General features: G+C 67.3%; 52 protein-coding genes, 3 pseudogenes and 1 riboswitch (1 of these 56 only partly in view). Of the genes and pseudogenes, 16 read left to right on the top strand and 39 right to left on the bottom strand.

The features are described from left to right. From IMZ29_RS14580 to IMZ29_RS14525, 12 genes and pseudogenes are all read right to left on the bottom strand, one after another. A pseudogene (locus IMZ29_RS14580) lies at positions 1–491 on the bottom strand (SDR family oxidoreductase); its annotated part reaches 313 nt to the left of the window's first position; the annotation flags it as partial. A 52-nt stretch (positions 492–543) separates the two neighbouring features. Then, on the bottom strand, positions 544–1,326 hold the full coding sequence (locus IMZ29_RS14575; RefSeq protein WP_371820281.1) for an SDR family oxidoreductase: 783 nt from the start codon (positions 1,324–1,326) through the stop codon (positions 544–546). A gap of 87 nt (positions 1,327–1,413) precedes the next feature. Next, positions 1,414–3,270 (bottom strand): acyl-CoA dehydrogenase, encoded by a 1,857-nt coding sequence (locus IMZ29_RS14570; RefSeq protein ID WP_216185357.1) that lies wholly within the window; start codon positions 3,268–3,270, stop codon positions 1,414–1,416. Then, the gene (locus IMZ29_RS14565; protein WP_216185354.1) at positions 3,270–4,448 is read right to left on the bottom strand and encodes an acetyl-CoA C-acyltransferase; all 1,179 of its coding nucleotides are present in this window, start codon (positions 4,446–4,448) and stop codon (positions 3,270–3,272) included. Before IMZ29_RS14565 ends, IMZ29_RS14570 begins: the two co-directional genes overlap by 1 nt. 13 nt (positions 4,449–4,461) lie before the next feature. Continuing rightward, positions 4,462–6,549: a 3-hydroxyacyl-CoA dehydrogenase NAD-binding domain-containing protein gene (locus tag IMZ29_RS14560; protein WP_216185351.1), complete on the bottom strand. Its 2,088-nt coding sequence runs from the start codon at positions 6,547–6,549 to the stop codon at positions 4,462–4,464. Between the two features lie 63 nt (positions 6,550–6,612). Then, a complete protein-coding gene (locus IMZ29_RS14555) occupies positions 6,613–7,377 on the bottom strand; it encodes an ABC transporter ATP-binding protein (protein WP_216185348.1) in 765 nt (254 codons plus the stop codon). After that, entirely contained in the window at positions 7,374–8,162 is a 789-nt protein-coding gene (locus tag IMZ29_RS14550) for an ABC transporter ATP-binding protein (RefSeq protein ID WP_216185345.1), read from the bottom strand. Before IMZ29_RS14550 ends, IMZ29_RS14555 begins: the two co-directional genes overlap by 4 nt. Beyond that, positions 8,159–9,484: a branched-chain amino acid ABC transporter permease gene (locus IMZ29_RS14545; protein WP_216185342.1), complete on the bottom strand. Its 1,326-nt coding sequence runs from the start codon at positions 9,482–9,484 to the stop codon at positions 8,159–8,161. Before IMZ29_RS14545 ends, IMZ29_RS14550 begins: the two co-directional genes overlap by 4 nt. Positions 9,485–9,535: 51 nt before the next feature. After that, entirely contained in the window at positions 9,536–10,510 is a 975-nt protein-coding gene (locus IMZ29_RS14540; RefSeq protein WP_216185339.1) for a branched-chain amino acid ABC transporter permease, read from the bottom strand. 25 nt (positions 10,511–10,535) lie between these two features. After that, positions 10,536–11,779: pseudogene (locus IMZ29_RS14535) on the bottom strand (branched-chain amino acid ABC transporter substrate-binding protein). A gap of 137 nt (positions 11,780–11,916) precedes the next feature. Then, the gene (locus IMZ29_RS14530; protein ID WP_216185336.1) at positions 11,917–13,545 is read right to left on the bottom strand and encodes a 3-(methylthio)propionyl-CoA ligase; all 1,629 of its coding nucleotides are present in this window, start codon (positions 13,543–13,545) and stop codon (positions 11,917–11,919) included. A gap of 110 nt (positions 13,546–13,655) precedes the next feature. After that, positions 13,656–14,882, bottom strand: coding sequence for an acyl-CoA dehydrogenase family protein (locus IMZ29_RS14525; RefSeq protein WP_216185333.1), 1,227 nt, complete (start codon positions 14,880–14,882; stop codon positions 13,656–13,658). 228 nt (positions 14,883–15,110) lie between these two features. On the opposite strand from IMZ29_RS14525, the pseudogene IMZ29_RS14520 reads away from it, so the two are divergent. The 9 genes and pseudogenes from IMZ29_RS14520 to IMZ29_RS14485 all read left to right on the top strand — a co-directional run. Beyond that, a pseudogene (locus IMZ29_RS14520) lies at positions 15,111–16,784 on the top strand (sigma 54-interacting transcriptional regulator); the annotation flags it as partial. Further along, a complete protein-coding gene (locus IMZ29_RS23325; RefSeq protein ID WP_371820282.1) occupies positions 16,745–17,068 on the top strand; it encodes a helix-turn-helix domain-containing protein in 324 nt (107 codons plus the stop codon). The pseudogene IMZ29_RS14520 and the gene IMZ29_RS23325, both read left to right, overlap by 40 nt. 81 nt (positions 17,069–17,149) lie before the next feature. Continuing rightward, complete coding sequence (locus IMZ29_RS14515) at positions 17,150–18,328, top strand: isovaleryl-CoA dehydrogenase (RefSeq protein WP_216185327.1); 1,179 nt, start codon at positions 17,150–17,152, stop codon at positions 18,326–18,328. Between the two features lie 33 nt (positions 18,329–18,361). Beyond that, on the top strand, positions 18,362–20,212 hold the full coding sequence (aceK, locus tag IMZ29_RS14510; RefSeq protein WP_371820280.1) for a bifunctional isocitrate dehydrogenase kinase/phosphatase: 1,851 nt from the start codon (positions 18,362–18,364) through the stop codon (positions 20,210–20,212). Positions 20,213–20,232: 20 nt separating this feature from the next. Next, positions 20,233–21,414 (top strand): acetyl-CoA C-acetyltransferase, encoded by a 1,182-nt coding sequence (locus IMZ29_RS14505; RefSeq protein ID WP_216185324.1) that lies wholly within the window; start codon positions 20,233–20,235, stop codon positions 21,412–21,414. 110 nt (positions 21,415–21,524) lie between these two features. After that, entirely contained in the window at positions 21,525–23,132 is a 1,608-nt protein-coding gene (locus tag IMZ29_RS14500) for a carboxyl transferase domain-containing protein (protein WP_216185321.1), read from the top strand. A 35-nt stretch (positions 23,133–23,167) separates the two neighbouring features. Continuing rightward, on the top strand, positions 23,168–25,183 hold the full coding sequence (locus IMZ29_RS14495; RefSeq protein ID WP_216185318.1) for an acetyl/propionyl/methylcrotonyl-CoA carboxylase subunit alpha: 2,016 nt from the start codon (positions 23,168–23,170) through the stop codon (positions 25,181–25,183). Between the two features lie 83 nt (positions 25,184–25,266). After that, entirely contained in the window at positions 25,267–25,725 is a 459-nt protein-coding gene (locus IMZ29_RS14490) for a Smg family protein (protein WP_216185315.1), read from the top strand. 209 nt (positions 25,726–25,934) lie between these two features. Next, the gene (locus tag IMZ29_RS14485; RefSeq protein WP_216185312.1) at positions 25,935–28,583 is read left to right on the top strand and encodes a DNA topoisomerase III; all 2,649 of its coding nucleotides are present in this window, start codon (positions 25,935–25,937) and stop codon (positions 28,581–28,583) included. Positions 28,584–28,751: 168 nt separating this feature from the next. Here IMZ29_RS14485 and IMZ29_RS14480 read toward each other — a convergent pair whose 3' ends face one another. Together IMZ29_RS14480 and IMZ29_RS14475 are read right to left on the bottom strand one after the other, a co-directional pair. Beyond that, entirely contained in the window at positions 28,752–29,921 is a 1,170-nt protein-coding gene (locus IMZ29_RS14480) for an ABC transporter substrate-binding protein (protein ID WP_216185309.1), read from the bottom strand. Positions 29,922–29,984: 63 nt separating this feature from the next. Next, positions 29,985–31,082 carry an aromatic ring-hydroxylating dioxygenase subunit alpha gene (locus IMZ29_RS14475; protein ID WP_216185306.1) on the bottom strand — a complete coding sequence of 366 codons (1,098 nt, stop codon included), beginning with the start codon at positions 31,080–31,082 and terminating at the stop codon, positions 29,985–29,987. A gap of 144 nt (positions 31,083–31,226) precedes the next feature. On the opposite strand from IMZ29_RS14475, the gene IMZ29_RS14470 reads away from it, so the two are divergent. Beyond that, positions 31,227–31,871 (top strand): TetR/AcrR family transcriptional regulator, encoded by a 645-nt coding sequence (locus tag IMZ29_RS14470; protein ID WP_216185303.1) that lies wholly within the window; start codon positions 31,227–31,229, stop codon positions 31,869–31,871. 33 nt (positions 31,872–31,904) lie between these two features. On the opposite strand, the gene IMZ29_RS14465 is transcribed toward IMZ29_RS14470, so the two are convergent. The 10 genes from IMZ29_RS14465 to IMZ29_RS14425 all read right to left on the bottom strand — a co-directional run bounded on the left by IMZ29_RS14465 (position 31,905) and on the right by IMZ29_RS14425 (position 39,638). Continuing rightward, on the bottom strand, positions 31,905–32,639 hold the full coding sequence (locus tag IMZ29_RS14465) for an ABC transporter ATP-binding protein (protein WP_216185300.1): 735 nt from the start codon (positions 32,637–32,639) through the stop codon (positions 31,905–31,907). Further along, positions 32,636–33,406, bottom strand: coding sequence for an ABC transporter ATP-binding protein (locus tag IMZ29_RS14460; RefSeq protein WP_216185297.1), 771 nt, complete (start codon positions 33,404–33,406; stop codon positions 32,636–32,638). The genes IMZ29_RS14465 and IMZ29_RS14460 overlap by 4 nt, the downstream gene beginning before the upstream one ends. Further along, complete coding sequence (locus IMZ29_RS14455) at positions 33,403–34,227, bottom strand: branched-chain amino acid ABC transporter permease (protein ID WP_371820279.1); 825 nt, start codon at positions 34,225–34,227, stop codon at positions 33,403–33,405. The genes IMZ29_RS14460 and IMZ29_RS14455 overlap by 4 nt, the downstream gene beginning before the upstream one ends. Before the next feature lie 5 nt (positions 34,228–34,232). Next, positions 34,233–34,400, bottom strand: coding sequence for a hypothetical protein (locus tag IMZ29_RS23320; protein WP_371820278.1), 168 nt, complete (start codon positions 34,398–34,400; stop codon positions 34,233–34,235). Then, positions 34,397–35,320, bottom strand: a complete 924-nt coding sequence (locus tag IMZ29_RS14450; RefSeq protein WP_216185294.1) for a branched-chain amino acid ABC transporter permease — start codon at positions 35,318–35,320, stop codon at positions 34,397–34,399. Before IMZ29_RS14450 ends, IMZ29_RS23320 begins: the two co-directional genes overlap by 4 nt. A gap of 9 nt (positions 35,321–35,329) precedes the next feature. Then, the gene (locus tag IMZ29_RS14445; RefSeq protein WP_216185421.1) at positions 35,330–36,466 is read right to left on the bottom strand and encodes an ABC transporter substrate-binding protein; all 1,137 of its coding nucleotides are present in this window, start codon (positions 36,464–36,466) and stop codon (positions 35,330–35,332) included. Positions 36,467–36,549: 83 nt separating this feature from the next. Next, entirely contained in the window at positions 36,550–36,873 is a 324-nt protein-coding gene (locus IMZ29_RS14440; RefSeq protein ID WP_216185292.1) for a non-heme iron oxygenase ferredoxin subunit, read from the bottom strand. Between the two features lie 7 nt (positions 36,874–36,880). Beyond that, positions 36,881–37,357 carry an aromatic-ring-hydroxylating dioxygenase subunit beta gene (locus IMZ29_RS14435; RefSeq protein ID WP_216185289.1) on the bottom strand — a complete coding sequence of 159 codons (477 nt, stop codon included), beginning with the start codon at positions 37,355–37,357 and terminating at the stop codon, positions 36,881–36,883. A gap of 1 nt (position 37,358) precedes the next feature. Next, positions 37,359–38,621, bottom strand: a complete 1,263-nt coding sequence (locus IMZ29_RS14430; RefSeq protein ID WP_216185286.1) for an aromatic ring-hydroxylating dioxygenase subunit alpha — start codon at positions 38,619–38,621, stop codon at positions 37,359–37,361. Between the two features lie 27 nt (positions 38,622–38,648). Next, positions 38,649–39,638: a 2Fe-2S iron-sulfur cluster-binding protein gene (locus IMZ29_RS14425; RefSeq protein ID WP_216185283.1), complete on the bottom strand. Its 990-nt coding sequence runs from the start codon at positions 39,636–39,638 to the stop codon at positions 38,649–38,651. Between the two features lie 119 nt (positions 39,639–39,757). Between IMZ29_RS14425 and IMZ29_RS14420 the strand changes: the two genes are divergently transcribed. Further along, complete coding sequence (locus IMZ29_RS14420) at positions 39,758–40,666, top strand: LysR family transcriptional regulator (protein ID WP_216185280.1); 909 nt, start codon at positions 39,758–39,760, stop codon at positions 40,664–40,666. A gap of 80 nt (positions 40,667–40,746) precedes the next feature. Here IMZ29_RS14420 and IMZ29_RS14415 read toward each other — a convergent pair whose 3' ends face one another. Next, positions 40,747–41,535 (bottom strand): Bug family tripartite tricarboxylate transporter substrate binding protein, encoded by a 789-nt coding sequence (locus IMZ29_RS14415; protein ID WP_371820276.1) that lies wholly within the window; start codon positions 41,533–41,535, stop codon positions 40,747–40,749. Between the two features lie 350 nt (positions 41,536–41,885). Between IMZ29_RS14415 and IMZ29_RS14410 the strand changes: the two genes are divergently transcribed. Together IMZ29_RS14410 and IMZ29_RS14405 are read left to right on the top strand one after the other, a co-directional pair. Then, positions 41,886–42,338: a MarR family winged helix-turn-helix transcriptional regulator gene (locus IMZ29_RS14410; RefSeq protein WP_216185277.1), complete on the top strand. Its 453-nt coding sequence runs from the start codon at positions 41,886–41,888 to the stop codon at positions 42,336–42,338. Positions 42,339–42,404: 66 nt separating this feature from the next. Beyond that, positions 42,405–43,013, top strand: coding sequence for an SET domain-containing protein (locus IMZ29_RS14405; protein WP_216185273.1), 609 nt, complete (start codon positions 42,405–42,407; stop codon positions 43,011–43,013). A 42-nt stretch (positions 43,014–43,055) separates the two neighbouring features. Here IMZ29_RS14405 and metW read toward each other — a convergent pair whose 3' ends face one another. The 8 genes from metW to IMZ29_RS14365 form a co-directional block, all read right to left on the bottom strand. Then, entirely contained in the window at positions 43,056–43,670 is a 615-nt protein-coding gene (metW, locus tag IMZ29_RS14400; RefSeq protein ID WP_216185271.1) for a methionine biosynthesis protein MetW, read from the bottom strand. Next, complete coding sequence (gene metX / locus IMZ29_RS14395; RefSeq protein WP_216185268.1) at positions 43,667–44,836, bottom strand: homoserine O-succinyltransferase MetX; 1,170 nt, start codon at positions 44,834–44,836, stop codon at positions 43,667–43,669. Before metX ends, metW begins: the two co-directional genes overlap by 4 nt. Beyond that, a riboswitch (SAM riboswitch) is annotated at positions 44,828–44,906 on the bottom strand. (Overlaps the previous gene by 9 nt.) A 76-nt stretch (positions 44,907–44,982) precedes the next feature. Beyond that, on the bottom strand, positions 44,983–45,678 hold the full coding sequence (locus IMZ29_RS14390) for a hypothetical protein (RefSeq protein WP_216185265.1): 696 nt from the start codon (positions 45,676–45,678) through the stop codon (positions 44,983–44,985). Between the two features lie 178 nt (positions 45,679–45,856). Then, complete coding sequence (locus IMZ29_RS14385) at positions 45,857–46,468, bottom strand: SCO family protein (RefSeq protein WP_216185262.1); 612 nt, start codon at positions 46,466–46,468, stop codon at positions 45,857–45,859. A gap of 2 nt (positions 46,469–46,470) precedes the next feature. After that, positions 46,471–47,364, bottom strand: a complete 894-nt coding sequence (gene cyoE, locus IMZ29_RS14380) for a heme o synthase (protein ID WP_216185259.1) — start codon at positions 47,362–47,364, stop codon at positions 46,471–46,473. Continuing rightward, positions 47,361–48,410 carry a COX15/CtaA family protein gene (locus IMZ29_RS14375; protein ID WP_216185256.1) on the bottom strand — a complete coding sequence of 350 codons (1,050 nt, stop codon included), beginning with the start codon at positions 48,408–48,410 and terminating at the stop codon, positions 47,361–47,363. The genes cyoE and IMZ29_RS14375 overlap by 4 nt, the downstream gene beginning before the upstream one ends. Positions 48,411–48,449: 39 nt before the next feature. Next, a complete protein-coding gene (locus tag IMZ29_RS14370; protein WP_253207139.1) occupies positions 48,450–49,070 on the bottom strand; it encodes an SCO family protein in 621 nt (206 codons plus the stop codon). Further along, positions 49,039–49,761 carry an SURF1 family protein gene (locus tag IMZ29_RS14365; RefSeq protein WP_253207138.1) on the bottom strand — a complete coding sequence of 241 codons (723 nt, stop codon included), beginning with the start codon at positions 49,759–49,761 and terminating at the stop codon, positions 49,039–49,041. The genes IMZ29_RS14370 and IMZ29_RS14365 overlap by 32 nt, the downstream gene beginning before the upstream one ends. A 190-nt stretch (positions 49,762–49,951) precedes the next feature. Between IMZ29_RS14365 and IMZ29_RS14360 the strand changes: the two genes are divergently transcribed. Further along, positions 49,952–50,152: a twin transmembrane helix small protein gene (locus tag IMZ29_RS14360; protein ID WP_216185252.1), complete on the top strand. Its 201-nt coding sequence runs from the start codon at positions 49,952–49,954 to the stop codon at positions 50,150–50,152. A 112-nt stretch (positions 50,153–50,264) separates the two neighbouring features. Here IMZ29_RS14360 and IMZ29_RS14355 read toward each other — a convergent pair whose 3' ends face one another. The 5 genes from IMZ29_RS14355 to coxB form a co-directional block, all read right to left on the bottom strand. Continuing rightward, positions 50,265–51,140 (bottom strand): cytochrome c oxidase subunit 3, encoded by an 876-nt coding sequence (locus IMZ29_RS14355; protein ID WP_216185249.1) that lies wholly within the window; start codon positions 51,138–51,140, stop codon positions 50,265–50,267. A 58-nt stretch (positions 51,141–51,198) separates the two neighbouring features. Then, positions 51,199–51,414, bottom strand: a complete 216-nt coding sequence (locus IMZ29_RS14350) for a DUF2970 domain-containing protein (protein ID WP_216185246.1) — start codon at positions 51,412–51,414, stop codon at positions 51,199–51,201. A 13-nt stretch (positions 51,415–51,427) separates the two neighbouring features. Then, complete coding sequence (locus tag IMZ29_RS14345; RefSeq protein ID WP_371820273.1) at positions 51,428–51,541, bottom strand: cytochrome oxidase small assembly protein; 114 nt, start codon at positions 51,539–51,541, stop codon at positions 51,428–51,430. A gap of 1 nt (position 51,542) precedes the next feature. Next, positions 51,543–53,150: a cytochrome c oxidase subunit I gene (gene ctaD / locus IMZ29_RS14340; RefSeq protein WP_216185243.1), complete on the bottom strand. Its 1,608-nt coding sequence runs from the start codon at positions 53,148–53,150 to the stop codon at positions 51,543–51,545. Positions 53,151–53,260: 110 nt separating this feature from the next. Next, the gene (gene coxB / locus IMZ29_RS14335) at positions 53,261–54,421 is read right to left on the bottom strand and encodes a cytochrome c oxidase subunit II (RefSeq protein ID WP_216185240.1); all 1,161 of its coding nucleotides are present in this window, start codon (positions 54,419–54,421) and stop codon (positions 53,261–53,263) included. 273 nt (positions 54,422–54,694) lie between these two features. Between coxB and IMZ29_RS14330 the strand changes: the two genes are divergently transcribed. Next, positions 54,695–55,489: an NUDIX hydrolase gene (locus tag IMZ29_RS14330; protein WP_216185237.1), complete on the top strand. Its 795-nt coding sequence runs from the start codon at positions 54,695–54,697 to the stop codon at positions 55,487–55,489. Between the two features lie 22 nt (positions 55,490–55,511). On the opposite strand, the gene IMZ29_RS14325 is transcribed toward IMZ29_RS14330, so the two are convergent. Beyond that, positions 55,512–55,733, bottom strand: coding sequence for a DUF3717 domain-containing protein (locus IMZ29_RS14325; RefSeq protein WP_216185234.1), 222 nt, complete (start codon positions 55,731–55,733; stop codon positions 55,512–55,514). Between the two features lie 109 nt (positions 55,734–55,842). On the opposite strand from IMZ29_RS14325, the gene IMZ29_RS14320 reads away from it, so the two are divergent. Next, positions 55,843–56,469: PhaM family polyhydroxyalkanoate granule multifunctional regulatory protein (locus IMZ29_RS14320; RefSeq protein ID WP_216185231.1), on the top strand; the 627-nt coding region annotated here is incomplete at its 3' end.

Raw genomic sequence — 56,469 nt, 5'->3', positions numbered from 1 at the left:
GAGACGTTGTAGACGCCCATGTTCGGCGGATTGAGCAGCCCCGCCATCGATGCGGTGTTGACCACGTGGCCGCGGTAGCCGGGCTGGCTGCGGCTCGCCTCGACCATTGCCGGCACGAACGTGCGGATGCCGTGGATGACGCCCCAGAGGTTCACCCCCAGCACCCAGTTCCAGTCGGTGAGGGTGGACTCCCACACCAGGCCGCCTGCGCCCACGCCGGCATTGTTGAAGAGCAGGTGCGGCGCGCCGAACCGGGCCAGCGCGGCCTCGGCGAAAGCATCCATGCTCGCCGCATCGCTCACATCCACCCGATGCGCGAACACCTGGGCGCCGGCCTCGCGCATCTCGGCCTCGGTGGCGCGCAGGGCGTCTTCCTGCACATCGGCCAGCACCAAGTGCATGCCGCGCGCCTGGGCAATGCGGGCGAACTCACGGCCGAAGCCGCTGCCGGCCCCGGTGATGACGGCAACCTTGTCGCGATACTCGAACATCGATGACTCCTGAGGCGCGCGCGGCGCGCCGGTATGAGAGAGACAGCCTGGCTCAGAGGATGGCGGACACGCCGCCGTCCACCGCCAGGACCTGCCCCGTGATGTGCTTGCCCGCCTCCGAGGCGAAGAGCAGCGCGGCGCCCTTGAGATCCTGATCGTCGCCCAGCCGGCGCAGCGGCGCGCGGCCGATGACCTTGTCCTCGCCCAGCTGATCGAGCAGGCCACGGGTCATGCGCGACGGGAAGAAGCCCGGTGCCAGGGCGTTCACGCGAATGCCGTAGCGGCCCCACTCCCCCGCGAGTGCGCGCGTGAGATTGATCACGGCCGCCTTGCTGGTGTTGTAGGCGAGCGTCTGCATCTCGTCCGGCGCGTTGCCGCGCAGGCCGGCGATGGACGCGATGTTGAGGATGCTGCCGCTGCGATTGGGGATCATGCTGCCCACGCCCACGGCCTGCGACAGCACGAAGACGCCGCGCACGTTCAGGTTCATGACCTTGTCCCAGGCCTCCAGCGGATGCTCCTCGGCGGGCACGCCCCAGGAGGCGCCGGCGTTGTTGACGAGCACGTCGATGCGCCCCAGGCGTTCGAGGGCCGTCTTGGTCAGTCGCCTGGCATCGTCAGGCTCGGCCACGTTGGCCTGGACCCAGCTCGCATCCAGGCCGCGCTTGGCGAGGTGCTCGACGGCATGCTCGAGCTCGTCCGGCTTGCGTGCCGAGACCACCAGGCGCGCACCGGCGTCGCCCAGGGCTTCGGCCAGTTGCAGGCCGAGCCCTCGCGAGCCGCCGGTGATCAGGGCCGTCTTGCCTTCGAGGCTGAAGAGAGATGCGATGGACACAGGGAGTCTCCTTGAAAGTGAGGCGGGCCGCCAGACCGCGGTACGTCGCCGCAGGCTTGCTGGCGCCCAGCGCATGAAGGGTTGTCGCTAGAACCAGGCGTCCTGCATGCCGAGCGTCGTGTCGTCGAGCGAGGCGAGCAGATCGAACTGCGCGTCCAGGCGGGGCAGCTCCCAACGGGCGAAGTACTGACACGCCTGCCGCTTGCCGCGATGGAAGTCGTCGTCACCCCGCGCGGCCAGGGCCTGTTCCAGCCAGATCCAGGCGATCACCAGATGCCCGAACGCCTCCAGATAGACACTGGCGTTCGCGAGCGTGCGCTGGGGGTCACCTGCCTGCCACAACGCCCGCGTGACGCTCAGCAGCCGCCGCCAACGCGGCGTCAACGCCGTTGCCGTCTCGCGCACGATCGCATCGTCGCTGGCCTGAGCCCGCGTCAGCGTGGCGCCGATGCAGGCATCGAGCGCGGCCAGGGCCGCACCGTCCTGCATCACCACCTTGCGGCCGAGCAGATCCAGGCCCTGGATGCCGTGCGTGCCCTCGTGGATCGGGTTGAGCCGGTTGTCGCGGTAGAACTGCTCCACCGGATAATCCCGCGTGTAGCCGTACCCGCCATGCACCTGGATAGCCAGGCTGTTCGCATGCAGGCACCACTGCGACGGCCAGCTCTTGGCAATCGGCGTGAGGATGTCCAGCAGCAGGCCGACTTCGTCGCGACGCGCCGCGTCAGGGTGCGTACGCTGCTCATCGACCAGCCACGCGCAATACAGATTCAGTGCCAGCGCACCTTCCACGGCCGCCTTCTGCGCGAGCAGCATCCGGCGCACGTCGGCGTGCTGCACGATCGGCACCTGGGGTGCCGCGGCATCCTTGCCCGCCGGCCCGACCGGGCGCCCTTGAGGCCGCCCGCGGGCGTACTCGAGCGCGTGCAGGTAGCCGGTGTAGCCCAGCGCCGTGGCGCCAAGCCCCACCCCGATGCGGGCCTCGTTCATCATGTGGAACATGGCCTCCAGGCCTTCGCCCGGCTTGCCCACCCGCCAGCCCAGCGCGCCTGCCGCCGGCGGCAGGCCCAGGTCCACGCCCGGCGTGAAGCGCCCCTCACCGAAGTTGAGCAGCGTGTTGGTGGCCCCGCGATAGCCCATCTTGTGGTTCAGGCCAGCCAGCACGACGTCGTTGCGCTCGCCCACCCGGCCATCGCGCGTCACGAGCCGCTTGGGCACGATGAAGAGCGACAGCCCCCGCACGCCAGGCACGAGCTTGCCGTCCGGGCCCGGGATCTTGGCCAGCACCAGATGCACGATGTTCTCGGAGAGCTCGTGCTCACCGGCCGAGATCCACATCTTGTTCCCGAAGAGCCGGTAGCGCGGCCCAAAAGGATCCGATGCGGCGTCCGGCGCCGTGTCCGGCACGGCGCGCGTGGCCACGTCCGACAGCGAAGATCCTGCCTGCGGCTCGGACAGGCACATCGTGCCGAAGAACTGCCCGGTGAGCTGCGGACGCACGAAGGTGTCGATCTGCGCGGGCGTGCCGTGGGCTAGCAGCAGATTGCAATTGCCCATCGACAGGAACGGATAGGCGGATGTGCCCACATTCGCCGCCTGGAACCACGCCATGCAGGCTTTCTCGATGACGATGGGCAACTGCATGCCGCCCACCTCGGCATCGTGCGAGGCGGCCATGAAGCCCGCGTCGCAGAAGGCGCGCAACGCCTCGCCCACTTCCGGGATCATGTGCACGCGCTCGCCGTCGAACACCGGTTCGTTCAGGTCGGCCTTGCGGTTGTGCGGCGCGAACTTCTCGGTGGCGATCGCCTCGCCCGTGTCGAGCACCGCGTCGAACGTCTCGCGCGAATGCTCGGCGTGACGCGGCCGCTCGCACAGCTGCTCCACACCGAGCCAGTCGTAGAGCAGGAATTCGAGATCGCGCCGGGACAGCAGGAGCGACATCAGACGATCTCGAAAAGGCCGGCCGCGCCCATGCCGCCACCGATGCACATGGTGACCACGGCGAGCTTGGCGCCGCGCCGCTTGCCTTCGATGAGCGCATGGCCCGTCAGACGCTGACCGCTCACGCCGTAGGGATGGCCCACGGCAATGGCGCCGCCATCCACGTTCAGGCGGTCGTCCGGGATGCCGAGCTTGTCGCGGCAGTACAGCACCTGCACGGCGAAGGCTTCGTTGAGTTCCCACAGGTCGATGTCGCCCACGGACAGCCCCGCGCGCTCGAGCAGCTTCGGAATGGCATAGACCGGCCCGATGCCCATCTCGTCCGGCTCGCAGCCCGCGATGGCAAAGCCGCGGAAGATGCCCATCGGCTGGATGCCGCGGCGCTCGGCCTCGCGCCGGCTCATCACCACGCACGCACCGCCACCATCGGAAAACTGGCTGGCATTGCCGGCCGAGATCACGCCGCCCGGGATGGCCGGCCGGATCTTGGCCACGCCTTCCAGGGTGGTGTCGGCACGGATGCCCTCGTCCTTGTCGATGGTCACTTCGCGGGTGAGGATCTGCTTGGTGCGCGGATCGGCCACGGCCATGCGCGTGGTCACCGGCACGATCTCGGCCGACAGTCGTCCGGCTTCCAGCGCGGCGGCGGCGCGCTGCTGGCTGCGCACGCCGTACTCGTCCTGGCGCTCGCGCGAGATGCCATAGCGCTTGGCGACCTGCTCGGCCGTTTGCAGCATGTTCCAGTAGATCTCGGGCTTGTTCTGCGTGAGCCAGTGATCCGTCGACATGTGGCGATTGGCCTGGTTCTGCACGCACGAGATGGATTCCACCCCGCCTGCCACATAGACGTCGCCTTCGCCTGCCAGGATGCGCTGCGCGGCAAGCGCGATGGTCTGCAGCCCGGAGGAGCAGAAGCGGTTGACGGTCATGCCGCTCACGGTGACGGGGCAGCCTGCGCGCAAGGCGATCTGGCGGGCGATGTTGCCCCCCGTGGCACCCTCCGGCGTGGCGCAGCCCATGATGACGTCCTCGACGTCGGCCGCCGAAATGCCAGCGCGCTCGATGGCCGCAGCAACCGCCGCGCCACCGAGGGTGGCGCCGTGGGTCATGTTGAAGGCCCCGCGCCATGACTTGGCGAGGGGGGTGCGGGCTGTACTGACGATGACGGCTTCGTTCATGCTTGACTCCTGATCATTCGAAATCGCGGCCTTCGAGCACGAGCCGGCGCAAGAGCGGCGCGGGCTTCCAGAACTCGGGGTCGGCGTGCGGGTTCTGTGCGAACCCCTGCATGGCGTGCATCACGTTGTAGAGGCCCACCTCGTTCGCATACTGCATGGGGCCGCCGCGATACACCGGGAAGCCGTAGCCGGTCAGATAGACCAGATCCACGTCCGAGGCGCGCAGCGCGATGCCTTCCTCCAAGATGTGGCAGGCCTCGTTGACCAGCGCGAACACCAGGCGCTGCACGATCTCGCCATCGGTGATCTTGCGGGCCTGGATGCCCTTCTCCTCGCGGTACGCCGCGATCATCCCCTCCACTTCCTTGGACGGAATCGCCTTGCGATCGCCCGGCTTGTAGTCGTACCAGCCCTTGCCCACCTTCTGGCCCTTGCGATCGAATTTCTCGATCAGCTGGTCGGCGAGCTTGCCGTAGTGCATGCCCGGCCGCTCCTGGGCGCGCCGCTGGCGGATGTCGTAGCCGATGTCGTTGCCCGCCATGTCGCCCATGCGGAACGGGCCCATGGCAAAGCCGAAGCGCTCGATGGCGCCATCGACCTGCGCCGGCGTGGCACCCTCCTCCAGCATGAAGACCGCCTGGCGCGAGTACTGCTCGAGCATCCGGTTGCCGATGAAGCCATCGCACACGCCGGAGACTACCGCGGTCTTGCGCAGCGTCTTGCCCAGCTTCATCACCGTGGCGAGCACGTCGTCGGCCGTCTTCTCGCCACGCACCACTTCCAGCAGCTTCATGACGTTGGCCGGGCTGAAGAAGTGGGTGCCCACGACGTCCTGCGGCCGCTGGGTCACGTCGGCGATGCGATTCACATCCAGCGTGGAGGTGTTGGTGGCGAGGATGGCGCCGGGCTTCATCACGGCATCCAGCTGCTTGAACACCGTCTCCTTGATGTCGAAGCGCTCGAACACGGCCTCGATCACGATGTCGGCCTGCGCGATCTCGTCATAGGACAGCGTGGGCTGGATGAGCGCCATGCGTTGCTCGACCTGCTCGGCGGTGAGCTTGCCCTTCTTGGCCGTGTTCTCGTAGTTCTTGCGGATCGTGGCGAGGCCGCGGTCCAGCGCCTCCTGCTTGAGTTCGAGCAACTGCACCGGAATCCCGGCATTGGCGAAGTTCATCGCGATGCCACCGCCCATGGTGCCGGCGCCGATCACGGCCGCGCGCGCGATGTTGCGCAACGGCGTGTCGCTGCCGATACCCGGCACGGCCGACGCCGCGCGCTCGGCGAAGAAGGCGTGGCGCAGCGCCCGGGATTCGGGAGTGGTGGAGAGCTCGAGGAAGTAGCTGAGCTCGGTGGCGAGCGCGTCGTCGAACTTTTCCTTCACCGCGGCCTTGACCGCATCGACGCAACGCAGCGGCGCGGGGTATTGCGGCGCGGTGGCGGCCACCGTCATGCGCGCCCAGCCGAGGTAGCCGTCGGGGTTCGGGTAATCGATGCGGATGTCTCGGGCACGCGGATGCTTGTCGCGTCCCATCACCTCGCGCGCCAGCGCCACGGCGGCGGCCAGCACGTCACCGTCCACGACCTTGTCGAAGAGCTTGGTCTCGGCCAGCTCGCGCGCCGGCACGGGCTCACCGGACACGATCATGTTCAGGCCGCGTTCCAGGCCCACCAGGCGCGGCAGCCGCTGCGTGCCGCCCGCCCCCGGCAGCAGACCGAGCTTGACCTCGGGCAGTGCCACCTGGGTGTCGGCCGCCGCCACCCGGTAGTGGCAGCCCATGGCCAGCTCCAGGCCACCGCCCATCGCGGTGCCGTGCAAGGCCGCCACCACCGGCTTGGCGCTCGCCTCGACGGTAGCGATGACGGTGCCCAGGTGCGGCGCCTGCGACATGCGCGGCGTGTTGAATTCGCGGATGTCGGCGCCGCCCGAGAAGAGCTTGCCTTCGCCGGCGATCACGATGGCACGTACGGCCTCGTCCCGGTTGGCCCGGGTGACGGCTTCCACGACGCCCTGGCGGGTCGCGTGGTTGAGCCCGTTGACGGGCGGGTTCCTCAGCGTGACGATGGCCACACCCGAATCGACTCGATACTCGGCTGTCATGCCTGATACTCCTGAAACACGAATGAAAAATCCTTGGGCCGGCACGGATGCCGGCCCGCAGCGCTAGACTTCAAGCCAGTCCCGCCGTACGTCGGCGTCTGCGCGCAACGCAGCGGGCGTGCCTTCGAACACCATGCTGCCGTGGCCCATCACATAGACGCGATCGGACACGTCGAAGGCGATGGACAGTTTCTGCTCGATGAGCAGGACGGCGACCCCCTGCGCCTTCAACTGCAGCAGGAAATCGGCCACTTGCTGCACCACCATGGGCGCCAAGCCCTCGGTCGGTTCGTCGATGATCACCACCGACGGATTGCCCATGAGCGTGCGGCACAGCGTGAGCATCTGCTGCTCGCCGCCCGAGAGCACGCCCGCGGCCGTGTTGGCGCGCTCCCCCAGCCGCGGGAAAAGACGGTACATGTCGTTGAACGTCCAGCGATCCGGCTGGCGCCCCTTCTGGCCCAGGAAGAGGTTCTGCTCGACGGTCATGCCCGGGAAGATGTCACGGCTCTCGGGCACGTAGCCGATGCCGAGGTGGGCGATGTCGTGCGTGGCCATGCTGACGGTCTCGCGCCCGTGCAGGCAGACCGAGCCCGTGCGATGCACGAGGCCCATGATCGCCTTGGCCGTGGTGGAGCGGCCGACGCCGTTGCGCCCCAGGAGCGCCACGACTTCGCCCGGCTGCAGCACGAGATCGACGCCGTGCAGGATGTGGCTCTTGCCGTAATAGGCGTGAAGATCGCGCACGGCCAGAAGGGGCGCGCCGGCCGCCCGCGTGGGTTGCGTGGCGGAGGCGGCACGCGGCACGCCAGAGACGGTGGCATTCATGCGTGGGCCTCCATGACGGCACCCAGGTAGGCTTCCTGGACCCGCGGGTTCTCGCGAATGCGCTGCGGCGTGTCGCTCGCGATGACTTCGCCGTAGACCAGCACCGAGATGCGATCGGCCAGGCCGAACACCACGCTCATGTCGTGCTCGACCATGAGCAGCGTGCGGCCCTCGGACACTGTGCGGATGAGCTCGACGACGCGATCGGTCTCGTGCCGGCTCATGCCCGCGGTAGGCTCGTCCAGCAGGATGACCTTGGCACCGCCCGCGATGGTGATGCCGATCTCCAGTGCCCGCTGCTCGGCATACGTGAGCAGGCCCGCTGGCGTGTTGCGCCGACGTTGCAACCCCAGACGCTCGAGGACTTCCTCGGCCCGCTCGGCCACGTCCGCGAGCCGGCTCAGGCGCTTCCAGAACGCGTAGCCGTGCCCTTGCGACCACAGCACCGCGCAGCGCAGGTTCTCGTACACCGACAGGTTGTGGAAGATGTTGGTGATCTGGAAGCTGCGCGAGAGCCCCAGGCGGTTGATCTCATACGGCGGCATCCCGGTGAGCTCACGGCCATGGAGCTGGATCGAGCCGCTGCTCACCGGAATGCGCCCGGACACCAGGTGGAACATGGTCGACTTGCCGGCCCCGTTTGGGCCGATGACCGCATGCCGCTCACCGGGGTGCACCGTGAGGTTCAGACCACGGATGATGGCGGTCTGGCCGAAGTTCTTCTTGACGTCGTGCAAGGCCAACGCGGGCGTGCCGGCGTGAGACGTGCGTGCATCGGCGTTCATGCCTGGCCTCCTTGCTGGATGTCGGCGGCGATGCGGCCCTGGACGTCGTCCCAGGCCTGTCCCAGGGCGCGCCCGGCGCGCCAGAGCAGGAACCCGCCGACAGCGAGCCAGGCCACCGCCAGCGCCCATGAACCGGCGGTGCGCGCGTCGAAGGGGATGCCCAGGAAGCTGAACTGTGCGCTCGCGACCTGCGCCCAGCTCAGGCCGTAGGCCATCTCCACCACCACGATGGCCGGCAACAAGGCGAAGACACCGGCGAGCGTGGCCATGAGCAGCGGCTGGCGCACACGCCCGAAGTACCCGGCCCGCGACACCCCCAGCAGCGACGCCACGACTCCGGCCAGCCCGCCCGGCGCGAACATCACCAGCAGCACGAAGAAGAGCCCCAAGTACAGCTGCCACGCGTAGGTGAGCTCGGACAGCGCCACGGCGAAGAAGACGAACACCAGCGCCCCCACGACCGGCCCGAAGAAGAGACCCGCGCCGCCGATGAAGGTGGCGAGCAGCATGCCTGCCGAACGGATGGCGCCGACGTTCTCCGCATTGACGATCTCGAAGATCATGACGAGCAGCCCGCCGCCGATGCCGGCGAAGAACGCCGAGAGCACCAGCACCAGGAAGCGCACGCGCTGCGGGTTGTAGCCGATGAATTCGGCGCGCTCCGGGTTGTCGCGCACGGCATTGGCGATGCGCCCCAGCGGCGTGCGCGTGAAGGCATACATCGCCACCATGCAGACGAACGTCCAGATGGCGACGAGGTAGTACACCTGGATGGCCGGCCCGAAGGTGATGCCCATGAAGGGCTCGCCTGCGACGCGGTCCGTGTAGATGCCGCCCTCACCGCCGAAGAAGCCGGTGAACATCATCGCCACGGTGTGCACGAGCTCGCCAATGCCCAGCGAGATCATGGCGAAGGTCACCCCCGCGCGCTTGGTGCTGATCCAGCCGAAGATGACGCCGAACACCGCCCCGAAGACCCCGCCCACGAGCGGGATCATCGAGACGGGGATGCCGAGCGTGCCCTCGCCGATGCGGTTGAGCGCATGGATGGCGAAGTACGCGCCCAGCCCGGAGTACACGGCGTGGCCGAAGGACAGCATGCCGGTCTGGCCGAGCAGCATGTTGTAGGACAGCGCCAGCACGATCATGGCGCCCATCTGCGACATGAGCGAGAGCGAGGCGTTGCGGGTGAAGATGAGGGGCAGCACGCCGAACAGCACGGCGATGGCCGCCCACACCAGCCAATGGCCGGAGCGGGCGCCAGGCACGCCGGCGCTGCGTCGCGCAGCGCCCGGCGGCAGGGTCGAAGCGTCAGCGCTCATGGCGAGCCCTCCGGAGGACGAATGGGACGAAACGCAGAGGAGTTCGCATCGTCATGTCTCCCGGGTGCCCATGAGGCCGCGCGGACGGAAGATCAGCACCAGCACCAGCAGCAGGTACGGCAGGATGGGCGCGATCTGCGCGATGCCGATGCTCAGCACCGGATAGAGCGGGGTCTCCGGCGTGACCGTCCAGCCCACCCAGCCCGCGAAGGTGGCGAGCGACGCGTTCACCCCGGTGGCCATCACCTGGATGATGCCGATCACCAGGCTGGCGATGAAGGCGCCCGCCAGCGAGCCCATGCCGCCCACCACCGTGACCACGAAGATGATCGGCCCCACGGCCATGGCCATGCTGGGGTCGGTCACGAAGGCATTGCCCCCGATCACGCCGGCCAGCCCGGCCAGCAGGCAGCCGCCGCCGAAGACGAGCATGAAGACGCGCGGCACGTTGTGTCCCAGCGCCTGTACGGCGTCCGGATGCGTGAGCGCGGCCTGGATGACCAGCCCGATGCGCGTGCGGTTGAGCAGCAGCCACAGCCCGCCCAACATTGCCACGGACACGGCCATCATGAAACCGCGATAGATGGGGAACTGGGTGGTGAAGAGGGTGAAGAGCGTGCCGTCGAGTTCAGGCGGCACGCGGTACGGCACGGCCACCTTGCCCCAGGCGAGCTGCACCAGCTCCAGGATCACGAAGGACAGGCCAAAGGTGACTAGCAGCTCGTGCACGTGACCCCACCGGTGCACGCGGCGCAGGCCGTAGCGCTGCACCAGGGCACCCAGCAGCCCCACGAGTACGGGCGCGATGAACAGCGCGATCCAGAAAGCGGCGCGGGACAGCCCCGGCACGCCCTGCAACGTCGCCACGACGGAATAAGCGAAATACGCGCCCAGCATGTAGAAGCTCGCGTGCGCGAAATTGAGCACGCCCATCATGCTGAAGATCAGGGTCAGGCCCGCTGCCATCATGAACAGCAGCAGGCCGTAGCTGATCCCGTTGAGCAACGAAATCAGGAAGAACTCCATGCCACGGCCTCCCGGTTGACGCCGATCAGGAAGGACGCTTCATCTGGCACGTGCTCGGGAGCGTGAGCTCCTCGGGCTTGAATGTGCGCTCCAGGCGCCAGCCGTGGCCCGTCTTCTCCTGGTCGTACTTCACCTTGTCGCCATCCATCTTCTGCCAGCTGGCCATGTAGAAGCTCTGCTGGGCCTGGTGATCCTCGGCGCGCATCGTGAGCGGACCGTGCATCGTCTCCACCGTCAGGCCTTCCATGGCCTTGGCCACCGCGAGCGGGTCCGTCGAGCCCGCCTTGTTCATGGCTTCAGCCAGCAGCTTCAGGCCGCTCGGGCCCACGGCGTTCCAGAAGTCGGCGTTGTTGTAGCGGGCCTTGTAGTCCTTGATGGCGGCTTCGGTGGCAGGCGAATTCCAGTCGAACGCGGCGATGCGATAGACGCGATCCACACCCGCTTCGCCGATGAGCGTGGGCGCGCCGGTGTTGTCCGCATAGAACGTGTAGAACTTGGCCGTGACGCCGGCATCGCGCGCTGCCTTGACGAGCAGACCGAGGTCAGAGCCCCAGTTGCCGGTGATGACCGTGTCGGCACCGGACGAGCGGATCTTGGCGGCGTACTGCGAGAAGTCCGTCACGCGGGCGAGCGGGTGCAGGTCTTCGCCAACGATCTCGATGTCCGGCTTGGCCTCCTTGAGCTTCTCGCGCGCGCCTTGGCCACGCTGTGTCCGAAGGAGTAGTCCTGGTTGATCAGGTACACCTTCTTGGTGTCGGGCTGGTTCTCGGCGATGTACTTGACGATGCCGGTGACCTTCATGTCGACGTGGCCATCCAGGCGCGCATGCGAGAAGGTGCAGTTGGCGTTGGTCTGGACCGGATCGACGGCGGCCTGGTTCAGGTACAGCATCGGGCTGTTGGGATTGCGGTCGTTGTTGCGCTCGACGGCCTGCTGCAGCGGGATGCCCACGCTGGAGCCCATGCCCTGCACCACGTACTGGATGTTCTGGTCGGCAGCGGCCTTGAGCAGCGAGAGCGATTCCTGCGGCGAGAGCTTGTTGTCGAAAGGGACGATCTCGAACTTCACTCCTTTGGCCCAACCTTCCTTGTTGGCGAGCTCGGCGCCGTACTGCCAGTTGCGCAGCAGGTCGTTGCCCACCGGGCCCATGAGGCCGGACAGGGGATCGATGAAGGCAATGCGCACGGTCTTCTCGGCCGCATTGACCGGACCGATCAACAGGGCGCCGACGGACGCGGCGCAGGCCAGCACATACGAAAACTTCTTCATGAACGTCTCCTCGGGTGCTTGGAATCGCGTGCGCATCGGGGCGCACGTCGTTTGCCGGCTATCGCGCCGGCGGCGTTGCGGCCGCGTTGGCCGCGCAACGGGGCACCCGGGTCTGGGCGCCCCGCCTCGCTATCGCCTCACTTCGTCTCGGGCAGGGGGTGTTTGCCGTAGGTCTCGCGCAGCGACGTCTTGAGCATCTTGCCGGTGGCCCCCAGCGGAATGGCCTCGACGAACACCACGTCGTCAGGCTCCTGCCACTTGGCGACCTTGCCCTGGAACCAGGCCAGCATGGCCTCGCGATCCACCGTGGCCTCGGGCCGCTTGACCACGACCAGCAGCGGGCGCTCGTCCCACTTCGGATGCGGGACGGCGATGCACGCGGCCATGGCGACGTCCGGGTGGGCCATCGCGATGTTCTCGAGCTCGATGGACGAGATCCACTCGCCACCGGACTTGATCACGTCCTTGCTGCGGTCGGTGATGTGGATGAAGCCGTCCGGATCGATGCTGCACACATCGCCCGTGGGGAACCAGCCGTCGACCAGCGGTGACTGGTCCTCACGGCCGAAGTAGCGTGCCAGCACCCAGGGGCCGCGCGCGAGGAGCTCGCCTTCGGTCTTGCCGTCCCAGGGCTGCTCCTGACCGTCAGGCCCCAGGATCTTGATGTCCACGCCAAAGGGGGGACGGCCCTGCAGGCCCTTCAGGGCGAGGACGGCCTCCTTGGACAGGCCGCGATGCTTGGGCTTCAGGGCGCAGGCGCTGCCGATGGGGCTGGTCTCGGTCATGCCCCAGGCGTGGATCACGCGCACGTCGTATTCGTTCTCGAACTTGGCGAGCATCGCGGGCGGGCAGGCCGAGCCGCCGATCACCGTGCGCCGCATCGACGAGAAGCGCAGACCCTGCTTCTGCACGTGGCCGAGCAGGCCCTGCCACACGGTGGGCACGCCGGCCGACAGCGTCACGCCCTCGGTCTCGAAAAGCTCGTACAGGCTCGCGCCATCCAGATTCGGCCCCGGGAAGACGAGCTTGGCCCCCGTCATGGCGCCCATGTACGGAATGCCCCAGGCGTTGACGTGGAACATCGGCACCACGGGAAGGACGACATCGGAGGCCGACAGGCCGAGCACGTCCGGGCTCACGCCGACCATCGTGTGCAGCAGCGTGGAACGGTGGCTGTAGAGCACCCCCTTGGGATTGCCGGTGGTGCCGGAGGTGTAGCACAGCGAGGAGGCCACGTTCTCGTCGAGCTCGGGCCAGTCGAACTCGGCCGAGCCTTCCGCGATGAGGTCCTCGTACGCGAGCACGCCTTCGACCTTGCTCGCCGGCAGGCGCGCGGCATCGGTCATGGCGACGAGGGTCTTGAGGTTCGCGCACTGGGCAGCAAAACCGTCGACCAGCGGCTGGAAGGTCGTGTCGTAGAAGAGCCAGGTATCGGACGCGTCGTTGGCAATCCAGGCGATCTGGTTGGGATGCAGGCGCGGGTTGACCGTGTGCATCACGGCGCCGATACCGGAAATGGCGAAGTACAGCTCCAGGTGGCGATAGCCATTCCAGGCCAGGGTGGCGATCCGGTCGCCGGGCTTCACGCCCCGGGCGACGAGGACGTGAGCGAGCCGGCGGGCGCGCTCGTGGACCTCATGATAGGTGGTGCGGTGGATATCGCCTTCGACGCGGCGCGAGACGATCTCCGTGTCGCCATGGAAGCGGTCCGCGTAGCGGATCAGCGACGAGATGAGCAGCGGTTGCTGCATCATGAGTCCGAACATGTCCTTCTCCTTCATGGGGGCGTGCGGCCGTAGCCCCATCATCCGAGAGCGCGATGCGGCAGCGCAATACGGGAAACTACCCGGCGCGGCTGCCGCATCTTGCGTGGCACTCAGGAACGCGTCGCGTAACGGCCGAGTTCCAGCTTGGCGATCGCGCTGCGGTGCACTTCGTCCGGCCCGTCGACCAGGCGCAGCGTGCGGGCGTTGGCGTACATCTTGGCAAGCGGGAAGTCGTCGCACATGCCGCCGCCGCCGTGGGCCTGCATGGCCATGTCGACGGCATCGCACGCCACGGCGGGCGCCACCACCTTGATCATCGCGATCTCGGCCTTGGCCACCTTGTTGCCGACGGTGTCCATCATGTAGGCCGCCTTGAGCGTGAGCAGGCGCGCCATGTCGATGCGGCAGCGCAGATCGGCGATGCGCTCGTGCCAGACACTCTGCGAGGAGATCGGCTTGCCGAAGGCCACGCGCGAGGACAGGCGGCGGCACATGAGTTCGAGCGCACGCTCGGCCACACCCAGGGCGCGCATGCAGTGGTGGATCCGGCCCGGTCCGAGGCGGCCCTGGGCGATCTCGAAACCACGGCCCTCACCCAGCAGCATGTTGCCCACCGGCACGCGCACGTTCTCGAAGAGCACTTCGCAATGACCGTGCGGCGCGTCGTCATAGCCCAGCACGTTCAACGGACGCAGCACCTTCAGGCCCGGCGTGCCGGCCGGCACCACCACCATGGATTGCTGCGAATGCCGCGGGCCGTCCGGATTGGACTTGCCCATGAAGATGAAGATCTGGCAGCGCGGGTCCGCGGCGCCCGACGTCCACCACTTGCGCCCATTGAGCACGTAGTGGTCGCCGTCGCGCTCGATGCGCGATTCGATGTTGGTCGCATCCGAGGAGGCCACCGCGGGCTCGGTCATCGCGAAGGCAGAGCGGATCTTGCCGTCGAGCAGCGGGTCCAGCCACGCGCGCTTGATCTCTTCGGACGCATAGCGATCCAGCGTCTCCATGTTGCCGGTGTCCGGCGCCGAGCAGTTGAAGACCTCGGACGACCAGGCCATGGTGCCCATGATCTCGCACAGCGGCGCGTACTCCAGGTTCGTCAGACCTTCCGGCACGCGATCCGAGTGCGGCAGGAAGAGGTTCCACAGCCCAGCCTTGCGCGCGAGCGGCTTGAGCTCCTCGATGATCGGAATGGGCTGCCAGGGGTTGCCGGCGGCACGGTTGGCTTCCTGCTCGGCGTGATAGCGCTCGTCACCGGGATAGATGTGCTCGTTCATGAAGCCCAACAGGCGTTCACGAAGGGCTTCGACTTTGGGGGTGTAGGCAAAATCCACGGGGCTCCTCCACGGGCTCGATGGGGCGGCTCTGGCGCCCCGGGGCAAGGTCATCGGTCGAGCCTGGTCTGGTGCAACGGCTGTGCCAATTCTGCGAGCAGGCCGGGTAAACCCTGCGGCATACGAGCAGGATCAGACAGCGGTTTGCCAACGGAGCATCCTCAAGCCTGCTCATTTCCGCAACGCTCATGTTTCAATGATGAAACCGTAGATTCAAGACTGAAACGCATGGACACGCACGACCTGCCCCGACTCTGTGTCCTCCTCAACCACGCAACACCGCTGGATGGCCCCAGCCGACTGGCCGGCATCGTCCGTCGGGTCGTGAGCGAGCGAGGCCTGGCCGCGGACGTGAGCGTGCACGACACCTCCATCCACGAGCTCGTGCCGTTCGCCCAGGCGCGCATCGCGCGTGGCGAAGCCGATGCCTTCGTCTGCACGGAGACAGCCGGACGCTTTCTGCGGGCGCGCGTCAGCCAGCCGGTCGCACTCATGCGCGCCAATGGCTTCGATCTCATGCATGCACTGGCCGAGGCGGCGCGGGCCCACGCCAAGGTGGCCGTGCTGGGGCGGCTGCTCCACCCTGGGCTGGATGCTCTGGCAGGCCTGCTGCGCATTCAGCTCGTGCAGCGGCAGTACGGCGGCACGCGCGATGTCGACAGCCTGCTCGACGAACTCGCGGCGCAAGGGGTGGGCGTCGTCATCGGCTCGTCCATGGTGATCGAGCATGCGCAGGCGCGCGGCTTTGCGGGCGTGCTCGCCACCGCAAGTCACGCGGCGAGCCAGGCGCTGGACGATGCCCTCGCCCTGTGCCGGCGCGCTCAGGCGGACAGCCGCCAGAAGCAGCGGCTGGACACCATGCTCGCGCACATCGACGAAGGCATCGCACTGCTGGACCCGCAGGGCGCCGTGGAAGCAGTGAATCCAGTGCTGCAGCGCCTGGCAGGCCGCGACGACGAAAGCTGGGTCGGCCGCCCCCTGGCCGAACTCGCCCCGGCGCTGGCAGCGCCTGTTGAGGGGGCGGACGGCACGGCACAGCTGCGGCACGTCGCGGGGCGCGCCCTGGTCGTCACGACCGTACCGGTGCTGGTGCAGGGCGCGCCCAGCGGCACGCTCATGAAAGTGCAGGACGCCGAGGCCGTGGCACGTGCCGACCGCCACATCCGCACGGCACGACGCTCGAGCCGCTTTCTCGCGCGCTACCACCTGTACCAGTTGCTGGGCGAGAGCCGCGCCATCCGCACGGTGGCACGGCTGGCCGGGCAGTACGCGCGCACGCAGGCCACCGTGCTCATCACGGGCGAGACCGGCACGGGCAAGGAAGTGCTCGCGCAAGGCATCCACAACGCCGGCGCGCGCGCCGGCGGGCCCTTCGTCGCCATCAATTGCGCGGCCCTGCCCGAGGCGCTGCTCGAGAGCGAGCTCTTTGGCTACGAGGAAGGCGCCTTCAGCGGCAGCCGCAAGGGCGGCAAGCCCGGGCTCATCGAGCTCGCGCACCTCGGTACGCTCTTTCTGGACGAGATCGGCGACATGCCGCTCTCGCTGCAGACCCGCCTGTTGCGCGTGCTCCAGGAACAGGAGGTGATGCGGCTGGGTGGCACCGAGCCCATCCCGATTCAGGTGCGCATCATCGCCGCGACCCACCGCGACCTCGATGCGCGCATCGCCGAAGGCAGCTTTCGCGAGGATCTCTACTACCGCATCAACGTGCTGCGTCTGCGCACGCCGCCCCTGCGCGAGCGGCCCGAGGACCTGCCCGAACTTGCCCGGCACATGACCCACGACATTGCCCGGCGGCTCGAACTGACGGTGGACGTGCGGGCGGCCGTCGCCACGCTCACGCCCTTGCTGGCGCACCATGGGTGGCCCGGCAATGTGCGCGAACTCGAGAACGTGGTGGAGCGTGCCCTGGTGGCGCTGGCCGCGGCCCCGCCCCACACCTCGCCCGCCGAGGCCTGGGCACACACGCTGCCGGAGCTCTTTGGACGCCTCGGCCCGGTCCCCGATCTTGCGCCGGGCGCAGTCGAGACGTCGAGCCCGCCGCCCCGTTGCGCGCGCATCTGGCCGATGTTGCCCGACAGCAGGCCCAGCGGGCCGTGGCGGCCCACGCCGGCAACCAGGCCGCCGCCGCGCGAGCACTGGGGGTGAGCCGATCTACCCTCTGGCGGCGTCTGCGCAGCGGGTAATCCCCAAGCTCTGCCGGCTGCTGCACGACGAGAAAAGCTGTTTAGAATTGACGTTTACGTAAACGTAAAACGGAGACCGCCATGGACGCCCCCGGTATCGATTTCGACCTCGGTGAAGACATCGGCATGTTGCGCGAGGCGGTGCGGGATTTCGCCCAGGCCGAGATTGCGCCGCGTGCGGCCGAGATCGACCGCACGGACCAGTTCCCCATGGATCTGTGGCCCAAGCTCGGGGATCTGGGCGTGCTCGGCATCACTGCCAATGAGGCCTATGGCGGCGCGGGTCTGGGCTATCTCGCCCACATGATCGCCATGGAGGAAATCTCCCGGGCCAGCGCCTCGGTGGGCCTGTCCTACGGCGCGCACTCCAATCTGTGCGTGAACCAGATCCATCGCAACGGCACCGAGGCGCAGAAGCAGCGCTACCTGCCGGACCTGATCCGGGGCACGGCCATCGGTGCCCTGGCCATGAGTGAGCCGGGCGCGGGCTCGGACGTCATCAGCATGAAGCTGCGCGCCGAGCGCCGGGGCGATCGCTACATCCTGAACGGCACGAAGATGTGGATCACCAACGGGCCGGATGCCGACACGCTCGTCGTCTACGCCAAGACGGAGCCCGATGCCGGCGCGCGGGGCGTCACCGCCTTCCTGGTGGAGAAGACGTTCCCGGGCTTTTCGGTGGCGCAGAAGCTCGACAAGCTCGGCATGCGCGGCAGCCACACGGGCGAGCTCGTCTTCCAGGATTGCGAGGTGCCGGCGGAGAACGTGCTGGGCGAGGAAGGCGGCGGCGCGCGCGTGCTCATGAGCGGCCTGGACTACGAGCGCGCCGTGCTGGCGGGCGGGCCAGTCGGCATCATGCAGGCCGCGCTGGACGTGGTGGTGCCCTACGTGCATGAACGCCGACAGTTTGGCCAGCCGATCGGCGAATTCCAGCTGATCCAGGGCAAGCTCGCGGATCTCTACACGACGCTGCAGGCGAGCCGCGCCTATTGCTACGCCGTCGGCCGCAACCTGGATCGACTCGGCACGGGACACGTGCGGCGCGTGCGCAAGGATTGCGCGGCCGTGATCCTCTATTGTGCCGAAAAGGCCACCTGGGCCGCCGGCGAAGCCATCCAGATCCTGGGCGGCAACGGCTACATCAACGATTACCCCGCCGGGCGGCTCTGGCGCGATGCCAAGCTCTATGAAATCGGCGCGGGCACGAGCGAAATCCGGCGTATGCTGATCGGCCGGGAACTCTTCGGCGAGACCGCCTGACCCCGGCAGGCGCATGAGGGCAGGAGCGCGGTGATGATGCTGGAAGCCTACCCAGGCGATACCCTGACGGTGCAGCCGGCAACGGCCAGCGCGCCTGCCCCGAACGACGTGGCGCAGGCGATCCTGGCCGGTTTCGAGCGGCACTACGCGTTGTTCCGCTATTGCGCGCAGCGCGCGAAGACGCTCTTCGAGAACGGCGACTGGCACGGCATTCAGCGCCTGAACCGGGACCGCATCGAATATTACGATGCCCGCGTGCGCGAGTGCGTCGCGCGGCTCGAGCGCATGTTCCACGCGGGTGGCCTGCCCGACACGTTCTGGCAGCAGGCCAAGCAGGAATACCTGCCGCTGCTGGCAGACCACCTGCAGCCCGAATGCGCCGAGACCTTCTTCAATTCGGTCTCGTGCAAGATCCTGCAGCGCGAGTACTTCAACAACGACTTCATCTTCGTGCGGCCCGCCGTGGCGGCCGAGTTCCTGGACAGCGCGCGGCCGTCCTACCGCAGCTACTACCCCGCCACCGACGGGCTGCGCCGCAGCCTCACGCGCATGCTGGCCGACTATGGGCTGGCCGCGCCTTACGAGGATCTGCCGCGCGACGTGCGCCGGATTGTCGCGGCCGCCGTGCGCGATCTGCGCCAGCGCCCCTCGCGGCGCATCGGTGGCTTCCGGGTGGATCCGGACTGCCAGATCCACGTGCTCTCCACGCTCTTCTTTCGCAACAAGGGCGCCTACGTGGTCGGGCGGCTGGTCAACGCCAACACGATCTATCCCTTTGCCATCCCGCTGCTGCGCACGGCCGCGGGCCAACTGCGCGTGGACGGATTGCTCTTCTCCTCGGACGATCTCGCCACCCTCTTCAGCTTCACGCGGGCGTACTTCCTGGTGGACATGGAGGCCCCCGCTTCCTACGTGAGCTTTCTGCGCACGCTGCTGCCGAACAAGGCCAAGGCCGAGCTCTACACCATGATCGGCCTGCAGAAGCAGGGCAAGACCCTCTTCTACCGGGATTTCCTGCATCACCTGCGGCACTCGGACGACCGCTTCATCATCGCGCCCGGCATCAAGGGCATGGTGATGAGCGTGTTCACGTTGCCGTCCTATCCTTACGTCTTCAAGGTGATCAAGGACCGCATCGCCAAGGATGGGATGACGCGCGAGACCGTGAAGCGCAAGTATCAGATGGTCAAGCTGCACGACCGCGTGGGGCGCATGGCCGATACGTGGGAATATTCCCACGTGGCCCTGCCCCGCGCGCGCTTCGATCCGGCCGTGATCGACGAGCTTCGCTCGCTCGCCCCAAGCCTGCTCGAGGAACAGGGCGACACCATCGTCATCCGCCACGTCTACATCGAGCGGCGCATGACGCCGCTCAACCTCTATCTGCAGCGCGCCACACCCGCACAGATGGAGCACGGCGTACGCGAGTACGGCAACGCGATCCGGGAGCTCGCGGCGGCCAACATCTTCCCGGGCGACATGCTCTTCAAGAACTTCGGCGTCACCCGGCTGGGCCGCATCGTCTTCTATGACTACGACGAGATCCAGCCCATGACGGAGATGCGGTTCCGGCGGATTCCGCCTGCGCCCAACGAGGAAGCGGAAATGTCGGGCGAACCCTGGTATGCCATCGGGCCGAACGACGTCTTCCCGGAAGAGTTCGCACCGTTTCTGCTGGGCGATCCGCGCGTGCGGGCGATCTTCATGCACCACCATGCCGAGCTTCTGGATGCCGCCTGGTGGGAGGCCCGGCGCGGCTCGTCGCAGCGCGGACGCATCGAGGACATCTTCCCCTACGATGCCGACCGGCGCTTCGGGCTGGCCGACACGGCAGCGCGCCGCGAGTATCATGCTGCATTGCAACACGCCAACGCGCATTCCTAATTTCTCTCAGGAGACCTGTAATGTCCGATCCCGTTGTCATCGTATCCGTGGCCCGCACCCCGATGGGCGGCATGATGGGCGCCTTGTCCGGGCTCGCCGCCTATGAGCTGGGCGCCACCGCCATCAAGGCAGCCGTCGAGCGCGCCGGCATCTCCCCCGAGGCCGTCGACGAAGTCATCATGGGCAACGTCCTCCAGGCAGGCCAGGGCCAGGCGCCCGCCCGCCAGGCCGCGCTGGGCGCCGGCCTGCCGATCACCGCCGCCTGCACCACGCTGCACAAGGTGTGCGGCTCCGGCATGAAAGCCGCCATGCTCGGCCATGACCTGCTCGTCGCGGGCAGCGCCGAGGTCGTCGTGGCCGGCGGCCAGGAAAGCATGAGCAACGCGCCCTACCTGCTGCTCAAGGGGCGCGGCGGCTACCGCTATGGCCACTCCACGGTCTATGACCACATGGCCCTCGATGGCCTGGAAGACGCCTACGACCGCGGCAAGGCCATGGGCGTATTCGCCGAGGACTGCGCCGAGAAGTACGCCTTCTCGCGCGAATCCCAGGATGCCTTCGCCATCGAATCGCTGCGCCGCGCCAAGGCCGCCGTCGAGGACGGCACCTTCGACTGGGAAGTCGTGCCGGTGAAGGTGGCGGGCCGCAAGGGCGACACCGAAGTCGCCTCCGACGAAGCGCCCTTCAAGGCGATGCCCGAGAAGATCCCGGGCCTGAAGGCCGCCTTCAAGAAGGAAGGCACGATCACGGCGGCGACCTCCTCGTCGATCTCCGACGGTGCCGCGGCGCTGGTGCTCATGCGCGAGTCCACGGCCAAGCGCCTGGGTGCCACGCCACTCGCTCGTATCGTGGGCCACGCCCAGCACTCGCAGGAGCCGAACTGGTTCACCACCGCCCCCGTGGCCGCGTTGAAGAACCTCTTCAAGAAGACGGGCTGGACGGCCGAGGACGTCGATCTCTATGAGATCAACGAAGCCTTCGCCGTGGTTGCCATGGCCGCCATGAAGGAACACAACCTGCCGCACGACAAGGTCAACGTGCACGGCGGCGCGTGCGCCCTGGGCCACCCGATCGGGGCCTCCGGCGCCCGCCTGCTCGTCACGCTGATCGGCGCGCTGAAGAAGCGCGGCGGCAAGCGTGGCGTGGCGACGCTGTGCATTGGCGGCGGCGAAGCCGTGGCCATGGCCATCGAGATGGTCTGATCACCTCACCGTGATCCGCGTGGTGCCGGCCGCTGTCGGCGCCATGCTCCCCACAAAGGGACGGCCCTCGAGGGCCGCCCGCCCCTTGCCTCAAGCCTGGAGACTGCCGCATGTCCGTGATCGCCTCACGCGTCGATACCCGCTCGCCTGCCTTCACCCAGAACGCCGAGTCGATGCGCCAGCAGGTGGCTGACCTGCAGGCGCAACTGGCGCAAGTCGCCCAGGGCGGCGGCGCCACGGCCAATGCGCGGCATGTGGCGCGCGGCAAGCTCCTGCCGCGCGAGCGCGTGGATCGCCTGCTCGATCCGGGCAGCCCTTTCCTGGAATTGTCCCCCCTGGCCGCCCACGGCATGTACGAGGGTGAGGCGCCGGGCGCCGGCATCATCACCGGCATCGGCCGCATCGCCGGCCAGGAATGCGTCGTCGTGTGCAACGACGCCACCGTCAAGGGCGGCACCTACTACCCCATGACGGTGAAGAAGCACCTGCGCGCGCAGGAAATCGCAGGCCAGAACCGCCTGCCCTGCGTCTACCTGGTGGATTCCGGCGGGGCGAACCTGCCGCGCCAGGACGAGGTGTTCCCGGATCGCGACCACTTCGGCCGTATCTTCTACAACCAGGCCAATCTCTCTGCCGACGGCATCGCCCAGATCGCGGTCGTGATGGGCTCGTGCACGGCGGGCGGCGCCTACGTGCCGGCCATGAGCGACGAATCCGTCATCGTGCGCGACCAGGGCACGATCTTCCTGGGCGGCCCGCCCCTCGTGAAGGCCGCCACCGGCGAGGTGGTGAGTGCGGAAGACCTGGGCGGAGGCGACGTGCACACGCGCCTGTCCGGCGTGGCCGATCATCTGGCCGCAGACGATCCACACGCCCTGCAGCTCGCGCGCGACATCGTCGCGCGGCTGAACCGCACCAAGCCGGCGCAGCTCGCGCGCCGCGAGCCGCTGCCGCCGCGCCACGATCCGGCCGAGCTCTACGGCATCATTCCCGCCGACACGCGCAAGCCCTTCAACGTGCGCGACGTGATCGCCCGCATCGTCGACGATTCCGTGCTGGAGGAATTCAAGCCGCGCTTTGGCACGACGCTCGTCACCGGCTTCGCGCACCTGCACGGCATGCCCGTGGGCGTCATCGCCAACAACGGCATTCTCTTCTCGGAGTCGGCCCAGAAGGGCGCGCACTTCATCGAGCTCTGCTGCCAGCGCGGCATCCCCCTGCTCTTTCTGCAGAACATCACCGGCTTCATGGTGGGCCGCAAGTACGAGAACGAAGGCATTGCCCGCCACGGCGCCAAGCTCGTCACTGCCGTGGCCACGGCCGCCGTGCCCAAGCTCACGGTCATCATCGGCGGCTCGTTCGGCGCGGGCAACTACGGCATGTGCGGCCGGGCCTATTCGCCCCGCTTCCTGTATCTCTGGCCGAACGCGCGCATCAGCGTGATGGGCGGCGAGCAGGCGGCCAACGTGCTCGCCACCGTCAAGCGCGACGGCATGGCCACGCGCGGCGAGGCGTGGAGCGCCGAGGCGGAGGAGGCCTTCAAGGCGCCGATCCGCGCCCAGTACGAGCGCGAGGGGCATCCCTACTACGCCACCGCACGCCTCTGGGACGACGGCATCATCGATCCGGCCGATACGCGCCGCGTGCTGGCGCTGTCGTTGTCCGCCTGCCTGAACGCCCCCATCGCCCCGACGCGCTTCGGCGTGTTCCGCATGTAGGCCCGGCACACGCCATCCCCGACGAGGAAGATCCTGTGTTCCAGACCCTGCTGATCGCCAACCGCGGCGAAATCGCCTGCCGTGTCGCCGCCACCGCCCGCCGCCTGGGCGTGCGTACCGTGGCCGTATATTCCGATGCCGACGCTGGCGCACGCCATGTGCATGCCTGCGACGAGGCCGTGCACCTGGGGCCCGCGCCGGCCCGCGAGAGCTACCTGCGCGCCGATGCCATCATTGCCGCGGCGCGGCGCACCGGCGCCCAGGCCGTGCACCCCGGCTACGGGTTCCTCTCGGAGAACGCCGGTTTCGCGCAGGCCTGCGCCGACGCCGGCCTCGTCTTCGTCGGCCCGCCGCCCTCGGCCATTGCGGCGATGGGCAGCAAATCCGCCGCCAAGACGCTGATGGCCAAGGCCGGCGTGCCGCTCGTGCCGGGCTATCACGGCGACGACCAGGATCCCGCCCGGCTGCGAGCCGAGGCCGATGCCATCGGCTACCCCGTGCTCATCAAGGCGAGCGCGGGCGGCGGCGGCAAAGGCATGCGCATCGTCACGGCAGCGGGTGAATTCGCGGCCGCGCTGGCGTCGTGCCAGCGGGAAGCCAGCGCGAGCTTCGGCGACGATCACGTGCTCATCGAACGCTACGTGCAGAAGCCGCGCCACATCGAAGTCCAGGTGTTCGCAGACACCCACGGCAACGCGGTCTATCTCTTCGAACGTGACTGCTCCGTGCAGCGGCGCCACCAGAAGGTGATCGAAGAGGCTCCCGCCCCCGGCATGACGGCCGAGCGCCGCCGCGCCATGGGTGAAGCCGCCGTGGCCGCCGCCCGCGCCGTGGGCTACGTCGGTGCGGGCACCGTCGAATTCATCGTCGAGCCGGGCGGACAGTTCTATTTCATGGAGATGAACACCCGCCTGCAGGTCGAGCACCCCGTCACCGAGATGATCTGCGGCCAGGACCTGGTCGAATGGCAATTGCGCGTCGCCGCCGGTGCCCCGCTGCCGCTGGGCCAGGAGGACTTGGTCATCCAGGGCCACGCGATCGAGGCACGGCTCTATGCGGAGAATCCGGACACGGGCTTCCTGCCCTCGGTCGGCACCCTCACGCACCTGCGCCTGCCGCCCCACGTCACCTTCCAGGTCGGTGCCGATGCGCGGGGCGAGCCTGCAGCGGTGCGCGTGGACAGCGGGGTGGGCGCAGGCGACACCATCACGCCCCACTACGACCCGATGATCGCCAAGCTGATCGTCTGGGGCGCGGACCGCGACCAGGCCCGCACACGCCTGCACGATGCGCTGGCTGCAACAGAAGTGGCGGGCGTGCATACGAACGTCACCTTTCTCACCCGCCTGATGACGGACGAGGCTTTCGCCGCCGCCGATCTCGACACCGGCCTCATCGAGCGCCGCCGCGAGACGCTGCTGCCCCCCGTGGCACCCGCCTCCCCGGCGGTGCTGGCATTGGCGGCGGCCGCACGGCTCGCGCGACGACCCGCCACTGGCACCGACCCTTGGGACGTCGCCGACCGCTGGCGCGTGGGCGGCCCGGCTGCCGAGAGCCTGGCGTTCCTGGACGGCGGCGCAGTGCGCACGGTCACCGTGCATTCGGGTCATGCCGCGCAGATCGCCGTGGGCGACACCCCGGTCGACTGGCGATGGTCCCTGCGGGAACCGGTCGACGGCGCCCGCCTGGCACTGGCCGTGCGGCTCGCCGACCATGAAACCACCGGCATCGTGCTCGAGACGCCGGACGGCCTCGTCGTGTGGCACGACGGCCGGCGCCATGTGCTCGAGCTGCCTCGCGCCGACGGCGCCGTCGCCGAGGGCCATGCGGGCAGCCTCACCGCCCCCATGCCAGGGCGAATCCTGGCCGTGCACGTGGCCGCGGGCGACACTGTCGCGGCCGGGCAGGCCCTGATGGTCATGGAGGCCATGAAGATGGAGCACACCATCACCGCGGCGGCGGACGGCGAGATCGCCGAGGTGTGCTTTGCACCGGGCGACCCGGTGTCGGAGGGGGCGGAGCTGTTGCGCATGACCGACGCAGCGGCCTGACGCGACGCCTGGCTCGACGGTTGCATCCGCGGGCCGCGCAAATCCGTTTCTGGTACAGTAGTTCCATACTCCTGTGCGCGCTCATGTTCGATATTCTGGTCTATCTCTTCGATAACTATCACGCGCCCGAAGCCTGTCCCGATGCAGACGTTCTGGCTCGGCGCCTTGCGGCCGCCGGGTTCGAGCACGAGGACATCGACGACGCCCTGTCATGGCTGTCCGGGCTGGCGGAGTCCACCGAGCACTGCATCGACATGGCTCGGACGGTAGGCTCGGGCCACCGTGTGTACGCCGAAACCGAATACCGCCTCCTGGGTACCGAAGCCATCGGCTTCATCGCGTTCCTCGAGAGCGCGGGCATTCTGTCGGCCGCGTTGCGCGAAATCGTCATCGACCGGGCACTTGCCCTGGGCGACGGTCCCGTGCCGCTCGAAAAGCTGCGCATCACGGTGCTGATGGTGCTGTGGAGCCAGGAAGCCGACATCGACAATCTGGTGCTCGAAGAGCTCCTGGAAGACGGCGCCACGCGCCGCCTGCACTGACGCCATCCGGCGTCGATCTGCGCCTGCCGCAATCGGTCGAACCCATCGGGGTTTGCCGGGTCTGACGAGGGCGCACAGAGCCCGGTTCCGGGCCCGTCATTTGCGACTGCCGCGCGCCACGACTTGCACGATGCGAAAAGAGGCCCGTATCATCCCGGGCAACCAACCGCGCCCGCCAGGGCCCGGCGCCGTATTGACTTTGGAAATCGATGGGAAAGACACTCATAATCGCCGAGAAGCCCTCCGTGGCGCTCGACATCTCGCGGGCCTTGGGAGGTTTCAAGCGCGAGGGTGAATACTTCGAGAGCGATGACTACGTGCTGTCCTCCAGCGTGGGCCATCTGCTCGGACTGGTCGCACCCAACGATCCCGTCAAGGGCAAGTGGAGCTTCACGCACCTGCCCGTGATTCCGCCGGAGTTCACGCTCGGGCCGGCCGACAAGCGCTCCGAAGAGCGCCTGCGCCTCCTGGTACGCCTCATCAAGCGCAAGGACGTCGACGCCATCATCAACGCCTGTGACGCGGGCCGCGAAGGCGAACTGATCTTCCGCTACATCCTTCAGTACTCGGGCGCGAAGAAGCCCGTGCAGCGCCTGTGGTTGCAGTCGATGACGCAGCAGGCGATTCGCGAGGCGTTCGCCAACCTGCGCAGCGACGACATCATGAAGCCGCTGGAAGCCGCTGCGCGCTCGCGCGCCGAAGCGGACTGGCTGGTGGGCATCAACGGCACGCGTGCCATGACCGCCTTCAACAGCAAGGATGGCGGCTTCTTCAAGACGCCGGTGGGCCGGGTGCAGACCCCGACGCTCGCCATCGTGGCCGAACGCGAGGAACGCATCCGCCGCTTCGTGCCGCGTGATTACTGGGAAGTGCGCGCGCAGTTCGTGGCGGCCGCTGGCCTCTACGAAGGCCGCTGGTTCGACCCCAACCACAAGAAAGACGAGAAGGATCCCGAGAAGCGCGATTCGCGCCTTTGGGTGAAGGCCGCTGCGGATTCGGTGGTCGCGGCGTGCCGCGAGCAGCCCGGTACCGTGCGCGAGGAATCCAAGCCCACCACACAGCTCTCGCCGCAGCTCTTCGATCTGACGAGCCTGCAGCGCGAGGCCAACGGACGCTTCGGCTTCTCCGCCAAGACCACGTTGTCGCTGGCCCAGGCCCTGTACGAACGCCACAAGGCCTTGACCTACCCACGGACGGACTCGCGCTACCTGCCCGAGGATTACCTCGGCACGGTCAAGGACACGATGGGCATGCTGGCGAGCGGCGAGGCAAGCAGCACGTCCGCCTTCACGGCCTTCGCCCGCCAGGTCCGCGAGAACGGCTGGGTCAAGCCCAACCGCCGCATCTTCGACAACAAGAAGGTGTCGGATCACTTTGCGATCATCCCCACCCTGCAGGCACCGCGCGAGCTGAGCGACGCCGAAGGCAAGATCTACGACCTGGTCGTGCGCCGCTTCCTGGCGGTGTTCTTCCCGGCGGCCGAGTTCCGCGTCACCACGCGCATCACGGAAGTCGCCGGCCATCAGTTCCGCACGGACGGCAAGGTGCTGGTCAGCCCGGGCTGGCTGGCGATCTACGGCCGCGCCAGTCAGGGCGAGGATGCCACGCTGGTGCCGGTGGCCGAAGGCGAGCGTGTGCGCACGGAAGACGTCGAGGCCGTGGGTCTCGTCACCAAGCCGCCGGCACGCTACTCGGAAGCCACGCTGCTGTCGGCCATGGAAGGCGCGGGCAAGCTCGTCGAGGACGGCGAACTGCGCGAAGCCATGTCCGCCCGTGGCCTGGGCACGCCAGCCACGCGGGCCGGCATCATCGAAGGCCTCATCAACGAGGTCTACCTGCGCCGCGAAGGCCGCGAGCTCGTGCCGACCGCCAAGGCGCGTCAGCTGATGACGCTGCTCTCCGGCCTGGACGTGGACGAACTCACCTCGCCCGAGCTCACCGGCGAATGGGAGTACAAGCTCTCGCAGATCGAACAAGGCCAGCTCGCGCGTGAAGCCTTCATGCGCGAGATCGCCCAGATGACGCAAGTCATCGTCAAGCGCGCCAAGGAATACGATCGCGACACGGTGCCGGGCGACTACGTCACCCTGCACACACCCTGCCCGCGCTGTGGCTCGGTGGTGAAGGAGAACTATCGCCGCTACGCCTGCACGAAGTGCGACTTCTCGATCAGCAAGCACCCGGGCGGCCGCACGTTCGAGCCCGCGGAAGTCGAAGAGCTGCTCGAGAAGCGCACCATCGGCCCGTTGAACGGCTTCATCAGCAAGATGGGCCGCCCCTTCGCGGCGATCCTGCGCATCACCGACGAGTTCAAGCTGGAGTTCGATTTCGGCCAGGCCGATGAGGACGACAACGAACCCGTGGACTTCAGCGGCCACACCGCGCTGGGCCCCTGCCCCAAGTGCACCGGCCGGGTGTACGAACACGGCATGAGCTACGTGTGCGAGAAGTCCGTGGGCCCGGAGAAGACGTGCGACTTCCGCTCGGGCAAGGTCATCCTGCAGCAGGAGATCACGGCCGAGCAGATGAGCAAGCTGCTGAACGAGGGCAAGACGGATCTCCTGGACGGCTTCGTCTCCAGCCGCACGCGCCGCAAGTTCAAGGCGTTCCTCACGCGCGGCGCGGACGGCAAGATCGGCTTCGAGTTCGAGCCGCGTCCGGAAAAGCCGGGGCGCAAGACGCCGGCCAAGACAGCGGCAGCCGGTGCCGACGCTGCTGCGGCACCCGCCAAGAAGGCGGCCAAGAAGGCGGTCAAGACAGCCGCGAAGAAGGCTCCGGCCAAGAAGGCGGCTGCGAAGAAGGCTGCGGCCAAGAAAACCGTGGCCCGCAAGGCGGCGGCAAAGGCGGCAGCGGCCTGAGCGTCAGGGTGATGGGCCCTCGCGCCCCTTGCCTTGCAGACAGCGCCCGGCATTGACCGGGCGCTGTTGCATTGGCGGGCCGGACGCCATCTCCTGGCGGCGGTCCAGCGCATGCGCATCGGCGTGCGCCCCGGTGCAAGCACCGCGGCGCATCTCAGGCGAGCCGCTCTACGGCATCGGACACTGCGCGTGATAGGCGTCTTGGTACGTGGCCAGCGGTGTGGCCACGGTCTTCAGGGACGAGCGCCCCTGCGCGTCCTTGGCCACTTCCATCACATGCATGGACTGGATCGGGAAATGATTGTTGCCGAAGGCAAAATCGCCCCGCACCGAGGCGAAGTCCGCCGCCTTCAACGCGGCCATGAACGCCGGCTTGTCGCTCACGTTTCCCTTCACCTTGGCAAGCGCCGAATCCAGCAGGCGCGCGGCGTCGTAGCTTTGCGCTGCGTAGTTCGAAGGAATTCGGCCGTACTTCTGTTCGAAGGCCTGCACGAACTCGCGACTCGCCGCGTTATCGAAGTCCGGTGCCCAGAAGCCGCCGCTGATCACACCGGCAGCGTCCTGGCCCAAGGCCGGCAGTGACACGGCATCGACGATGAAGGTCGAGAGCAGCGGCGTGCTCGTGCGCAGACCCGCCTGGGCGAACTGCTTGACGAAAGCGATCCCGAGACCGCCCGGATAGAACGCGAACACGGCGTCCGGCTTGGCGGCGGCCACCTGGGCCAGCTCGGCCGAGTAGTCCATCTGCGTGAGCGGGGTATAGACCTCGTCCACCAGCTCGCCTTCGTAGTAGCGCTTGAAGCCCGCCACGGTGTCCTTGCCGGCCTGATAATTGGGCGCCAGCACGAACACGCGCTTGTAGCCTTTCTCCCGGGCGTACTTGCCCACGGCTTCCGAGGCCTGATCGCCCTGCCATGATGTGATGAACTGGTAGGGCGAACACTGCTTGCCCGCGATCTGCGAGGGCCCGGCATTCGAGCCGATCAGGAAGACCTCGTTGTCCGTCACGTACTTGTGAATGGCCATCATCACGTTGGAGAACGACACCCCCGTGATGATCGGCACCTTCTCGCGCTCGACGAGACGCCGCGCGGCCTGATTGGCGACGTCGGGCTTGAGCTGAGAATCCTCGCGCACGATCTGCACGGGCACACCGCCCAGCTTGCCGCCATTGCGTTCGACGAGCAGATTGAAGCCGTCGAGCTGGTCCTGGCCAACAGCGGCCGTGGGACCGGACAGTTCGCCGATGAAGCCGATCTTCAGCGGTTCGGTCGCGGCCAGCACGCCGCTACAGGTGAGCGCGGCCGTCACGGCCGACACCTTGCGAACGAATGTCATGATGTCTCCTGGATCTTCTTGTGAGGAACGGCGCTGCGTCTCGCCGTGCCGGGGATGGCCGCCTCAGGCCGTCTGCGTGACCTGCGGTGCCGGCGCTCGCGTCGCGTCAGCCGGGGCTGCCGCGGCCGTGCGCTTCGCCACTTCGGCCTGGCGCAGCTTCTCCAGGCTTCGGCGCATGCGAATCGGGCCCGCATCCACCGTCAGCAACACCGGCTTGAGCGACCAGAAGTCCGCCTCGCCGATCGCCGCCTGCTGCGCGTCGATGATGGGCTTGTCCTGCTCCTCGAAGGCGTAGCGGCGCATCTGGGCGAACGTTGCGGCATCCTCCGGGGCGAGCCGGGTGCCTGCGGGCAGTGCTGCCGCAAAGTGATAGTGCGTGGTCCGCTCGGTCTCGGGCGTGAGGATGTGCACCCCGTAGTACCAGCCCTGCTGTTCGCGTTCGGCCAGGCCGGCTTGCTGCACGCCCGTGTCCAGCAGAAAGCAGCTGGGCGGCATCCACGTCATGTGCGTCCACATGTCCACCGGCTTGCCGTCGCGGCGATACAGCATGTCGAAGATGCCGGGCACGGAGATGTTCGGCATCCAGCGATTGCAGTGCAGTCGCCCGCCCTCCTCCTTGACCGTCTGGTCCGCGCCCACCTGCTCCGGGCTGCCGAGGTAGCCGTCGTGCAGATAGGTGATGTGGCTCAGGTCGAGCAGGTTCTCGCCCATCAGCTCGTAATTGGCTGCGATGTGGATGCAGCCACGGGTGACCTGATAGCCCGCGGCTGCATCGAGCACGCTGTAGTCGGGAATCAAGGCGGGATCGGCGGCCTCCTCGCCCATCCAGATCCAGAGCATGCCGTGGCGATCCTCGACGGGATAGCTGCGCACCTGGGCCGCGGCGGGGATCTTGCCATCGCCATGCGGGTTCTTCGTGCAGCGCCCCGAGCAGTCGAACTGCAAGCCATGGTAGGCACATTCAATGACGTCGCCCGAGAGCTTGCCCATGCTCAAGGGAATGAAGCGGTGCGGACAGCGATCCTGCAGCGCGGCGGCCTGGCCATCGGCCTTGCGGTAGAAGACGACGCGCTGGTTCAACAGCGTGCGGCTGAACAGGGCGCCCGGCTTCACGTCGTCGCTCCAACAGGCGACATACCAGGCATTGTGGATGAATGACATGAGACTCCTCCGTGATGGTCGGCATCTGGCGTGCCTGATGGAAAAAATCCTATCACATATAGAGTGTACGGTTTGTTTTTTTACATGCTGCGGCGCGGTAGCCTCGCGCCTATAATCCTCGCTTCACCGAGCCCTTCCCTGCTGATGACCGAGCCCACCGACGCGCCCCGCCGCCCCGTCCGCCGCACGCAGGAAGAGCGCCGCCGCGAGACCCGCGAGAAACTGCTGGCCGCCGCGATCGACGTGCTCATGCGCAGCGGGTACAACCGGCTCACGCTGAAGGAAGTGGCGAGCGCGGCCGGGTTGTCCAATGGTGCGCTGATGCACCACTTCACCACCAAGGCCGAGTTGGTCGTGGCCGCCACGGCCGTGGTCTACGACGAAGCCATCCTGCGGGGCAAACACCTGGCGAGTCAGCCGGATGCCGTGAAAAAGCCCATCGAGGGCTTCATCGGCGACTGCCTGAGCGTGTACTTCGACTGGCCGTTCATTGCCGCGCTGGAGGCGATCGTGGTGGCGCGCACCGATCCGGAACTGCTCGAGCGCATCCTGCCAGTGATGCAGCATTACCGGCAATCCACCAACGACGTGTGGCTGGCCGTGTTCCGCCAGGCCGGGCTCAGCGCGCGCGACGCGCGCCACCTGCTCAACCTCACGCTGAACCTGGTGCGCGGCATGGCGGTGAACCGGATGTGGCAGGCGGACGACGCCACCTACCGGGGCCTCATCAAGGAATGGGTGGCCATGGCGACCGAGCGCTATCTGCGCAAGGACGCCGCCAAGGCCTGACCGGGGCGCACGGACGTACGCGCCCGTTCCGGACTAGACGCCCAGGTACTGGCTGACCACCCGGGTATCATCGCGCAGCGCGGCTGAGTCGCCGCTCCAGACGACGCGTCCTTTCTCCAGCACGAAGTGGCGATCGGCAAAACGCATGACCGCCCCGACGTTCTTGTCGATGACGATCTGCGCCAACCCCTCGGCCTTGAGCGCGGCGAGCGCCTCCCAGATCTCGGCGCGCACCAGCGGTGCCAGTCCCTCGGTGGCTTCGTCCAGCACGAGCAGCCGCGGGTTGGTCATCAGCGCGCGACCGATGGCGAGCATCTGCTGCTCGCCACCCGAGAGCTGCGAGCCGAGGTTGCCGCGCCGCTCGCGCAGGCGCGGGAACATGCCGTAGACCCGCTCCAGCGTCCATGGCCGCGCGCGGCCGTGCGCGGTAGCCCGAGCGGTGGCTACGAGGTTCTCTTCCACGGACAGGTTGGCGAACACCTGCCGACCCTCCGGGACCAGGCCGAGTCCCAGCCGGGCTACCCGGTGGGACGGCATGCCCGTGGTGGACGTGCCGGCGAACTGCATCTCGCCACTGGTGGCGGGCAGCAGGCCGAAGAGGCACTTGACCGTGGTCGAGCGGCCCATGCCATTGCGGCCCAGCAGCGTCACGACCTCGCCCTCAGCCACGTCGAACGACACGCCGAAGAGCGCCTGCGCCGGGCCGTAGGCCGCGCACAGATTGCGCACGGAAAGCAGCTGACCAGGGGTGGGGGTATGCGGCGTCATGCGATCTCCTCATCGCCCAGGTAGGCGCGGCGCACTTCAGGATCCTGGCGAATCTCGTCGGGCGTGCCCGAGGCCACGACGCGGCCATACACGAGGACGGAAATGCGATCGGCCAGGGCGAACACCGCCTGCATGTCGTGCTCGATCAGCACGATGGCGTAATCGCGCTTGAGCCGCTGCAGGAGCGCCACCACGGCGACGGATTCCTGCACGCTCATGCCGGCCATGGGCTCGTCCAGCAGCAACACCTTGGGGCTGGCGGCCAGGGCCATGGCCAGCTCCAGCTGGCGGCGTTCGCCATAGCCGAGGGCGCTGGCGGCGTCGTCCGCACGGGCGGCCAGACCGGTGTCCACCAAGGCCTTCTGCGCGACGCCGTGCAGTTCGCCATCGGCCAGCATCGGCCGCCAGAAGCGCAGACCCTTGCCGCGCGCACCCATGGCGGCGAAGGTCGCGTTCTCGAGCACCGTGAAATCCTCGAAGATCGAGGTGATCTGGTAGGACCGCAGCAAGCCCTGGCGCGCGCGGGCCGACACCGGCAGGCTCGTGACATCTCGCCCTTCGAACCAGACCGTGCCCTCGTTGGAGCCGATCTCACCGGAGAGCTGGTTGATGAGTGTGGTCTTGCCGGCACCATTGGGCCCGATGATGGCATGCACCTGGTTGGGCAGAACCTCCATCGACACCGCATCGGTCACGAGCAGGCCACCGTAGCGTTTGACCAGGCCCTGGGTGCGCAACAGCGGCGCGGGAGAAGCAACGGCGCTCATGCGGCCTCCTGCGGGGGCGTTTCGCGGCGGGCGGCACGACGCGCGCCCAGACCGGCCAGAAAACCGGACAAGCCCATGCGTGTGGCCAGGCCGACGATGACGATGAGTGCACCGAACACGGCCAGCCAGTACTCGGTGTAGCCCTTGAGCAATTCCTCGGCGCCCAAGAACACCAGGGCGCCCAGCAACGGCCCGAACACGGTGCCTAAGCCGCCCAGCACCACCATGACGATGAGCTCGCCCGAGATGATCCAGGACAACGTGCTGGGCGAAGCGAAGGCGTTCAGATTGGCCAGCAGCAGGCCGGCGACGCCGCAGATCACTGCCGAGATCACGTAGGCGATGAGTTGGTAGCGCGCGGTGGGCAGGCCCACGGCGGCCACGCGACGCGGGTTCAGGCGGCCGCCCCGCAGGACCATGCCGAACGGCGCCACGCGCAAGCGCGCAGTCCACACCAGCAACCCCACCAGCAGCAGATAGGCCGTCACGTACACCGAGGTGGCCCCGCCCAGGTCCAGCCCGAAGAAGTGACTGGTCATGGTGATGGGCGTGCCGTCGTCGCCGCCGTACTGCTTCAGGCTCACGAAGAGGTAGTAGCCCATCTGGGCAAAGGCCAGCGTGATCATGATGAAGCCGATGCCGGTGGTGCGCAGGCTGATCGCGCCCGTCACCAGCCCGACGCCCGCGCAGGCCACGATGGTCACGATCAGGTGCACCCAGCCACTGTCGATGCCGTGGAACGCCGGGATCGCCACGCTGTAGGCCCCAATGCCGAAGAAAAGCGCGTGGCCCAGGCTCACCATACCGCCGAAGCCCAGCACCAGGTTCAGGGCCGAGGCGGCGATGGCGTAGATGAGGATGCGGGCGAAGAAGACACGAAGAACGGCTCACCCGCCCAGCTCGCGTACACCGGCACGAGAGCCAGCAACACCAGCAGCACCACGGGCACGGCCAGGGCCGCAGGCCCTGGCACGCGCGGGGTATCGGAAATCATTTGGCCCCCTTCACGGGAAAGAGTCCTTGCGGACGAACGGCGAGCACCACCGCCATCAGGACATAGATGAGCATGGAGGCGAGCGCCGGGCCCGCCGCATTGGCGATGTCGCGCGCCATGACCTCGCGCATCATGAGCGGCAGGAACACCCGGCCGAGCGTGTCGACCACGCCGACGATGAGCGCGGCATAGAACGCGCCGCTCACCGACCCGATGCCGCCGATCACGATCACCACCAGCGTGGTGATGAGCACCGAATCGCCCATGCCGGACTGCACCGACAGGATCGGACCGGCCATGACGCCGGCCAGCCCGGCCAGGGCCGCGCCCAGCGCGAACAGCGAGGCGTTGAGCAGTTTGATGTTCACGCCCAGCGCGCCGACCATCTGCGGGTTCAACGAGCCTGCGCGGATGAGCATGCCCATGCGGGTGCGATGCATCAGCCAGTGCGCGCCCACGGCCACCAGGAGGCCGGTGACGATGATCGCGCCCCGGTAGGCCGGGTAGGTCACGCCGAAGAGCTCGACCGTGCCCTGCAACCATTGTGGCACCGGCAGGTACAGGGGCTGTGAGCCCCAGACCATGCGCACGATCTCATTGAAGAACAGCACGAGGCCAAAGGTGACCAGGACGTGATCCAGGTGGTCGCGCCGGTACAGCCGCGACACGGCGATGCGCTCGAGCAGCATGCCCACCGCAGCCGCGCCCGCAAGCGCGGCCACGACGGCCAGGAAGAACGACTCGGTCAGGTTCCAGGCCGCGGCGGCAAAGTAAGCCCCCAGCATGTACAGCGACCCGTGCGCCAGGTTCACGAAGCTCATGATGCCGAAGACCAGCGTGAGCCCGGCGGCCATCAGGAAGAGCAGAACGCCGTATTGCAGACCGTTCAGCAGCTGCGTGAGGAGGAGGCTGAGCGTCATGACGGCTCCTTAGCTCGCCTTGCACTGACCGTGGTACGCGTCCTTGTGCTCGGACAGCGCCACGCCGGTCTCCACGACCACGGGCTTGCCGCCTTCGTTCTTGACTTCGAAGGTGTAGTAGTTCTGGATCGGCATGTGGTTGTTGTTGAACGCGAAGGGGCCGCGCACGGACTCGATCGTGCTGCCGGCTTCGCGCACGGCCTGCGCGAAGGCCTTCTTGTCCGCCACGTTGCCGCCGAGCTTGCCGACCGCCGCGTCGAGGATGAGCGCGGCGTCGTACGCGGTGGCGGCATACTCGCTCGGCACGCGCTGATAGCGCTGCTCGAACGCTTTCACGAAGGCCTGGTTGCGCGGGGTCTGCAGGCCGGCATCCCACATGGCCGAATAGACGCTGCCCACGGCGGCTTCCCGCAGCGCCGGCATCGTCGTGCCATCCACCGTGAAGACCGAGAACACCGGCGTGCGCGCGAGCAGACCGGCCTGGCTCACCTGCTTGATGTAGTTCACGCCCATGCCGCCGGGATAGAACACGAACACCGCGTCGGGGCCCGCCGCCTGCAACTGGGCGATCTCGGCCGAGTAATCCGTCTGGCCGACCTGCGTGTACACCTCGTCCACGACTTCGCCCTTGTAGAAGCGCTTGAAGCCCGCGATCATGTCCTTGCCGGCCTGGTAGTTCGGCGCCATCAGGTAGACACGCTTGAAGCCCTTGTCCTGGACGTACTTGCCCATGCCTTCGGCCGCACCGTCGTTCTGCCACGCCGCGGAGAACACGTTGGGCGCGCACCCGGCGCCGGCCACCAGGGACGGTCCGGCGTTGGTGGCGATGGCCACGGTGCCCGAATCGACGATCGTCTTCAGGCCGGCCATCAGCACGTTGGAAAAGCCCAGGCCCACGATGGCGTCCACGCGGTCGCGCTCGACGAACTTGCGCACGATCTGGCTGCCCACGTCGGGCTTCAGTTGATCGTCCTCGCGGATGACCGTGGCGGCAACGCCGCCCAGCTTGCCATCGCGCTCCTGCAAGGCGAGCTGAAAGCCGTCGAGCTGATCCTGACCGACCGCAGCCTGTCCGCCGGACAAGGGGGCGGAAAAGCCGATCTTGATGTCCGCGATCGCGGTCTGACAGGCGAGCGCGCTCGCCAGGGCGCCGCGGCCGCCAGGGTGGTTTTCTTCACAACAGTCTCCTCAACGAACTCTTTTGGTGATGGGGGATGCGTCAGCAGGGATCAGGCGTCAGCCAGCCCCACCAGCACGCGATCGCCCTCGCGCTTGACCGGATACGTCCTCACGTCCTCGGCCAGCGGGGCGCACATGGCCTTGCCGTTGCGCACATCGAACCGGCCCTGGTGCAGCGGGCATTCGATCTCGAAGTCCTCCAGGAAGCCATCGCACAGCCGTGCGTGGCCATGGGTACAGAGGTTGTCGGTGGCGTAGAGCTCGCCCTGCACGCTGTAGAGGGCGACGTCGCGCCCGCCCGCGTCCACGCCGATCACGTCGTCTTCGGGCACGTCGTCGTGGGCGGCCACGTCGATCCAGATGATGTTGCTCATGGGTTCCTCAGATCGGATAGATGATGGAATTCGGGATCATCTCGGTGTCGTAGACGCACAGTCGCGCCGCAAAGCGCAGTCCATCGGGCGTGCGTACGATGCGGTCGCGATAGCGGCCCACGTTGAAGACGGTGCTCACGCCGTCGCGCTTGGTACGAAACACGGCGTAGTTGGCCTCGGCCAGGATCGTGTCGCCATCGGCCCCGGTGATCTGCGGCGTATCCACGACGTGCCGCTGGTAGTAGGGATCGTGGAACAGGGTCTCCTGGATGCCGTAGGCGCGATCGCGCAGCATCCCCTGGCTCAGGAACCACAGCGTGCACAGCGGCAGGCCACGCTCGAAGTTCTCGCGCGGCTGCACTTTGTACTCACATTCCTCGGTGAAAAGATCGACCCAGGCGCCCCAGTTGGCCGAATCCACGGCCGCGGTGTAATCCTGATAGAGCCGCTGCACGGCGAACCAGGTCTGCAGATCGTCGCTCATCTCACACTCCCATCACATCGCGCCAGTAGCGGTACATGCCGCGGATCAAGGTCTCGGTCACCATGTGCTCGGTGTCCTCCACCTCGGTGCCGCCCAGTTCGGCCAGGGCACGGTGGTACGGCTTCTGCGCGAAGCCGTTCTGCGAGAACTCGATCACCTCGCCGTCGTCGGCCGACACGAAGCCGCCGGGGCCGAAGAGGTTGGCCTGGATGAGGCGCCGGCGCGTCATCTCCTCGGTGTCGTCGGCAAAGCCGAAGTGCGTCCAGACGAAGTCGAACGAGCCGTTGCCGTTGGGCTGGATGTGTCGCGTGGACACGCTGTTGACCTGCTGCTGGAAGATCACGCTCGGGAACACAGTCATCATCACGGCCGTCGGGCCGCCCCACCAATCTTCCGGGACGATGTCGAGCAGGCGCTTGTCGTTGATCTCCATGCTTTCCTTGAACGAGGTCACGCCCTGGGTGACTTCGTTCTTCGCGCCGCTATTGCCGCGCGTGGAGATCATCGCGGCATGCCGGTGCTTCGCATCCATGCGCAGCTCGGACTTGTTGTCCGCGCGCCAGAGGCCGTAGGTGATGAACCACGTGTGCAGGAGGCCGGGGTGATACGGGTCCTTGATGTTCTCCTGCATCAGCTTCCAGTTGCCCGGAATGCGCTGGCGGTTGTAGCCCAGGAGCGTGAGCTCGCGACCATTGAAGAGTCGATCGAAGTAACTCAGGATCACCGGGCCGAGGAAGTCTTCCAGGCTTTCGACGTCATGATCGAAGGAGGCGAACACCACCCCACCCCGCGTGGCCACCTTGAGCTTGTTCAGGCCGTTCTCGTCGGGCTTGAATTCCTTGGGCATGCCACCCATGACCTTGCCGTCCTGCTTCACGCCGCGCCGGAACGGCACGCCCTGCAGATCGCCCTGCAGCGAGTAGTTCCACTGGTGGTACGGACAGACGAGCGACTTCACGTTGCCTGAGCGCTCGCGGCAGAATTGCATGCCGCGGTGCGCACAGACGTTCTCGATGACGTTGATCGCGCCCGTCTCGTCACGGTTCATGATGACCGAGCGCTCACCGATGGTGGTGCGCTTGAAGTCACCCGCCTTGGGGATCTCGGCCTCCAGGCCCACGTAGCACCAGTGCCCGTGATAGAAGAAGCGTTCGAGCTCGCGCCGATACAGGGCAGGATCGGTGTAGGCCCAGAACGGGATGCGGCTCGAGCCGCTGTCGGCCCAGACCGGCGCCTCGGGAAAGACGCGTTGTTCGGGTTGCATGAAAGGTTCTCCTCCTCAGTGCCGCCCTCAGGCGGCATCGTAGAAAGCGTCGGCGTGGATGTGATTGGGCAGGACGCCAAGACGCGTGGCCACCAGGGCAGCCGCATCGACCATCGGGGGCGAGCCGCACAGATAGCTGCGCCAGCCGGACAGGTCGGTCCAGTCCGCCGTGACGGCATCGGTGACGAGTCCGGGACGGGCATCCACACTCGCCCCGCTCGCCACGATGCTGTGCACGTGCAGGTTGGGATATTCGTCGGCCAGCGTGCGCAGCACCTCCAGACCGTAGACGTCCTGCGGCGAGCGGGCGCCCGCATACACGTGGATGTCGTTAGTCATGCCGGCAGCCAGGCTGCCACGCACGATGGACATCACTGGTGCCAGACCCGTACCACCTGCCACGCAAAGCATCGGGCCCTCGTGCCGGCTGCGCAGATAGGCCGTACCCAGAGGACCGCTGACGCGCACTGCGTCGCCCGGGCGCAAGGTGTCGCGCACGTAGCCACTCACCCGGCCACCCGGCACGAGCCGCACGTGGAACTCGAGGAGCTCGTCGCCCGCGATGCCGGCCATGGAGTACGGGCGGATGTGCTCCGGCGTGAACTGCAGCGTGGCGTATTGACCCGGCGAGAAATCCAGCGGCTTGGGGCTGCGCAGGCGCACGCGCAGGATGTCGTGCGTCAGGGCATCGAGGGATTCGACCTTGGCCTTCAACACGCGCGCCGGATGCGTGACGATCTCGTCGGGCTCGGGCACCTCGATCACACAGGGCCCCGTGAGCGCGCTCATGCAGGCCAGCACGTAGTGGCCGTCCGCATCGGCGTGCGGGCTCGTGCGCTTGATCTCGCGCCCGGATTCCAGCACCTCGCCCGCCACCACACGGCAGCGACAGGTGCCGCAACGCCCGCTCATGCAGCTGTGCGAGATGGGCACGCCCTCGGCGCGCAGCGTCTCCAGCAGATTGGCGCCCGGCTGCGCCGAGATGACGCGTCCGCCGGGTTGAATCACCAGCTCCATGACTTGTCTCCGCCATGCTTGTTATGGATTGCGGCCATTCTAGGCATGCGTGGAAAACAAAACGATAGAATCTCGCGAATCATCTACATCACTCCTGTGAATATTGCAGCGAGGCCGCCATGGACATCAACGCGCTCGACCTGAACCTGCTCCGGGTGTTCCATCACCTGATGCGCACGGGCCGCGTGGCCGCGACGGCGCGCGAACTGGGCATCAGCCAGCCGGGAGTGAGCAACGCCCTGCGGCGTCTGCGCGACCTGCTCGGGGATGAACTGTTCGTGCGCACGGCGCGCGGCATGCAGCCCACGGCCTTCGCCGCGCAGCTGGACGAACCGGTGGCGTATGCATTGAACACGCTGCAGGCCGCGCTGCAACGTCGTGAAGGGTTCGATGCGCGCAGCAGCACGCGCAACTTCACCATCGGCATGTCGGATCTGGGGGAGATCGCCCTGTTGCCGGCGCTCATGGATGCGCTGGCCAGGCACGCGCCGGGCATCACACTGCAAACGGTGCGCAACGCCACCGAGGAGCTCGATCCCGCGCTCGAATCCGGCCGCGTCGATCTGGCGATCGGCCTGATCCCGCAGCTGAAGACGGGCTACTTCCAGCGGCGGCTATTCCTGCAGCGCTATGTGTGCGTCATGCGACGCGATCATCCGTTGGCCAAGGTCACGCTCACGAAGAAGCGCTACTTCGCGGCCGATCACGTGCTCGTCACCTCGCAGGGCAGCGGGCATGCCAAGGTGGACGAGATCATCGATGGAGAAGGCACACCCAGGCGCATCCGCCTGCGCGTGCCGCACTTCGTGAGCCTGGGGCACCTGCTCGCGGCCACGGACATGCTGGCGACCGTGCCGGAGCGCTATGCGCAGCAGTGCGTGGCGCCCTTCGGCCTCACGTATGTGACGCATCCGGTGCCGCTGCCGGTGGTGGGCATCAATGCCTTCTGGCATGCCCGCTTTCACAAGGACCCCGCGAGCCAGTGGCTGCGCGGGTTCGTGGCGGACTGCCTGGGCGATTCGGCCTGACGCACGGGGAGGCGTTGTGCCCCCCCCGGCATGTCGAATTCATCTGCCGGCCGACGCGAAGCGCGGCCCGGCGGCCCGGCTTACTCGGGCTTGAAGCCGGTGTCCTTCACGATCTGCTGCCAGCGGGTGGTGTCGCTCTGGATCACGCGGCCGAGGTCCTCAGGTGACGAGCCGATGAGGACCAGCCCCATGTCACCCAGCTTGCGGTCGATGCCCGGGGCCTTGAGCGCCTTGACGACACTTTCCTGCAGCGCGGCGATGGCGGCCGGCGGCGTGCCCGTGGGGGCGACGATGGCCATCCAGGCGCTGAAGGCCACGTCCGGGAAGCCCGCTTCGGTGAACGTGGGCAGGTCCGGGAAGATCGCCGCACGCTCCTTGCCGGTACTGGCGAGCGCGCGCATCTTGCCGCCTGCCACCTGCTGCGATGCCATCGCGGTAGTGATGAACCCGGCGCTCACCGTGCCGGAGGCCAATGCGGAGACGGCGTCGCCCGTCGAGCGGTAGTGCACCGGCTCGATCTTGAAGCCCGCCGACTTGGCAAAGAGCTCGGCCCCGAAGTGACCCGGCGTGGCTGCGCCGAAGGTGGCGAAGTTCAGCCGGTCACTGCTCGCCTTGGCGCCCTTCACGAACTCTTCGACCGTCTTGTAGGGCGAGTTGGCGGGCACGACCAGCACGAAGTCAGCGCTGGCCACTTCGGACACCGGCGTGAAATCCTTGCCCACGTTGTACGGCAGCGACGGGAATGCCGCCGGCGCGATGCTGAGGGAGCCGACTTCGCCCAAGAGGAGCGTGTAGCCGTCCGGTTCCGCGCGGGCCACCGCCTGCGCAGCGATCTGCCCACCGGCGCCTGCCCGGTTCTCCACCACCACCGACTGCCCCAGGCCTGCCCCATCTCATGACCGACGATGCGCGCGACGATGTCCGGTGCCGTGCCTGGCGGGAAGCCGACGTTCAGCCGGATGTTCTGGTTCGGGAACTGGGCGGCGTGAGCGGCCAGGGGCATGGCGAGCAGCAGCGTGCTGCGGGCAATCCAGGATGCGAGCGACATGAGAGTCTCCTTCGATGAACGATGACCGAGCCAAACGCCCGGCGTCGAATTTTGTTAAGCAACATAACAAAATCATCGTCGGGCAGCCTACGGTGTTTTCCCTGAGACGGCGGGCTGGCCTCGCGAAGGACGGATGCGGTAGTCTTTCGAGCCATTCGTTCCTGAGCCGCCATGACTGATCGCCAAGACCCTGGGGCTCCCGCCCTGCCCGCACAGGGCGCCCTCGACGAGCTCGTCGGTTACGCGCTGCGCCGCGCCCAGCTGCGGCTCTATGAAGACCTGCATGCCACCCTGGCGCGGTGGCAGATGACGCCTGCCCGCTTCTCGGCGCTCACGGTCATCGGCGCCAATCCCGGCATGAAGGCCACGACCTTGGCCGACGTGCTTGGCATTGCACGCTCCGGTGTGGTGGTCCTGCTCAACGGCCTGCAAGGCATGGGCTATGTGACGCGCAGCGCGCCGGACAGCGACCGTCGCACGGTGGCGCTGGATCTCACGCCCGCCGGAAGGGCCGCGCTGGCCGAAATGACCGAGGCCATGCACGCGCATGACCGGCATGTCACGCGCAGGCTCGATCCGCTCGAGCGACAGACCTTGCTGAGCCTGTTGGCACGCGTGGGTTGAAGGCTGCCCGCAGCGTGCTGCTGCATGCGACAATTCGCCTTTCTCCTGCCGTCCCTCCCCCCCCCCATGACCACGACTCCCGCCAAGGCCTGGCATCGCCTGCGCCGTTCGCCGATCCATGGCACCGGCGTCTATGCCGCGCGCAAGATTCCCGCAGGCACGCGTGTCTTCGAGTACACGGGGGAGATCATCTCCTCGGACGAAGCGGATCGCCGCCATCCGGTGAATCCGGATGATCCCTTCCACACGTTCTTCTTCGCGCTGGGCAATGGCACCGTGATCGACGGTCATGTCGGAGGCAATGAGGCCAAGTGGGTCAACCACTCGTGCGAGCCCAACTGCGAGACCGAGGAGACGGACGACTTTCGCGTCTTTATCGTGTCGCTGCGCGACATCGACCGCGGCGAGGAGCTCAACTTCGACTATGGCCTGGTGCTGGACGAGCGGCTGACCAAGACGGTTCGTGAGCAGTACAAGTGCCTGTGTGGCACCCCGGGCTGTCGTGGCACGATGCTGGCGCTCAAGCGCAAGCCGGCCGCCAAGGCGGCCAAGACCGCGAAGACGACGAAGGTGGCGAAGACGAAGGGCGCCAAGCCCGCCGACGACGCGAAACCGGTCAAGACGGTCAAGGCCACGAAGAAAACCGGCGGATCCAGAAAGGCCAAGGCCGCCTAGCGGGCAACCTCGGCCCGCGCGGCGCCGCCGCGCGTCGGGCCGTCAGGCGCTCGCCGCGTGCTGCGGCGAGGCAAAGCGATACACCGCCAGCGTGCTGCGCCATTGCGGCAGCACCTTCACCTCACCGCGGGTGTCGAAGGTGGCGCGCTCGAGCACGTCGAGCGAGAGTTCTTGCGCCAGGCGCTCGAAATCCTGCAGCGTGCACAAATGGATGTTGGGGGTGTCGTACCAGGCGTAGGGCAATTGTCCCGACACCGGCATGCGGCCTGCCAGGATCGACAGGCCGTGCTTCCAGTAGCCGAAGTTGGGGAAGGACACGATGCCTTCGCGCGCCACGCGTGCCATCTCGCGCAGAATATGCTGGGTGTGATGCATGGCCTGCAGCGTCTGCGAGAGCACTACCGTGTCGAACTCGCCATCGCCAAAGAGGGCCAGACCGGCCTCCAGGTTCTGCTGGATGACGTTGACACCGCGCCCCACGCAGGCAATCACGCGCGCGTCGTCGATCTCCACGCCCACGCCCGACACCTGCCGGTGCGTGGCCAGGTGCGCCAGCAAGGCACCGTCGCCGCAGCCCAGATCCAGCACCCGGCTGCCCGGGGCGATCCAGCTGGCGATGCGCGCCAGGTCTGGCCGTACGGTCGGGATCTCGGTCATAGGGCAAGCTCGTTGGCGATGCGTTCGTAATAGGCGCGCACCACGGCGTGATAGCGCGCATCCTCCAGCAGGAAGGCGTCGTGGCCGTGCGGGGCGTCGATCTCGGCGTAGGTGACCGGGACGTGATTGGCCAGCAGCGCGCGCACGATCTCGCGCGAGTTCTCTGGCGGAAAGCGCCAGTCCGTCGTGAACGAGGCAAGCAGGAACTTCGCCTTGACGGCTGCCAGCGCACGCGTCAGATCGCCGTTGTGCGCCTTGGCCGGATCGAAGTAGTCCAGGGCCCGCGTGAGCAGCAGATACGTATTGGCGTCGAAGTAGCCGGAGAACTTCTCACCCTGATAGCGCAGGTAGGACTCCACTTCGAACTCGATGTCGAACCCGTAGCGGTAGCCGCCGCCCTCCTGGGGCGCGCGCTGCGTGCGGCCGAACTTCTCGGCCATGCTGTCGCCGGACAGATAGGTGATGTGGCCCACCATGCGCGCCACCGCCAGGCCGCGCCGCGGCACCGTCTGATGAGCGTAGTAATCGCCCCCATGGAAATCCGGGTCGGTGATGATGGCGCGGCGCGCCACTTCGTTGAACGCGATGTTCTGGGCCGACAGCCGCGGCGTGCTCGCGATGACCACGCAGTGCGCCAGACGCTCGGGATACGTGATGGCCCAGCTCAGCGCCTGCATGCCGCCGAGCGAGCCGCCCATCACCGCGGCGAAGCGTTCGATGCCCAGGCGATCGGCCACGCGCGCCTGCGCGTGGACCCAGTCTTCGACGGTGAGCACGGGGAATTGCGCACCCAGCGGCTTGCCGGTGGCAGGGTCCACGCTCGCCGGACCCGTGGACCCGAAGCACGAACCCAGGTTGTTGATCCCGATGACGAAGAACCGGTTGGTGTCCAGCGGCTTGCCGGGGCCGACCATGTTGTCCCACCAGCCGACGCTCGCCGGCTGATCGGCATAGACACCGGCCACGTGATGCGACGCGTTCAGGGCGTGACACACGAGCACGGCATTGCTGCGCTCGGCGTTCAGCGTGCCGTAGGTTTCGACGGCGAGCGTGTACGGGCCGAGCTGCTTGCCGCTGGCGAGTTCGAGGGGTTCGGAGAAATCGAGGAACTGCGGAGCAACGATGCCGACCGACGCGGGCGCGGCAGGGGAATGGGGCGAGAGCACAACAAGACCTCTTTAGCGGGATTTATGAGGCGCCCGCAAGCGGATCACGCAAATCGGCGCCATGTCAGTCGATGCCATGAGGACATCGGCTGACATTCTATCACTGTGTCATACGGGCACCGGTGGGACGCCCGCACCGCCACGCGTCAGAAGTAATACGCCACGCCCACGTAGGCCTGCGGCAGCACCTTGAGCTTGTCCACGTCGCTCTGAAACTCGTCACGCTGGCGATCGATCTGGTCCTGGGCGCGGCCCCCCGTGATGACATCAAGCTTGGCGCGCACCGAGTCGCTCACCCAGAAGTCGACCTTCGGCTTGCCCAACGACACGCCCACGTCGGCGATGAAGCCAAAGCCGGGCTTGCTCGCGCGTTGGACCGTGTTGTGCCCCCAGCCCAGCCCGACGTACGGCGCCACCGTGGGCAGCTTGGCACGCGCGTCCGCCCTGTCCTCTGACCCGAATCCCACGGTCGTGCCGCCGATGGTGATCGTCCCGCTGGCGCGGGGGCGCGCGTCGGCATCGAGGCGCGCGTCGCGTGCCTGCAGACCGACAGACAGGCGAAAGCCATTGTCGAAGGGGAACCAGTCGACATAGCCGCCTGCTTGGCGCACGCGCAGCTTGCCACGGTAATCGAAGTCGCTCGTGCTGCCGCTGCGCGAGAGCGAGCCTGCCGTGGTCACATCCGCACGCAGCGTGACAGCCGGAGACAGGCCATACGAGGCACCGATACCGGCCCCCAGAAAACCCGCCTTGGCGTAAACGGATTGGGCTTGGACAGTGCCGCAAGCAGCAGCGCAAAGGCTGAGCGCAGCGGCGAGGCGAACGGCAGGGGAGAACATCACGGAGGATTCCAGGCGAAGAGAGCACATCACGCGGCCGACGTGGCGACCGTGTGAAACCGGCTGGAATCTTATGCTTGGGCACCCCGGGTGCAAACGCGAGAACAGCGGGATCTTTGGACCTCAGCCGCGTGCGCCGCGAATGGGCTGGCGTTGCCCGAGCCGCACCCCATCCTGCCGCTCAGGCCGAGAGCAGACCGCGAACGTCCGAGACGAGCTCGTCCACCGGCTGCCCATAGCGCGCGTAGAGCTGCACCGTGGCGTCGGGGGCGAAGAGGTAGAGCCCTGCGGAGTGGTCCATGGTGTAGCTCTGGCCGTCGGAGGTGGGCACCTTGGCGTAGAACACCTTGAACGCGCGAGCCGCGGCAGCGAGCTGCTCCGGATTGCCGCGCAGGCCGACGAAGCTCTTGTCGAACTGCTCGACGTAGGTGCGCACGATCTCGGGCGTGTCGCGGTCCGGATCCACCGTCACGAAGAGCACCTGGAAACGGTCGGCGTCCTCGCCGAGCTTGGCCCGCACCTGCGTGAGCTCGGCAAGCGTCGTGGGGCACACGTCAGGGCACTGGATGAAGCCGAAGAAGAGCGCGGTCACCTTGCCCTGGAAATCCTGGGCCGTGCGGTCGGTGCCCGCAGTGTCCGGCAGCGTCCAGTTGCGACCGATGTCCGAGCCGGAGATGTCGGTAGCGTGGAACTTCCGGGAGGCCGGGGAGCAGCCGACGAGCGCGGTGCCGCCCACCAGGCCGGCGGCGCCGGCCAGCATCAGGCGGCGACGCGAGGCATTGGGCTGGGTCATGATCAGAAGACGAGGACCCAGTGATCGAGCAGCAGCGCACCGAACAGCAGGGCCAGATAGAGTATGGAGAACTTGAAGGTCTTGCGCGCGAGCGCTTCGCTGTATTCGCGGTAGAGCTTCCAGGCATAGCCCACGAAGACGGCGCCCAGCGCCACGGCGGACACGAGGTACAGCAGCCCGCTCATGCGGATCACGTAGGGCAGCAGCGTGGTGCCGAAGAGCGCGAAGGAGTACAGCAGGATGTGCAGGCGCGTGAAGCGGTCGCCATGCGTGACCGGCAGCATCGGCAGCCCGGCATTGGCGTAGTCGTCGCTGCGGTAGAGCGCAAGCGCCCAGAAGTGCGGCGGCGTCCAGATGAAGATGATGAGCACCAGCAGCCAGGCCTGCGCAGGCACGGCATCCGCCACGGCCGCCCAGCCGAGTGCCGGCGGCATCGCACCCGAGAGCCCGCCGATCACGATGTTCTGGGGCGTGCGCGGCTTGAGGATGACGGTGTAGATGATGGCATAGCCCACGAAGGTGGCGAAGGTGAGCCACATCGTGAGCGGGTTGACCCAGTGGTACAGCACGAACATGCCGAGACCGCCCAGCACGCCCGAGGTGGCCAGCGTCTGGGCCGCGGTGATCTCCCCGCTCGCGGTGGCGCGATGCCGGGTGCGCGCCATGCGCGCGTCCACCTGCTGCTCGATGAGGCAGTTGACCGCGAACGCGGCCGCGGCCAGCAGCCAGATGCCCAGCGTGGCGAAGATCACCGTATCGAGCCTGGGCAGCCCGGGCGCGGCGAGGAACATGCCGATCACCGCGCAGAACACGGCGAGCTGGGTGACCCGCGGCTTGGTGAGCACCAGGTACTGGCGTGCGCGCAGCCGCACCTGGGAAACGGACAAGGTACTCATGACGTGATTTTATCGTCTGCGGCAGGCGGCTGCTTTCCCGCCCGCGCGGTACGCACCACCAGGGTGGTGCAGGCCATGGTGAGCACGGCGGCTCCGCCGTTGTGGATGACGGCAAGCAACAAGGGCCATTGCAGGAAGATCGTGGCGATGCCGGTCAAGACCTGCAATACCAGGAACGCCGCCAAGAGGCGGGCCGGGCCGCGCAACCCCGGGAACCTGCTCAGACGGTGCGCGAGCCAGCCCAGATAGACAAACACGATGAACGCAAAGTTCCGGTGCACCCAGTGGATGGCCGTGAGGGCGTTCTGCGAAATGATCTCGCCTGAGGGAAGCTCGCCCAATGCCCGCACCAGCGAGAAGCCGCCATGGAAATCCATGTCCGGCACCCATTCACCGTGGCAGGTGGGGAAATCCAGGCAGGCGAGCGCCGCGTAGTTCGTGCTCACCCAGCCGCCCAGTGCGATCTGCACCCCCAGCAGCCCGAGACCGACGCCTGCCGCCACCCGCCAGCGCCAGGCCTCGGCGGGCACGGGATCATGGGCTTTCTGCCGGGCCCCAAGCCAGGTCAGCAGCGCGAGCAGCGCCATGCCGCCCAGCAGATGGGTGGTTACCACCACCGGCATCAGCTTGTGCGTCACCGTCCAGGCGCCGAAGGCGCCCTGGATGCACACGGCCACCAGGCTCACGACGGCCAGCGTGGGCGATTGTCGCAACGCCTCGCGATGCCGCCACGCCATCCACGCGATGGCGATGAGCAGCATGCCGAGGATCGCGCCCACGTAGCGGTGGACCATCTCGATCCAGGCCTTGGCGTGCGTCACCGGCCCGTAGGGCTGCGCGTCCACCGCGGCACCGATGTGATCGCGCGCGCCGAACGGGCTGAAGCTGCCGTAGCAGCCCGGCCAGTCCGGACAGCCCAGGCCCGAGTCCGACAGCCGCACGAAGGCGCCGAACATGATGAGATCGAGCGTGAGGAACAGCGTCAGGAAGACGATGCGACGGTAGCGGGCACGGAGGCGCGCGGGATCGGCAGCAGGACGGGACATCTCAACGGGCTCCGGCCCGGGTGACGAAAGACATGGGGATCAGCCCACCTGGGAGGCGAAGAGCAACCGGCCCAGATCGCTGCGCATGCGGATCGGATCGGGATCCTCCGGGAAGCGCAGCATCAGGTTGTTCAGCGGATCGATGATCCAGATGTGCTTCTCGGGATGGTCCGTCCCAAAGAAGGCCCGGACCTGGCTCGGATCGGCGCGCAGCATCTTGGTTCCCTGGTAGGCCGTCTGTACGGCCTCCGGCACCGGGGCGTCATCCGTGATGAGCCAGACGCGATCGATGCGCACGACGTTCTTGCCCGTGCTCGCGTGGTTCTGCCGCATCATGAAGAGCTTGCGGGCGCAGGCCTCGGCGCATTCGGCGCCATCGACGGTGAGAAGGAGCCATTGACCCCGCTCGCTCTGCAGATCGAAGGCCTGGCCCTGAAGATCCGTGAGCGCGAGCTCCTGGGGAGGCGGCACCGGGCGTTGGGGGTCGAGCAACGTGCCGTAGCTGCCACCGCCACCCGGGACCCAGGCCGGGTTGACGTAGAAGAGCACGGCGGCGAGCACGGGCGCAAGGCACACCACGAGCACCAGGACGAGCGGCACCAGCGAACGCTGGCGGACCGGGGCGCGCTCAGTGGCGGCGGCGGCGGAAGGCTTTGACAAGGATGACTCCCAAGGCAATCAAGGCAATGGCGGCAAAGGAGAACCATTGCAGGGCATAGCCCGTGTGTTTGTCGGTTTCCAGCGCGGGGCCGGCCCAATTGCGGGCAAGACCATCGCCCGTGTCGCTGCGCTGCTCCAGGACGACAGGCAGCAGTGGCAACCCCGTGGCCGCCGCCATGGCGGGCACGGTCAGGTTCTGCACCGTCGGCGTGCCGGCAGCCCAGGACAACGGCGCTTGCGCGTCCGGTTCGCCCGGACGCAACGCGGCAAGATCGAAGAGGCGCGGCACATGCGATAGCAGGATGCCCTGCACCGGCGCGCCTGCGACTGGTGCGGGCACGCCGGGCGGCGGGGCACCAGGCGTCCCCCGCGAGAGCCAACCCCGCAACACCAGGACCGCGGTGTCGCAGTCGATGGCTTCGCCGGGAGCTGGTTCCGGCGCGTCCGGACTGGCCAGACACAAGGGCGTGGCCACCCAGTATCCCGGCCTGCCGTCGTGGTTGCGGTTGTCGAGCAGCACCGTATGGCCGGGCTGCCAGGTGCCGCTGGCCACGGCCTCGCGCCAGGGCACCAGGGCCGATTCGGCCACGGCGGGCGCGAGCGTCAGAGGCCCCGCCTGCCGGGCAGCTTCGATGCGCGCGGCGATGTCAGCCTTCTCGTCGGCGCGCGAGAGCTGCCAGCGGCCCGCCATCAGGGTCACCGCCGCGATGGCGAGCAGCCCGATGATGCCGATCCACAGGCGCCAACCGCGCAGGGGCGCGACGGCATCCGGCGCGGGCGGGGCGCAGGGCCCCGCTCAGCCATGGGCTTCGTCACCCCCGTCGAACGAGGTTCGGCGGTTACGGTTGCTGCGATAATGAGTCATTCGCGGGAGCACTCTCATGCGCATCATTGTGGCATTGGCCTTCGCCGGCATTCTCTTCAGCCTGGGCTCGGCCCTCTTCTACCTCATGCGCGACCAGGGACGTTCGCGCCGCACCGTGCACGCCCTCACGGTGCGCATCGGGCTATCGGTGGCGTTGTTCCTCTTCGTGCTGCTCGCGCACTCGCTCGGCTGGATCCAGGCCACCGGCCTGCGCTGAGACACGAACGCCGGCGTGGCCGGCATGCCAACGGCCGCACGCGGCGGCCGTGGTGGCAAGCGGCACCCCTTCGGGTGCCCAATGACCCCGCCAAGGCGGGGCCAAGCATACCTCAGGTCCAGTAGACCAGCAGATACAGGCCCAGCCAGACCACGTCCACGAAGTGCCAATACCAGGCAGCGCCTTCGAAGCCGAAGTGGTGCGTCGGCGTGAAGTGGCCGCGGATCAGGCGCACCAGGATCACGCTGAGCATCAGCGCCCCGATGAACACGTGGAATCCGTGGAAGCCGGTCAGCATGTAGAACGTCGAACCGAACATCCCCGAGGAGAGCTTCAGGTTCAGATCGTTGTACGCGTGGATGTACTCGTAAGCCTGAACGCCCAGGAAGATCGCACCCAGCAACACCGTGAGAAAGAGCCACACGATGGCCTTGCTGCGGTGGTTGGCGATGACCGCGTGGTGGGCGATGGTGAGCGTGACGCCAGAGGTGAGCAGCAGCGCCGTGTTGATGGTGGGCAGCCAGAACGGGCCCACGGTGGCGAAGGGCTCGATGATCCCTGCCGGCCCGGTGTTCGGCCACACGGAGGAGAAATCCGGCCACAGGATGAGGCGGTGATCGAGGTTGCCGAGTTCCGGCGTGGCGTGCAGTCGGGCATAGAACAACGCACCGAAGAAGGCCGCGAAGAACATCACTTCCGAGAAGATGAACCAGCCCATCCCCCAGCGGTAGGAGATGTCGATGCGCCGGCCATACAGACCGCCCTCGGATTCGCGGATGGCGTCGCCGAACCAGAAGTAGAGCACGACCAGGAACGAGAGCACGCCCACGAGCGTGACCCACTTGCCGGCGGCCATGCCGTTGACCAGCATGACCATGCCCAGGCCGAACAGCAGCAGCGCGACGCTGCCGCGTACCGGGTGGCCGGATAGCCCAGGCACGAAGTAATACGGGGCTTCCTGGCCCGGTGCCGGATGGCTTGCGCTCATGTCGTTTCTCCCACGAATCCTGTCTTGATTGTTCTACGACTGCTAGGTTGCTCGGTCGTTACGAGACGACCATCCTGACCACGAGAATGAGAATAGCGACAAACAGACCTGCGGCCACCAGACCGGCAAGAATGACGTAGACCGGGTTGAGCCGGGCGGCATCCTCTTCGTATCCGCGGCTGCGCCGGATGCCCAGGAAGGACCACAGCACGGCGCGGATCGTCTGGAAGAAATTCAGCTTGCGCTGGCTGGCTTCCCGCAGATCGTCGCTCATGCCCTGCCCTCCCTCAGGCGCCCAGCGTCATGCGGCGCACCACGTAGCCGCCCACGAACACGAGGGCGATCGTGAAGAGAATCCATCCGGTGCGCCGATTGCGCCGACGCTGCTCATCGCTCAACACGTCACTTCACCAGCGGCGGGGTTTCGAAGGTGTGGTGCGGCGCCGGCGACGGCACCGTCCACTCCAGGCCTTCGGCCCCCCACGGGTTGGCCACGGCTTTCTCGCCACGGCCGCGGTAGGCCTTCACCACCACCCAGATCAGGATGAGCTGCGAGAGCCCGAACCAGAACGAACCGATCGTGGCGATGCGGTGGAAATCCGTGAACTGGGTGGCGTAGTCCGCATAGCGACGCGGCATGCCCGCCAGACCCAGGAAGTGCATCGGGAAGAAGGTCACGTTGAAGGAGATCAGCGAGGACCAGAAGTGGAACTTGCCCAGGCGCTCGTCATACATGACGCCCGTCCACTTAGGCAGCCAGAAGTAGGCCCCCGCGAAGAGCGCGAAGAGCGAACCGGCCACCAGCACATAGTGGAAGTGGGCCACCACGTAGTAGGTATCGTGGACCTGGATGTCGATCGGGGCCACGGCCAGGATGAGGCCGGTGAAGCCGCCGATCGTGAACACGAAGATGAAGCCGATCGAGAACAGCATGGGCGTCTCGAAGGTCATCGCGCCGCGCCACATGGTGGCGAGCCAGTTGAAGATCTTCACGCCCGTGGGCACGGCGATCAGCATCGTGGCGTACATGAAGAAGAGCTGGCCGGTGACCGGCAGGCCCGTCGTGAACATGTGGTGCGCCCACACCATGAACGACAGCACGGCGATGGCCGCGGTGGCGTACACCATCGAGGCGTAGCCGAAGAGCGGCTTGCGTGCGAAGGTGGGAACGATGGCCGACACGATCCCGAACGCGGGCAGGATCATGATGTAGACCTCGGGATGACCGAAGAACCAGAAGATGTGCTGGTACAGGACCGGATCACCGCCGGCGGCGGCGTTGAAGAAGGTGGTGCCGAAGTGGCGATCCGTCAGCACCATGGTGATGGCGCCGGCCAGCACGGGCATGACGGCGATCAGCAGGTAGGCCGTGATGAGCCAGGTCCAGCAGAACAGCGGCATCTTCATCAGCGTGAGCCCGGGGGCGCGCATGTTGAGGATGGTGACGATGATGTTGATCGCGCCCATGATGGACGAGGCGCCCATGATGTGCAGCGCGAAGATGGCGAAGTCCATCCCCGGGCCCATCTGCACCGACAGCGGTGCATAGAGCGTCCAGCCGGCCGCCGTGGCGCCGCCCGGCACGAAGAACGAGATCACCAGCAGCGAGCCGGCCGCGGGCAGCAGCCAGAAGCTGAAGTTGTTCATCCGCGCAAAGGCCATGTCCGAGGCGCCGATCTGCAGCGGGATCATCCAGTTCGCGAAACCCACGAACGCCGGCATGATCGCGCCGAACACCATGATCACGCCGTGCATGGTCGTGAACTGGTTGAAGAGCTCAGGACGGAAGAACTGGATGCCGGGGGAGAAGAGCTCCGTGCGCAGCAGCAGGGCAAGCACCCCACCCACCATCAACATGACCAGGGAGAAGATCATGTACATCGTGCCGATGTCTTTGTGATTGGTGGCGAATGCCCATCGCCGCCAGCCGTGGGGGACGTCGTGCGCATGATCGTGCTCGTGCCCGTGAGCGTGTCCGGGCGGCACGTGGTCGATCGCAGTGCTACTCATGATGGTGGCTCCTTCCTGCTTCGGTGTCCCGTCGACCGTGATGCGCACGCGACAGGATTATCAATATTCTTGAGGCACGGCGCGGGCGAGCCCGCGCCGGCGGTATCGGCTCAGCGGGCGGCGGTGATGGCCGCCGGTTGCACGGTAGGCTCCTCACCCTTGCCAGCGTTGCTCCAGGCGTGGCGGGTGTAGGTGATCACGGACGCGATCTCGACGTCGTTCAGCTGAGCGAACGAGGCCATGGCCGTGCCGGGCTTGCCGTGCAGCAGGACGTCGATCTGTCCGGCCGCGGGGCCGAGCACGATCTTGTCGCCATCGAGGGGCGGGAAGGCGCCGGGCACGCCCTTGCCGGTGGCCTGGTGACAGGCCACGCAGTTGGCGGCGTAGACGCGCTCGCCACGGGCGATGAGCTCTTCGGCTTCCCACTCGCGGGTCGGATCGTCGGCATTGGCGGCGAGGAGTTCCTGTTGCTCCTTGACCCAGGCTTCGTACTCGGCCTGCTCCACCACCTTCACCACGATGGGCATGTAGGCGTGGTCCTTGCCACAGAGCTCGGCGCACTGACCGCGGAATTCACCCGTGCGCTCGGCGCGGAACCAGGTGTCGCGCAGCAGGCCGGGAAAGGCATCCTGCTTGACGCCCAGCGAGGGCACCATCCAGGAGTGGATCACGTCCGCGGCGGTGGTGACGATGCGCACCTTGGCGTCGACCGGGACCACGAGCGGGTTGTCGACCTCCATGAGGTAGTTCACGCCCTTGGTTTCCAGGCCGTCCATCTGCGCGCGCGGCGTCGACAGATTGGACAGGAAGCTGATGCCGGTGGCCGGGCCGTCGAGGTATTCGTAGCCCCACTTCCATTGATAGCCGGTGGCCTTGATGGTGACGTCCGGGTTGGACGTGTCCTTCATGGCAACCACCGTCTTGGTGGCGGGCAGCGCCATCGCGATCACGATGACGAAGGGGACGATCGTCCAGGCGATTTCAACGCCCAGGCTTTCGTGGAAGGTGGCAGGCGTGACGCCGCGGGACTTCCGGTGTGCCCAGATGGAGTAGAACATCACCCCGAACACACAGATGAAGATGAACAGACAGATGCCCAGCATCATCCAGTGCAGCCAGCCGATCTCCGCCGCGATCTGGGTGATGGGCTCGTGCATGTTCAACTGATTGACCGCAGGGCCGCCCGGACTGTCGCCTCTCTCCCATGCCTGGGCCGCACCGCCGACGAGCGCGCCGATTCCACCCAGGGTTCCACCCAACCACTTCTTCATGTTGACCTCGAAGCACACCGTTTTTTTATGTAGAACCGCCTGCACGACGCCCTGTCTCCAGGCGCCCCGGCTCGCTCCGCCCGCGAAGTCCGACCCTGTCACGGCGTGCTGCCGTCGGGTGTTTCCTCTCTGACGGTAACCAGCGCCGGCCATGCGCAGGCATCCCGCCATACACAGCTTGATACACAGACTCGGCAACGTCAAACCCTGGAATTATAGGGGCTTGTCTAAAATCGTGCCAAAAGTCGGGCTTGCCCGCCCCTCAGGATTTCGATGATTGCATCTTTTGATCCCGCCATTTTGTTACAAGCGCTGCGCGCGCGGACCGCGGTGGCGCCCCCTGCCGATGCCGTTCCCGTCCTCGTGAACGGCCGCTCGTGCGGCTGGGCCAGCCCCGCCGCCGCCCGGGCACTCGCGGGCCATCCTGCCGTGCGGGGGGGCCCCGGTGCCCTGACCCTGTCCGCCGCGCCCGAGGCCATGGCTGACGTGGCGCGCACGCTACACGAGGCGGGCGTACTCAATGGCTGGCGCGGCGAATGCCTGGACGTCACGGACGACCAAGGCCAGGTGCTGTCCCACATCGAGCGCGCCGCGATGCGCCCGCTCGGGCTGCGCACGCGCGCCGTGCATCTGAACGCGTTCTCGCACGACGGCCACGTCTGGATTGCGCGTCGCGCATCGCACAAGACGACAGACCCGGGCCTCTGGGACACCCTGGTCGGCGGCCTGGTCGCCACGGGCGAATCCCCTGCCGTGGCCCTGGTGCGCGAGAGCGCGGAGGAAGCCGGGTTGGCCCCGTCGGACCTGTCGGGTGGGCGCATCGTCGGCGAGTTCGTCGTGTCCCGCCATGTGCCCGAGGGCTATCAGGTCGAAGCCGTCTCCGTGACCGACTGTGTGCTGCCTGCGGGCTGCACCCCGGCCAACCAGGACGGCGAAGTCGATCTGATCCGTTGCGTGCCACTGGCCGACGTGTGGCCAATGATCGCCCAAGGGCAATTCACGACCGAAGCCGCCTTGTCGCTGCTGATCTCGTGGGAGGCGTCGGGCCGCCGGGACGTGGCGGGCTGACGTCGCGCCGCGGGGCGAACGGCTAGCCCTTGTGGTGCTCGGACCGCCACGCTGCGAAGGCCGCCTGCGCGGCCTGCGCCACCGTGGCGGGGTCGAATTCGGCCTGGCGCTGAAAGATCAGCACCGCATAGACCTCGGCCAGGGCCGAGGCCTCGGCGCAGAGCCGGCGCTCCTCGCCCTGGGCGGGCGAGCGCGCCCGCCAGTAATTGATAGCGTCTTCGAGATCGGTGATGGGGGTTGCCATTCCCGGATTGTCGCAGATCGGACTAGGCCTGCCCTCATGCATCCGGCGGAGATGCCGCAGCCGCCCGCATCGGAGATAATCGGCCCATTGCGCCAACCGGAGACGCTGCATGACCACCACCCCCGGCAATCCCTTCGCATTTCCCGGCATGGGCCTGGGCACGCCCGACGGCTCGGGCGGAAACCCCGTGCTGCAAAGCCTGGAAATGATGCGCCAGGCCTGGACCCAGATGGGCGGCACCAATCCCTTCGCCAGCGCCATCCCCACCACGCCCATCCTCAATCTGGAGGAGCTCGACAAGCGCATCCAGGAATTGCAGGCGGTGGCCAACTGGCTGCGTCTGAACATGACGATGCTGCAGGGCTCCATCCAGGCGCTCGAAGTGCAGCGCGCCACCATCGCCACGCTGCGCTCCTTCGCGCAGACGGCGAGCGGCGCTGCGGCAGGCAGCACCGGCGGCGCGGGCGAACCGTCTCCGCTGGAAGTCGCCCTGGGCATCAAGCCGCACACCCGGACCTCGCAGGAGCCACCCGCCGAGCCGGCGGCCGCGCCCAAGGCGTCGTCACCCGAAGCACCTGCCGCCGCCCCGAGCGGCCAGGCCGAAGACACCGCGCAGCCGCAACAGGCGTGGTGGAATCTCCTGCAGAACCAGTTCAACCAGATCGCCCAGGCCGCCGCCGCCACGATGCCCACGGCCACGCCGCGCCCGGCCGCGCCGTCCGCGCCCACCAAGAAG

The organism is Verticiella alkaliphila (genome assembly GCF_018904615.1).
Taxonomy (GTDB): Bacteria; Pseudomonadota; Gammaproteobacteria; order Burkholderiales; family Burkholderiaceae_B; genus Verticiella; species Verticiella alkaliphila.
The sequence above is the reverse complement of the archived record's forward strand: the minus strand, read 5'-3'. Positions and strand labels throughout refer to the sequence as shown.

Excerpts from the sequence above, each read along its gene's own strand:
- IMZ29_RS14570 (WP_216185357.1), bottom strand. The coding sequence starts at position 3,270 with ATGTCGCTCCTGCTGTCCCGGCGCGATCTCGAATTCCTGCTCTACGAC.
- IMZ29_RS14440 (WP_216185292.1), bottom strand. The coding sequence starts at position 36,873 with ATGAGCAACATCATCTGGATCGACGTGGCCGCCCACGACGACGTGCCC.
- IMZ29_RS14515 (WP_216185327.1), top strand. The coding sequence starts at position 17,150 with ATGGACGCCCCCGGTATCGATTTCGACCTCGGTGAAGACATCGGCATG.
- IMZ29_RS14325 (WP_216185234.1), bottom strand. The coding sequence starts at position 55,733 with ATGGCAACCCCCATCACCGATCTCGAAGACGCTATCAATTACTGGCGG.
- IMZ29_RS14460 (WP_216185297.1), bottom strand. The coding sequence starts at position 33,406 with ATGAGCGCCGTTGCTTCTCCCGCGCCGCTGTTGCGCACCCAGGGCCTG.
- IMZ29_RS14545 (WP_216185342.1), bottom strand. The coding sequence starts at position 9,484 with ATGAGCGCTGACGCTTCGACCCTGCCGCCGGGCGCTGCGCGACGCAGC.
- IMZ29_RS14425 (WP_216185283.1), bottom strand. The coding sequence starts at position 39,638 with ATGGAGCTGGTGATTCAACCCGGCGGACGCGTCATCTCGGCGCAGCCG.
- IMZ29_RS14435 (WP_216185289.1), bottom strand. The coding sequence starts at position 37,357 with ATGAGCGACGATCTGCAGACCTGGTTCGCCGTGCAGCGGCTCTATCAG.
- IMZ29_RS14375 (WP_216185256.1), bottom strand. The coding sequence starts at position 48,410 with ATGTCCCGTCCTGCTGCCGATCCCGCGCGCCTCCGTGCCCGCTACCGT.
- IMZ29_RS14470 (WP_216185303.1), top strand. The coding sequence starts at position 31,227 with ATGACCGAGCCCACCGACGCGCCCCGCCGCCCCGTCCGCCGCACGCAG.
- IMZ29_RS14555 (WP_216185348.1), bottom strand. The coding sequence starts at position 7,377 with ATGAATGCCACCGTCTCTGGCGTGCCGCGTGCCGCCTCCGCCACGCAA.
- coxB (WP_216185240.1), bottom strand. The coding sequence starts at position 54,421 with ATGAAGAAGTGGTTGGGTGGAACCCTGGGTGGAATCGGCGCGCTCGTC.
- IMZ29_RS14465 (WP_216185300.1), bottom strand. The coding sequence starts at position 32,639 with ATGACGCCGCATACCCCCACCCCTGGTCAGCTGCTTTCCGTGCGCAAT.
- IMZ29_RS23320 (WP_371820278.1), bottom strand. The coding sequence starts at position 34,400 with ATGATTTCCGATACCCCGCGCGTGCCAGGGCCTGCGGCCCTGGCCGTG.
- IMZ29_RS14560 (WP_216185351.1), bottom strand. The coding sequence starts at position 6,549 with ATGACAGCCGAGTATCGAGTCGATTCGGGTGTGGCCATCGTCACGCTG.
- IMZ29_RS14350 (WP_216185246.1), bottom strand. The coding sequence starts at position 51,414 with ATGAGCGACGATCTGCGGGAAGCCAGCCAGCGCAAGCTGAATTTCTTC.
- aceK (WP_371820280.1), top strand. The coding sequence starts at position 18,362 with ATGATGCTGGAAGCCTACCCAGGCGATACCCTGACGGTGCAGCCGGCA.
- IMZ29_RS14540 (WP_216185339.1), bottom strand. The coding sequence starts at position 10,510 with ATGGAGTTCTTCCTGATTTCGTTGCTCAACGGGATCAGCTACGGCCTG.
- IMZ29_RS14330 (WP_216185237.1), top strand. The coding sequence starts at position 54,695 with ATGATTGCATCTTTTGATCCCGCCATTTTGTTACAAGCGCTGCGCGCG.
- IMZ29_RS14405 (WP_216185273.1), top strand. The coding sequence starts at position 42,405 with ATGACCACGACTCCCGCCAAGGCCTGGCATCGCCTGCGCCGTTCGCCG.
- IMZ29_RS14360 (WP_216185252.1), top strand. The coding sequence starts at position 49,952 with ATGCGCATCATTGTGGCATTGGCCTTCGCCGGCATTCTCTTCAGCCTG.
- IMZ29_RS14565 (WP_216185354.1), bottom strand. The coding sequence starts at position 4,448 with ATGAACGAAGCCGTCATCGTCAGTACAGCCCGCACCCCCCTCGCCAAG.
- IMZ29_RS14475 (WP_216185306.1), bottom strand. The coding sequence starts at position 31,082 with ATGTCATTCATCCACAATGCCTGGTATGTCGCCTGTTGGAGCGACGAC.
- IMZ29_RS14550 (WP_216185345.1), bottom strand. The coding sequence starts at position 8,162 with ATGAACGCCGATGCACGCACGTCTCACGCCGGCACGCCCGCGTTGGCC.
- ctaD (WP_216185243.1), bottom strand. The coding sequence starts at position 53,150 with ATGAGTAGCACTGCGATCGACCACGTGCCGCCCGGACACGCTCACGGG.
- IMZ29_RS14530 (WP_216185336.1), bottom strand. The coding sequence starts at position 13,545 with ATGTTCGGACTCATGATGCAGCAACCGCTGCTCATCTCGTCGCTGATC.
- IMZ29_RS14500 (WP_216185321.1), top strand. The coding sequence starts at position 21,525 with ATGTCCGTGATCGCCTCACGCGTCGATACCCGCTCGCCTGCCTTCACC.
- IMZ29_RS14430 (WP_216185286.1), bottom strand. The coding sequence starts at position 38,621 with ATGCAACCCGAACAACGCGTCTTTCCCGAGGCGCCGGTCTGGGCCGAC.
- IMZ29_RS14410 (WP_216185277.1), top strand. The coding sequence starts at position 41,886 with ATGACTGATCGCCAAGACCCTGGGGCTCCCGCCCTGCCCGCACAGGGC.
- IMZ29_RS14355 (WP_216185249.1), bottom strand. The coding sequence starts at position 51,140 with ATGAGCGCAAGCCATCCGGCACCGGGCCAGGAAGCCCCGTATTACTTC.
- IMZ29_RS14385 (WP_216185262.1), bottom strand. The coding sequence starts at position 46,468 with ATGACCCAGCCCAATGCCTCGCGTCGCCGCCTGATGCTGGCCGGCGCC.
- IMZ29_RS14505 (WP_216185324.1), top strand. The coding sequence starts at position 20,233 with ATGTCCGATCCCGTTGTCATCGTATCCGTGGCCCGCACCCCGATGGGC.
- IMZ29_RS14420 (WP_216185280.1), top strand. The coding sequence starts at position 39,758 with ATGGACATCAACGCGCTCGACCTGAACCTGCTCCGGGTGTTCCATCAC.
- metW (WP_216185271.1), bottom strand. The coding sequence starts at position 43,670 with ATGACCGAGATCCCGACCGTACGGCCAGACCTGGCGCGCATCGCCAGC.
- IMZ29_RS14490 (WP_216185315.1), top strand. The coding sequence starts at position 25,267 with ATGTTCGATATTCTGGTCTATCTCTTCGATAACTATCACGCGCCCGAA.
- IMZ29_RS14485 (WP_216185312.1), top strand. The coding sequence starts at position 25,935 with ATGGGAAAGACACTCATAATCGCCGAGAAGCCCTCCGTGGCGCTCGAC.
- IMZ29_RS14480 (WP_216185309.1), bottom strand. The coding sequence starts at position 29,921 with ATGACATTCGTTCGCAAGGTGTCGGCCGTGACGGCCGCGCTCACCTGT.
- IMZ29_RS14450 (WP_216185294.1), bottom strand. The coding sequence starts at position 35,320 with ATGACGCTCAGCCTCCTCCTCACGCAGCTGCTGAACGGTCTGCAATAC.
- cyoE (WP_216185259.1), bottom strand. The coding sequence starts at position 47,364 with ATGAGTACCTTGTCCGTTTCCCAGGTGCGGCTGCGCGCACGCCAGTAC.
- IMZ29_RS14365 (WP_253207138.1), bottom strand. The coding sequence starts at position 49,761 with ATGGCGGGCCGCTGGCAGCTCTCGCGCGCCGACGAGAAGGCTGACATC.